This window comes from Marivirga aurantiaca, assembly GCF_016679925.1.
GTDB classification, from domain to species: Bacteria; Bacteroidota; Bacteroidia; order Cytophagales; family Cyclobacteriaceae; genus Marivirga; species Marivirga aurantiaca.
In genome coordinates, this window is sequence record NZ_JAEQBW010000009.1 from 1 (window position 1) to 57671 (window position 57671).

Here is a 57671-nt window from a genome sequence, read left to right on the forward strand (position 1 = left end):
GTGGCAGCAGTGAAATTGCGACCACAGCGACCACTACAGTAAGTGCTCCTGGAACATACACTTTAGAAGTAACGAAAGAAAGTACAGGTTGTACAACTACTACGACTACCACGGTTGGCACAGACTACTCTCAACCCGAAGGCGTGGTTGCTAGCAACAACGGCCCACTTACGTGTGAGACTTTAAGCGTAGAGCTGACAGGATCCACGACCACGACAGGCGTGAGCTACCGTTGGTTAAGTGGCAGCAGTGAAATTGCGACCACAGCGACCACTACAGTAAGTGCTCCTGGAACATACACTTTAGAAGTAACGAAAGAAAGTACAGGTTGTACAACTACTACGACTACCACGGTTGGCACAGACTATTCACAACCAGAAGGTGTGGTTGCCAGCAACAACGGCCCACTTACGTGTGAGACTTTAAGCGTAGAGCTGACAGGTTCCACGACTACAGCAGGCGTGAGCTACCGTTGGTTAAGTGGCAGCAGTGAAATTGCGACCACAGCGACCACTACAGTAAGTGCTCCTGGAACATACACTTTAGAAGTAACGAAAGAAAGTACCGGCTGCACAACTACCACGACTACTACGGTTGGCACAGACTACTCACAACCAGAAGGTGTTGTTGCCAGCAACAACGGCCCGCTTACGTGTGAAACTACCAGTGTAGAGCTGACAGGATCCACGACCACGACAGGCGTGAGCTACCGTTGGTTAAAAGGCAGCAGTGAGATTGCGACTACAGCAACCACTACAGTAAGTTCCCCTGGAGCATACACTTTAGAGGTAACGAAAGAAAGTACCGGCTGTACGACTACCACGACTACCACGGTTGGCACAGACGATTCTCAGCAGCCCGTTTGTAGTATAAATGTACCACTTGATCCTCTGGAAGAATTTCAGGAAGAGACATTAACTGCCATCCCTGAAAATGATGTTTCATATTCCTGGTCCATTAGTGGTAAAGGATGGGCGATAATCTCAGGCGAGAATACGCCAGAACTTGTTTATGTGGTGGGGCAAGGAGGAACGAGTGCTACTTTTACACTTACGACACAAAACAATGTCACAGGCTGTTCCAACACTTGTAGTATTACGCTCAGAGCTGAGGAAGAAGCTTTTAAACAATCTTTAAACAATAGTAATAGTTTTACTATGAAATCATATCCTAATCCTTTTATAGAAAATACGAAGATAGAGTTTATGTCCAGAAAAGATGATTTTGTCACTGTTAGACTTTATACATTGAATGGAGTGTTTATTAATACTTTACTTAAATCGGAAATTAGGGGTTTTGAAACATATACTGTTTTGATTGATGGAGGCGACCTGCATTCGGGAGCGTACTATTGTGTTATTACTACAAGAGATAAGGTTTACACGAAGAAATTATTGCTTCTCAATCACTAACTTTTGACAGTTAAGAATATATAATTATTAAAATGAAGTAGGATCATGTTTAAATAGATAATCCGGAGAATGGCAGGGTTACATTGGTGTGCAACAAACAAGTGGTAGGCCGTGTGATCTTGTCATTTTTAAATTTATTATATTTAGCAGCTTGTCCAATTATTCTTTAGGCAGATAGAGCAAGGCTGAAGTTGTCAACTTCAGCCTTGCTCTATCTTTTTGCGTATCTTTGTTTGATACTATTATTAAATTTATAAATAAGCTGAATGAATTAGGCATCCCGATAGCCATTAGAACCAACTGAGTATGGATATTAGGTTTAAAAAGGATGATTGTGGGGCTTACTAGTAGTTGAGCTATTCCATTTAACCATTAAAAAAAATTATATATAATGAAACTTCAAAAGATATTTGGGCCTGTACTTCTTGTATTAGGAGTAGCCAGTTTGATATATGGCTCTCTACTATTTGTAAATGATGACAATGGCAACTGGAAGTCTTTGGTTGTGCTTTTTGTGCTGGGGCTTATCTTCTTTACTTCCGGGTTGGGGATCATTAAAAACATAAGAGATAAGGAATAGCTAAGAAGCAATTCCTAAACGTGCTTTTATTATGTTTAGCTTCAAAATTAGAAGGGATAAGAACCAATCTTCCTGAAAATAGCTTAGTTTCTATAGTAATTAGAAAAAGAAATCAAAAAATATTTAGTTTTTTAAACAGTGTTCAATTATATTTGTTCGTATAATTTATTATGGGTATAGCAGATCGTAAAATAAGGGAAAAGGAAGAATTAACAAGACAGATACTTGATGCTGCAAAAGCCTTATTTATTGAGAAAGGTCTGCATAAGACTTCTATCAGGAATATAGCTGATCGAATTGAGTACAGTCCCGGGATCATTTACCATTATTTTAAAGACAAAAACGAGATTTTCCATGCCATTCACACTGAAGGTTTTATTGAATTGAGAAGCAGGTTGCAAGTATTGGCTTCTGTTGAAAATCCAATGGAAAGATTGAAGGCATTAGGTACAATTTACATTCAATTTGCTCTTGAAAACAGTGATATGTATGATTTGATGTTTATCATTGAAGCCCCTATGGATTATTTGAATGATACAAATACTCCTTGTTGGGATGAAGGAATGAGTGCTTTTGATGCTCTTAAGAGCACAATAAAGGAGTGTATGGATTTGGGACACTTCCAGGGTCAGGAGTTAGAACCTTTGACTTTTATGATTTGGTCGACTGTACATGGAATGGTTTCTTTAAAGATCAGACAAAGGACAAATGTTATTGATCCTGAAGAGGTGGAACATATTGTAGATAATGCATTTAAAGCATTTAAAATAATGCTGGATAAAGTATAAAAAAATTTACCCATATATTAAACACTGTTAAAAATAAATACGTTGTAATAAAATGAAACATGCAATACTCAAAAATGCGCTTGCTGTCCTTCTTTTTTTTGCTGTTTTGCAAGAATCGTATGGGCAGTCTATTCTTGATGATTACATCACAGAAGGCCTGCAAAACAATCTTGTCCTTAAGAATAAAAACATTGATTTGAATCAAAGTTTGCTTGCTCTTAAGGATGCGAGAAGTTATTTCCTCCCCTCTTTGGATTTGGGGGCAACCTATAATCTTGCACAAGGAGGAAGAGTGATCGATTTCCCTGTCGGGGATTTGTTGAATGATGTTTACAGTTCTTTAAATGCATTGTTGGACCAACAGCAATTTCCCCAACTGGAAAATGTACAGGAGCAATTTCTACCCAATAATTTTTATGATGCAAGGGTGAGGGTCAGCTATCCGGTACTTAATAAGGATTTATATTATAATAAGCGGGTGAGAGAGGAAAGTGTACAACTGGAAGAATATGAAGTGAAAATTTTTGAAGCTGAATTGGAAAAGAACATCAAACAGGCATACTACAATTTTTGTATGGCACATACCGCTATAGAAATCCTTGAAAATTCTCAATTACTGGTGGAGCAAAACCTTAAAGTCAACCAATCACTTAAGGATAATGGCAAAGCCTTACCTGCCCAGTTGCTAAGGGCTGAAAGTGAGCTGGAAAATATTAAATCACAACTGATAGAAGCTAATAATAAACTACAAAATGCCACTTATTACGTTAATTTCCTGCTTAACCGATCTTTAGATGCTTCAGTCAAATTTGAAGAACCAGGCCTTGATGAGGGTATATATTTAAATCTTTTACAGGAAAAAGATCATAGCAGAAGAGCAGAAATCCTGAAAATCAATAAAGCGCAGAACATCCAGCAGCACTTATTGAGATCCAATCAGAATTATGCCATTCCTAATGTGAGTGCCTTTCTGGACCTGGGACTTCAAGGATTCAATTTTGAGGTGAATGAACAGAGTCGCTATTATCTTTTTGGCCTTCAACTGTCCATGCCACTATTTCATGGTGGTCGCAACAAAAATGCAATCAGTAGCTCCCAACTTAATCTGGAAAGCCTGAACCATCAGGAAGCATTATTGAATAGCCAAATAGAAATGGCCATTCGTACTTCCAAAAACAATATCAAAGCTTCGCAAGCAGCTAAATCTTCAGCTGAATCGAATTTAAAAGCTTCAACAGCCTATCTCAAGCTGTTGGAAAAAGGCTACAGGGAGGGGGTTAATTCTCTCATAGAGTTTATTGATGCACGCAATCAATACACCAATGCTGCTTTAAAAGTGAGTATAGCAAATTATAACCTCTTGAATGCTATAGCAGATCTGGAAAGGGAATTGACTTCCCTTCAATAATCATGGTTCTATTTATTCTAAATACATCAACATTAAATATTTCTAAATTATGAACACTTCAAAAACAATAAAAGGTCTGATCACCTTTAGCATTTTGCTGGGCTTGGTGATAAGCTTGGGAGCTTGCAGTACATCAGAAAGCAAAGACAAGGTTGAAATTCCGGTTGACAAAATTCCGGTAAAGGTTTGGACTATCGAAAAGTTTCAAGGAACTATACCGCTTCATGGATCCGGGCAATTTACCACCGAGGATGAAACTATTCTATCTTTTAAAACAGGGGGTATTATCAGTGAAATACATGTTTCAGAAGGAGATTATGTTCGGAAGGGCCAAACATTGGCTAGTCTGGATTTAACAGAAATCAATACGAGTGTGATTCAGGCTCAATTAGGCTATGAAAAAGCGCTTAGGGATTATGAACGTATACAGCGTTTGTTGACGGATAGTGTAGCTACTTTAGAACAATCACAAAATAGCAAAACAGCCCTGGATATTGCTGTGCAAAGTTTGAAAGCAGTCCAATTCAATAAGGAGTATTCAGAGATCAAGGCACAAAAAGATGGTTATGTTTTAAGAAAATATGCCAATTCCGGACAACAGATAGGATCAGGATCTCCCGTTCTACAAGTGAGTGGTGCCGTTAAGGATAATTGGAAACTAAAAGTGGCATTAAGTGATAAGGATTGGGCTTTGGTTTCAGAAGGGGACACTGCTCACATTCATACTTCAGTTAATCCTGAGAAAAGCTATTTGGCTGAAGTGAGTAGCAAAGCAAGGCAGGCAAATCCTATGACGGGCACTTATTCAGTGGAACTAAAATTCAGGAATGATGCCCCGGCCTATCTGGCCAGTGGCATGTTCGGAACTGCTGATATCTACAGTGCTCAATCTACAAAAGCCTGGAATATCCCTTATGAGGCCCTTCTGGATGCCAATGGAGGGTATGGGTTCGTATTCGTAACAGAATCCGGTGAAACAGCCAAAAAAGTATCTGTTAAAGTGGGTAAAATCTATCCTGATAAGGTGCAAATACTGGAGGGTTTGGAATCTTATTCAAAGCTAATCATTTCTGGTAGTGCTTATTTAAATGACAATTCTTCCATTTTAATCCAACAATAAGATGCGTATCTCGAATTTTGCTGTAAAGAACTATCAATTTACACTGGTGATTTTTATCATGACCATTGTATTGGGCCTTACAACCTTCTTTAATATGCCCCGGAGTGAGGATCCTTCCCTTGAATCCCCCCAATTTCCAATTGTAGTAGTTTATCCCGGTACCAGTCCAAGTGATATAGAAGAACTGGTGGTGGAGCCATTGGAGAAAAGGATTTATGCTTTGGAAGACATCAAAAGGATCAGAACCAGTATTAATGATGGAGTGGCAGTCCTTAATGTGGAGTATAAATATGAATCCAATGTGAATGATAAATACCAGGAATTGGTAAGGGAAGTCAATAGTATGAGGGAACAACTTCCCAGGGATATTTTTAGTATTGACATCAATAAGATTACTCCCTCAGATGTAAATATTTTACAAATTGGGCTGATTAGTGAGAACAGTTCCCGCGAATCACTGAAGAAATATAGTGAAAGGTTGCAAGACGAACTGGAGAAGATCAATGCTTTGAAAAACGTGGAAATCCATGGTTTGCCCGATGAAATTGTCAGGATCGATCTGAAGCTTGATAAAATGGCTCAAATGAATGTGCCATTACAGGCTGTAATTGGCAGCATTCAAAGTGAGATCGGAAATATTCCCGGGGGTACTATTGAGGCAGGGAATAAAGCTTTTAATGTAAAAACAAGTGGCAATTATAAAAGCCTGGAAGAAATAGCGAATACTTTAGTGTATTCTATTCAGGGGAATAGCATTGCTCTTAAGGATATTGCCAATGTGCATATGGATTTTGATGAAAACAAGCATATCACAAGGCTTAATGGCTACAGGTCGATATTTGTGACTGCTGCCATGAAAGAGAATAGCAATATTTCCCAACTTCAGGAATTGTATCTGCCCGTAATTGAAAAATTCAAAACTACACTACCTGCAAATATAGATTTGGCACTGGCCTTTGATCAGGCAGAGTTTGTCAACAAAAGATTAGGCGGATTAGGCTTTGATTTTATGATTGCCATTTTATTGGTTTCCATTACTTTGCTCCCATTGGGTAATCGAGCAGCTTTGATTGTAATGATTTCCATTCCACTTTCCCTTGCAATAGGTTTAGTGTTGTTAAATATGATGGGGTATAGCCTCAACCAACTCAGTATAGTAGGTTTGGTGGTAGCCCTTGGTTTATTGGTTGATGATAGCATTGTGGTAGTTGAAAATATAGAACGATGGTTGCGTGAGGGGCACTCCAAAATGGAAGCCACATTATTGGCTACCAAACAAATTGGGCTTTCTGTTGTGGGCTGTACGGTCACACTTATAATTGCTTTTATGCCACTGGTATTTATGCCGGAAGGGGCAGGGGATTTTATTAGAAGTTTGCCTATGGCCGTGATTGTAAGTGTTTTGGCCTCCATGCTGGTTTCTTTGACAATCATCCCTTTTTTATCAAGCCGGGTATTGAAGCAACATGGCCCTGAATATAAAGGAAATATGTTTCTAAGATCCCTGCAAAGCCTGATTTCCAAAAGTTATGCCCCCTTATTGGAAAGATCTTTGAAAAAACCTGTGCAGACATTATTGATAGCCATAGTTATTTTTGGGGGCTCACTGGCTTTGTTCCCTGTAATTGGTTTCAGCCTTTTTCCTGCCTCGGAAAAACCACAGTTTATGATTAACGTTCTCACGCCTATTCAAACAAGGATAGGGGAAACGGATGCGATTTCCCGTGAGATAGAGAAAGTATTAAAGGAGATTCCTGAAGTGGAATTTTTCTCCACTAATGTGGGAAAAGGTAATCCCAGGGTGTATTACAATGTGATCCAGGAAAATGAAAGAACAGATTTTGCCCAGCTTTTTGTACAACTGGAAGCCAGTACTTCCACACAAAGAAAAACCGAAATCACAGAATATTTAAGGGGAAGATTTAATGCATTTGCAGGTGCGAAAGTAGAGGTGAAGAACTTCGAACAAGGACCTCCAATCAATGCTCCCGTGGAAGTAAGATTAGCTGGTGACAACCTGGATAGTTTGAGAATGCTGGCTGGGAAAGTAGAAGATATGCTTCGGGAAACAGAAGGAACACTTTATATAGGCAATCCAGTAAGTAATTTAAAGACAGATATAAAAGTGGCTTTTCAAAAGGAAAAAGCCCGGGCTTTAGGAGTGAATATTTTAGAGGCAGACCGAGCCGTTCGCTTGGCTATAGCCGGCTTAAAAATGGGCACTTATTCTGATGTCAACGGAGATAAAAGGGAAATTGTAATTACCAGTCCCAAAATAGAAAGGGCGTCTCTGATGAGTTTTGATAATTTATTCATCAACAATAATCAGGGTGCAGCTATTCCTATCAAGCAAATAGCTGACTTGGAACTTGAAAGTTCACCATTATATATTGATCACTATAATAAAATAAGAACTGTTTCTGTAACAGCATTTGTTGCAGAGGGCTTCTTGGTAGATAGAGTGATCAATGAGGTGATTGCCAAAATGGAAGCATTGCAATTACCTTCAGGATATTCATACAAAATGGCTGGTGAGGTTGAATCCAGGGAGGAGTCATTTGGTGGATTTGAAACAGTAATTATTGTGACGGTATTCATGTTTATTGCCGTTTTGATTTTACTCTTTAAAACATTCAAAAGTACCATTATTGTACTTTCAGTTATTCCTTTGGGTATTGTTGGAGCTGTAATGGCTTTATGGATGACCGGAAATTCTTTAAGTTTTGTAGCTATCATTGGCTTAATTGCCCTGGCAGGTATTGAAGTGAAGAATTCAATCCTATTGGTGGATTTTACCAACCAGTTGAGGGCAGAAGGGAAACCTTTGGATGTGGCTATCCGGGAAGCAGGGGAAATCCGATTTTTGCCAATCGTTTTAACAACATTGACAGCTATTGGAGGCTTAATGCCAATTGCCTGGTCTACCAACCCACTGATATCTCCTCTGGCTATCGTGTTGATTGGAGGCTTGATCAGTTCCACTTTGCTTTCAAGAATTGTAACACCTGTTGTATATAAACTATTGCCTCCGAAAATTACAGTTCATGGAAGAGAATGAAATAATTGGAATTAGGCATCGTTTTTGAAGGGTCAATAAAAATAAAGGAATAAAGAGTAGTAAAATAATGATGAAATAACAGCATATGAAAAACATTTCAAATTTTAAAAAGATTATCAATGTGTTTCAGCACTATGGAATAGCACTGACCGGAAAGAGGAAATCCGCTAATTTCTATAGTGGGCTTCATATGGAGAGGGTTTTTGTGGAAGGGTTGATTTTCGAACTGGAATATAGCTTGAAGAGAGAATTGGAGGAAAGCAAAGTGAGAAATGTAGAAACTCCGGAGCAACTCATCAATTATTTTGTTAACAGATAAATTGGCAGTAAAATAACCATTCTAATAGGTGGAAATCTCAATAAGAAGTTCTGCTATAAAAACTGTCTGGCGGATTGAATAAACAATCTGCCAGACAGCTAATCCAACATAAAATTACATCCTGCTTCTCATTCAAGGAATGGTTCTTCCACCGCTTCAATATTTTCAATAGTTACAGCATTTTTTTCAATATAATCCGTCACCAGCTCAATTATCTTGGGAGAACGTAAATTATGGCCAAGTCCTTTGGTGCTTACTAATGAGGAATTTTTCCAGCTTTTTGAAAGTGCTTCCGCATTAATATAAGGCGTTTCTAAGTCATCTTTATCATGAATAATTAGTCCAGGTATATGAATGTTTTTCGCGAAAAGAGAAGCCTCAATGAATTCCAGATCAAGCTTTACATACATTTGAAATTCATTCTTGATGAGTTGAAACGTACGTGCATTCAACCCTAAACTTTCCTGATAGAACGTTAAAAAATCATCTACTTTCCCGGGAGTAGCCATGGAAACAATTTTACCTATACTTAGGTGGGGGTATTGTGCCAATGCATATAATACAGACATGCTGCCAATAGAATGGGACACAACTGTTTCAAAGCCATTATACTTTTTGACCAGTTTTGATAAAAGGTAAGCATTTAACGGTACGGTAAATTGTTTACCACTGCTAAGTCCATGGCCTGGGGCATCGTAGGCTATGATAGTATACTCAGAGAGCGGTAATTTTTCAATATATTTCTTCCATCGGAACGAGTGGCTTTGCCAACCATGCATAAATAATACATTTTTCGGGCCATGTCCCCATTGGTATACTTTGATGTTAGTGCCATTAAAGTTGTAGTTGGTGGAACTAGCACCAGCTAAAAAATCCAGATGGTGTTTTTTAAGTTTTCCACCAAAAGGAGTGCAGAATATTCGAAAGCCTTTTTCACCGGCTTTTTTTGGAGAAATACGGGCCAGAAGATTTAAATAAATACCAATGCTGCGTAGAATAATTTTTTTCATTTGTCTTTTTATTTAAGATACCATTCGGTATCTGTTTGTTCAAAAAAATATTAGATAGAATTAAGTTGCATAAAAGATTATTATTGGGTACTAAATATCAGGCACTTACTACAGGTTCCCGATTATTGCCTAATAGGCTCTATTTAATTAGAAATCAGATCAATTTGTAACTGCAAATGAGCAATTACTCTTTTTATATCTGTATGTTGTTTTCTTAGTTTACTTAAAAGTACTCCCCCTTCCAGGGCTGCTATAAATACTGTTGAAAAGCTTAAAGGATCGGTATTTTTCTTTATCTGACCATATTCTATGCCTTTTTGAATGATTTTCTGCAAGGCGAATTGTAAGGAGTCCAATAACTCAATTACTTTTTGATTAAGGAATGGCTTAGTGTCATCTGATTCAACACCGGCATTTAAAATAGGACAGCCTCCTTGAATAATTGGGCTATGGATGTAGTTAAGGAAAAAATGACAAATTGCCCTTAGTTTGTCTGGTGCATTGTTTTCATTCTTTATTACCCTACTAAATTCTTTCTGAATAAGTAGGGATATGTAAACAAAAGATTTCTCTTCCAAATCATTTTTATCTGCAAAATGACGGTAAATAGCACCTTTGGTTAAACCTGTTGCTGTGGTGATATCGCTCAAAGAAGTAGCTTTAAAGCCTTGTACATTAAAAAGGCCTGCCGATACGGATAGTATTTTTTCTTTGGTGCTTTCAGTATTTCGCATACACGAAGATACCAGTCGGTATCTTAAAATCAAAATATTATTCAATAAAAATAAATTGTGGAACTTCTATTAGAAGTTATTGAAATTAGTGATCCGAAAACCAAAATTAATAGAAGTAGGCATTCTGTTATCTACTATGGCTTCAATAGGCAGCCAATAAGTATACATAAACTCCAATTCAATCTTACGGGTAATGAAAAACTTGGTACCGGCTCCTACTTCATAAGGCAAATTAAGCATTACAAAAGGACCAAATCTTTTAGCCAATAAGGTTCCTGCAAAAACCCTGGCGTAAGGAAATATATCACCTGAAAGCGGATACCATGCCCCTATATTTCCGAAAACCATGTACTTGCCTTTTATAACATGTTCATAAAACAGATCAGAATTCACAATCCAACCTTCCTCTAAATTTCCGGTAGGGATGTAAACTGCCTGCTGAAAAGTAAATCGCTTATTTTTAAAAGGTTTAGTTCTTAACCTTGGCCCAAAATGGGTAAGCCCATGGCTGAATTGCGTATCAAATTCATTGCCCATGATATTATTACGAACATTGGCATCCATAAATTGAAAAACCTTGAATGGGGAAGCTGATCCTGCATCATTAACAATATTTGATTTGTATAAAAAATCAAACCCATAATTTAAGTTATGATCACTTCCTACTGTAATCTGAAGAAAGCTCGTATTGAAGCTACTTCTTCTGTCAGCTGTATTAAATTGAGGTTCTATTTGTGTATATAGGTTATTATAAAACTTAGCTTCCCATTTGCCTTTACTCATAAACAAACCTCCGGTAAATACATTAATATCGTCATTATTAGATTCCTGGGCTGTTATATAGCTTATGAATGTTAATTGAATGAAAACAATAAATAACAGCTTTTTCATAATTATAAAGTGATTTTTTCCTGGCTCCGGGTTAATAGTTTGTTGTTAGTTAATTGCTAATATCACTTTATTATTGTCTGTCATTTGTCATACAAAAGACTTTTTGAGGGATTACTTTTCGATACTAATCAGACCATTTTTTAACGTGATACTTTTGTGATGCTTATTAACTTTATTTACATCTAAATTTTGCCATCGGCATAAAATCGAGTATGAAAAAAGTTTTGATTATTGAAGATGATATCGACCTAAGTAATTTAGTGCAAATCCATTTGAAGGATTTAGCTTATGATATGCAGGTAGCTCATAATGGTAAAAAAGGCTTTGAGATTGCAAATTCATCAGAGTTTGATCTCATTATTCTGGATATCATGTTACCTGAAATGGATGGCATTAGTATTTGCCAAAAGTTAAGAGCCTTAGATAATTTCACTCCCATTTTAATGATAACAGCCAAGTCGGAAGAAATAGATAAGGTAATGGGTTTGGAGTCCGGGGCCGATGATTATATTACCAAACCTTTTAAAATCAGGGAGTTTATAGCCAGGGTAAAAGCCATTATGAGAAGGCAGGATCATTTTTTAATGCTCTCACAAAAAGAGGGGATATCGCTCAAATTTGGCCAATTGGAAATAGATGAAACTAAGAGAAAAGTTCTTTTACATAAAAAGCGGATAGAGCTTACACCCAAGGAATTTGATCTTTTAACTATGATGGCCAGAAATCCGGGAAGAAGTTATAGCAGGTCGGAGTTATTGGAATTGGTTTGGGGCTATGATTTTAGCGGCTACGAACATACTGTTAATGCGCATATTAATCGCCTGAGGGCGAAGATAGAAGAAGATGCCAATAACCCCATCTATATTTTAACCACATGGGGCGTTGGCTACCGCTTTAATGATGAATGGTAGAAGATAATGTTGTTTAGTTAAGACAATCTCCTTCTCTCTTCGGAGAAGGAATAAAGGTTGAGGCCTTAGAAAAAACTTAACTAAACAACATTACAACAGAAATTCAAAAAAACACTAAAATATGAGAAGTCTCTACTGGAAAATTTCCCTTGCTTTCACCTTGGTGCTTTTAGTCATCGCTTTTTCTTATATGCTCATAACTACGCAAGCTGCCAAAAATTATTTTATGCACACCACCCAAAAGCTTAATGCCTCCGTGGCAGATTATTTGGTGGAAGAAGTTTCTCCATTTAAAAATGGGAAGGTCAATGAAGAGGCTTTAGGAACTATTATGCATTCCATGATGGCAGTAAATCCTGGCATAGAAGTGTTTTTGCTTAATCCTTCCGGAGAAATACTTTCTTACGTAGTGTTGGACTCCAAAGTGAAATTGAAAAGAGTGAATCTTGACCCCATAAAGCAATTTATAGCTTCTTCGGGAGAGCATTTTATTGTGGGTGACGACCCACGCTCTACAGATTATAAAACAATTTTCTCAGCCACTGAAATTTATGAAGAGGATAAACTTCTGGGTTATGTATATATTACTTTAGCCAGCGAAAAATATGAAGAAATAGCTTCAAGCTTGTTAGGCAGCTATTGGTTAAAGCTAACATTCAATTCTTTTGTCATTGCCTTAATAGTGGCATTATTAATAGGGTTAGTGCTTACTATTTTGTTAACCCGTAATCTAAGAAAAATCGTGAAAACTGTTAATCAGTTTAAAGAAGGCAACCTGAAGGCACGTATACCTGCAATGAAATCTCAATCTGAATTAGCCATGCTGGCAAGTACATTCAACCAAATGGCAGATAGCATTTTACACAATATGGAGTCTTTGCAAAATGTAGATAACCTGCGTAGGGAACTAATTGCCAATGTTTCGCATGACTTAAGAAGTCCCTTAGCTATCATTAATGGTTATGTGGAAACCCTTATGTTAAAAGGTGATAGAATTACCAGTGAGGAACGAAATGAATACTTGAAAATCATCAATAGTTCTACAGATAAATTAACAAAACTGGTAGCAGACTTATTTGAGCTTTCTAAATTGGAATCCGGACAGATGCAATTGAAACTAGAGCCCTTGAAAATACAGGAACTCCTCTACGACTCTTGCCTTAAATATGAATTACTGGCAAAAACCAAAAACATCACCTTACAAGCGGAAATTTCCGAGTCTTTACCCTCTGTGAAGGCCGATTTATATTTGATAGACAGGGTAGTGCAAAACCTGATTGACAATGCGGTAAAGTATGCCCCTGAAAATGGATCGGTAGTTTTAAAAGCTTATTACTGCAATACCAGCCATAGGGTTTGTGTTAGCATTAAAAATTCCGGTGATGGCATACCGGAGAAAGATTTGTCTGCCATTTTTGACAGATACTATATGGTAGATAAAGAAAAGAATAAGATTGAAGGAGCAGGTTTGGGGCTGGCTATTGTAAAAAAGATTTTAGAAATTCATGATTCGGAAATTAAAATTATTTCGGATTCTTCTTCCTTTACTGAATTTGTATTTGAATTGAATCCGCAGCTTCATTTCAATTAGTACGATATTTTCAATAATGATGAATATTATCTAAATCTCTAAACAAAATCCTATCTCTGGTATAATAGATTTTTCCCTGAGCACGCATTTTATTCAGCACGGTAGTTACTGTTTGTCTGCTAGTGTCTGATAAAAGGGCCAATTCCTGATGGGACATGCTGATTTTTAATAAGATTTCATCTCCTACCTTTACTCCTGATTCTTTGGCCATCATCCTTAGTGTTTCCCTGACACGGTAGTCTGCACTGTGCATAGCTAACAGGTAATGCCTTTTTTCCATAAACCTGATTCTTTCCATGAAAACAGAGGATAAAGAGAGAAAAGCATTGTTTCTAGTTTGTTCATTCAAGTAATTCACATTTAGGGATTCCAGAGAAGTATCGGGTTCAATGGCCATTGCATGATACTGATATTCACAGGAAGGATCAATTAAACTATTCCATTCACCTAAAACGTCTCCGGTTGTTAAATAGTAACATAGGAGTTCATCTCCATTATCATTAATTTTTGAAAGTTTAACAGCACCCGATTTAATAAGAAACAATTGATCTGCTGGCTCTCCTTGTTGGTAGATGATCTGATTTTTCAGAAAAGTTTTAAAAGGCTTAAACATAACTCCCCTATTTTCTGATGGGAATAATTGAGAGTGATATTTTTCTTTTTCTAAAAATCTCATTTTAAGTCATTTTTAAGTTCATATATTATACCCATACCAAAAATGCCGGCTGCATAGATATTCTTCTTTTTGAATATCCAATCGTTACCACTTGTATAGTTTAAATTAATGCCCCAGTTATTTTTTAAGGGTACCAATAAACCTAAACCGACTGTAGTAAACTCAGCCCCATCCCCCCTTACAAAATCGGTGGCTATTTCAACTTCTCTTACAGATTTTAAACCATTAATTCTGGCATTAAGCCAAACCTTATTGGCTATTTTATATCCAATTTCGGCTCCAATACGGAATTGATCACTAAAATCTATCTCATTATATGAAGTGCGATAATTATAAGAAGCAAATACTGAGCTGTAGAATGGGATGTCATTTAGGCTTTTTGAGGCAGCAATGGTAGTCCACACATTAAACTCCCCATCTCCTGCGGGAAGATTAATTCTGTCAAAGGAGTTTTGTTTGTTTTGGGCGAAATTATTGGCTTTGGCCGTAGGCAATTCGGGAGCTATTGAAACAGAAAGCGGAAAGTTGACAGGCAGTGCATATTTTATTTCCAAACGTAAATCCCCTATGCCGGATGCAGTTTCCGTAGATTCAAACTTATTAAAAGTGTGAATAGGGAAATTGGTGATGAGTGTAAAATTTTTGGTTATACCATATTCTCCGTATAATATGATACTTTGTTGTTGAAATGTATTGGTAGTGAGCTGATTTCCCATTAAGTTAAAATACTGATCGGACTCAAAAAAGAGATAGCTTAATTGAAAAAAACCTTCTCCTCTTGGCTTTGTCCATCCACTTTGAGCAAGCAACTGAATTTGATTTATAAAAATCAATAAAGAGATAATAGTGATTAACTTTTTCATCCTTAGGAAAATAAAAAAGCACTCTGAATATAATCAGAATGCTTCTATATAAAATTGATTTCACATTAATTCAGCATTGCCGAAAGGAATTCCTGCTGATGCACACCATAAAATTACATGGGTGTACTTAGCATCAATGGAGGAATTTAATTTAAAAAAGTGTTCTCCATTTCTTTGTACAATACCCACTAATTGGAGATTCTGATTTCCATTTTCCGGGCTAAATACTTCATTTAAATCTTCATTGGTTGTTGACAGATAAACTGTGACAGTACCTGTGCCTAATTCAGTCATAAAGTTATTGCTGAAACGGACGAAGGCTTCATCTTCTGAGTCCGTGCCAATTTCCACTGAACCCGCTGTAGGAGTTCCATTTTGTGCCATAAACTGCCCGCTTGTGACCACCATAAAATCACCATGAGGGAGGCTTGTATCAACCACCATGGTTTCTACTTCAGTATCATCACATGAACAGAATAAAAAAGGAATTGCAAGGAAAGCTAAAACGATAATTTTTTTCATAACATTTATTTTTTTGTTTTAGCAAAACTGCCACTAGTGTATCACAAAAAGATCACAGAAGTTTAAAGGTTTTAAATCTGTCGCAAATCACCCTTCATTATGTCTTAACTACACAGTAAGAAGTTGATTAGAGTTATCTAATTTTATCATATTATTAAAACTTACAACAATGAAAACTTCTAAATCAACAAAGATCATTTATTGGATATCGACAGGGATTATTTTCCTGTTTGAAGGAGTATTGGTAGCATTAACCAGCCAAACAGAATTTGCCAAAGAAGGCATCAGGCATTTAGGCTATCCTGAATATTTTGGTGTGCTGCTGGCCATATTGAAAGTTATAGGAGCACTGGCCTTAATATTACCAATGGTATCTCCACGGATAAAAGAATGGGCATACGCAGGATTTGCCTTCACCATTATTTCAGCAGCTGTGAGCCATGCGGCAGTTGACGGTTTTGACGGGCAAACAATATTTCCTGTAGTGTTTCTGGGCATTCTGGCTACTTCGTATATTACATATCATAAATTACTGAGAAATAATTCACCTGCTCTTAAAACAGTATAGCGATGTCATTTCAATCATACTTAAAAAATATCCACGAAAAAACGGGACAATCTCCTGATGACTTTAAAAAGTTAGCCAACCAGAAAGGATTGATGGAAAATGGCTTACTAAAGCCAACTGTAAAAGCCGGAGAAATAGTGGAATGGCTCAAAAGAGATTATGAACTGGGCCATGGTCATTCCATGGCTATTTATGCGCTGTTAAAAGGTAAAAAGGAATGATTTTAAATAAAAAAGAATATTTTAGATGAAACAGTTAAAGTAGCCTTTTAACAAAATGAAAATCAGCTTAGCACAAATTAAATCCATAGCGGGAAATGTTCAGGCAAATCTCGAACACCATCTTAATTATGTTCGAAAAGCTATTGCTCAGAAGGCTGATTTAATAGTTTTTCCTGAGCTTTCCCTCACCGGATACGAGCCTACTCTGGCTAAAAGCCTCGCCTTTCAATTGAGTGATACGAGATTGGATATTTTTCAGGAGCTATCAAATTCGGCCAAAATTACTATTGGAATAGGAGCTCCTACAATAGCTAAAAATGGTATCTGCATCAGTATGATTATTTTTCAACCAGGCTTGGCAAGATGTGTGTATTCTAAAAAGTACCTGCATCCGGATGAAGAACCGTTTTTTGTGAGTGGAGATAATCCTCCTCCTCTGAAGATTAAGGAATATAAAATATCATTGGCTATTTGTTACGAAATTTCCATTCCCAATCACTCAGAAGAAGCAGTGAAATGTGGAAGTGAAATATATCTGGCTAGTGTGGCAAAATTTGCATCAGGTGTTGATAAAGCCTGTGAAACATTATCATCAATTGCAAAAAAGTATAACATCACTACACTGATGGTGAATGCAGTGGGATCCGCAGATAATGGTATCTGTGCAGGACAATCTTCAGTTTGGAATGCGAGTGGTGAACTTAAAGTACAACTGAATGATCAGGAGGAGACACTTTTGATTTATGATATTGTGTAATCATTTCAAGAAAACTAACATGTCAAATATTTAACACGCATTGCTGTCACTTCTCTTCTAGTGATAATTTCGCTAAAACAGCTTATCTTTAGTTGCCTTGGGCAGAGTACTTTAAAAATTCTTTTTTGAATTAAACCCAATAGAAATATTACTTAAGCTTCTTCCAAACCCTTAATGTTTATTTTCTTCATTTGGAGCATCGCCCTGGTTACACGTTTCACCTTTTCTGTATCTTTATGCGTCATCAATTGCCCCAGCACATTTGGGATAATCTGCCATGAAATGCCGAACTCATCTTTCAGCCATCCGCACTGTTGCGCCTTAGGATCACCACCTTTACCCAACTCACTCCAGTAATAATCAATTTCGGACTGATCCTCGCAATGCACCATAAAGGATACAGCTTCATTGAATGTAAAGTCATGTGCTAAGTCACTGTCCATCGCCATAAACTTGTATCCGTTCAACGCAAACTGTGCATGCATTACAGAGGTTTTTGACTGCAGTTTTGTAGGTTCATTCATTAAAATCCCATCTACTTTAGAGTGTTTGAAGATTTGTGTGTAACGCTCAACCGCCTGTTTGGCTTGCCCGAATCTTTCGCCTACAAACAATAATGATGGAGTAATTTTTTGGCCTACATCTTTTATTTTTCCTAAACTGACTTGCCAGGAAAGTCCAAACCTGTCTTGCAGCCAACCGTATTTTTCACTCCAATCATATTTTTCATAAGGCATTAAGATACTGCCGTTTTCAGAGAGGCTTTTCCATAATTGATCAGCTTCTTTTTCTGTTTCGCAAGTAATATAGAATGAAACAGAGGGATTAAATGGAAAAGCAGGCCCTCCGTTTAAAGCAGAAAATCGCTGTCCTTCCAGTTCAAAGTCTACCGCCATGGCCGAGCCTTCCGGCATTCGATGATGCTCATAACCTTCTTTACCATAGCGGCTTACTCTTTGTATTTCACCTGATTTAAAAATTGAAATATAAAATTCAACTGCTTCCTCAGCCTGGGTATTAAACCACAAGAAAGGAGTAATTTTTTGATCATTTGTTTTCATCGCTTAACTTTTATTGAGGAATTTTACTTTCATCCATATAAGCTAATTCCCATTGGTGACCGTCTAAATCGGCAAAACTATGCTGGTACATCCAGCCGTGATCTGCTGCTTCCATATAAGTAGAACCACCGGCCTCCACTGCATTCTTCACCATTTCATCAACAGCCGCTTTACTGGGTAAATCTAGCGCAATAAGCACTTCTGTTGTTTTGGTAGCATCAGCAATAGGCTTTTTGGTAAAAGTTGCGAAATAGTCTTCTTCAAGTAGCATGGCAAAGATGCTGCCCTCTTTTATGACCATACAACCTGCCTTTTCATCAGTGAATTGCATATTGAATGAAAAGCCTAGTGCTTTGAAAAAATCCATTGAATTTTGAAGATTCTTTACTGGTAGATTAATGAAGATTTTACTTGTCATGATTTCAGTATTTAAGTCAAAAATAAATATATAAAAAACTCTATATTTACAAAGGTATGTTTGTCTGGCTTAACTTAAACTGTGTAAGCACGACATAATATGGGGTTGATTGCGACATATTTAGTAACTAATTTTAAGATATGAAAACTATCTCAATACTTGTTCCTGAGCGAGCTGTTCCGGCTGCTATTGTTGATCCGCAGTACATGTTTACAGCCATTAATATGTTTTACGAAAAGGCAGGCATGAATCCTGTTTTTAAAGTTCAATTAGTGGGCTTGAATAAGGAAGTGAAGCTAAGTAAAGGATTGTTGAGCTTTTATCCGGATGCATTGTTAGATAATGTGAAAACTACTGATCTAATTATCATTCCTGCCATAAGTGGAGATATAAATGAAGCCATAAAACTTAATGAAGCTATGTTCCCCTGGATAATTTCACAGTATAATAAAGGTGCTGAAGTGGCTAGTTTATGCATTGGGGCTTTTTTATTGGCCTCCACGGGATTGCTTTCCGGCAAAACCTGCTCTACTCATTGGCTGCATGCACCCACCTTTAGGAATATGTTTCCCGATGTAAGACTGGTAGATGACCGTGTGATCAGTGAACAAAACGGCTTGTATTCCAGTGGAGGAGCCAATGCATACTGGAATTTGCTGCTTTATATTGTGGAAAAATATACTTCCAGAGAAATGGCAGTGATGGCATCAAAGTTCTTTTTACTTGACATTTCTAAAAACAATCAGCTTCCTTTCTCCATGTTCAAAGGACAAAAAGCACACGGGGATGAGTTGATAGTGGCTGCTCAGGAATATATAGAGAAGCATTACGATGCAAAAATGAATGTAGATGAACTGGCTGATCGGTTTGGGACAGGCAGAAGAACCTTTGAACGCAGGTTTAAGAAGGCAACCTCCAACTCCATTGTGGAATACATGCAAAGGGTTAAAATTGAAGCAGCCAAAGTACAGCTGGAGTCAGGCCGGAAAAATGTAAATGAAGTGATGTACGAGGTAGGTTATAATGACCCCAAAGCTTTCCGGGAAGTATTTAAAAAGTATGTAGGTATTTCCCCTGTTGATTACAGAAATAAATTTATCACGGAGGTAGTACCTTCATAAAGCAACTTTAAATTTAAAAATATGGCTATTCAAGCTGATGATATGAAAACTATTGCCACTCAATTAAGGTGTCCAAGTGGAGAGGATGGATTAGAAATAGCCGGAGAAATGAATAAAACCAACCATGGCATGACCATGAATACAATCCGCCATTTGGATTTAAAAGGCCATGATAGGGTTTTGGAGATTGGTCCTGGTAATGCGCAACATTTGGTCGAATTAATGAAAATGGCTCCTGAAATCAACTATAATGGTTTAGATATTTCAGCTGATATGAAAAAGGAAGCGGAAAGAATTAATGCGGATTTTGTCCGGAAAAAGCAAGCGCAGTTTTTTCACTATTCAGGTGAATCATTCCCTTTTGAGGACAAAACATTTGATAAAATAATGACTGTGAACACCCTTTATTTCTGGGAAGATCCGGCAGCTACCTTACAGGAAATCTATAGAGTGCTAAAGCCGGGTGGACTTTGCAATATTACTTACAGCCTGAAGGATTTCATGAAAAATTTACCTTTTACGGTATATGGTTTCCAGCTTTATAATGATGAAGATGTACTGGCTCTGATAGAGAAATCAAGTTTTAATGACTCACAAATTATCCCGGAAATTGAAACAGTAAAAAGCAAACATGGTGAAATGGTGAACAGAACCTATTCAGTTTTAATTGTGAGAAAATAAAATTATAGTGGAATATACGGATTGTGTTTGTTCCAATTTAAACGTTCTAAATATAGATACCGTAGTACCTATAGGTATCAATATTGAATAATGAAATTGGGAAGTCTTTCACATCGCAAATCTGGATCTTTATGGGCTGGAGTGCTTACTGGAACTGGCATTATGGCCGCAGTGGATGAAATAATATTCCATCAGCTGCTTTCTTGGCATCACTTCTATGATAAATCCACCTTGGAAATAGGCCTCTTATCTGACGGACTGCTACACTCGGCCGAGCTCATTGCTATTGTTGCCGGTTTTTTTCTAATTATTGATTTAAATAAAAATCAAGCTTTAGTTAAAGTACGCATCTGGGCTGGTTTCTTTTTAGGAACAGGAGGATTTCAATTGCTTGATGGAACCATTAACCACAAAGTACTAAGGCTCCACCAAATAAGGTATGTGGATAATATTTTGCCTTACGATATTGCTTGGAATGCTACAGGTATCTTTTTACTTATTATAGGCATTGTAATATTAATTAAAGCAAAGAAATCCGGAGAGATAGAAATTTACAAAAATAAAGCGTAATGCTACAAATGCATACTTTCAATAGTTGGTTACCTCCAATCGTTATCTTTTTACTCACACTGGCTTACTGGTATGGTTGGTTTACATTAAGAAGAAGACAAAAGATTATTCGTATTCCACATGCTATCAGTTTCACTGTCGGAATGTTGCTACTTTCTATAGCTTATTTGCCTGAAATGATGCACTGGGGCCATGCTGATATGCGAGGCCATATGGTACAGCATCTGCTTATGGCTATGTATGCACCTGTTTTTCTTGTTTTGGGTGCGCCATCCACATTACTTTTGCAAATTCTCCCTGCTCCAATCGCGAGAAGGCTAACGTCTATATTAAAATCATCCTTTTTTAGGATGATCAGTCATCCTGTTACAGCAATGTTACTCAATATTGGTGGCATGTATCTATTGTATTTAAGCCCACTTTACAACCAAATGCACCATCAGCCTTTTCTTCACCATTTAGTGCATCTACATTTTTTGCTGGCCGGATATCTTTTCACCTGGTCAATGATTGGTATTGATCCTGGAGGACATAAAGTAAGTTTCCGGTTACGATTAAGTGTGCTTTTTATCAGTATTGCTGCTCATGCCTTTTTAAGCAAGGCAATGTATGCTTATACATGGCCGAAACAATCCATACATAGTGATCAGCAAATTCAGGAAGGAGCCCGGCTTATGTATTATTGGGGAGATTTATCTGAATTAATATTACTGATTATATTCTTCTCCATGTGGTATAAAAGTAGAAATGATTCATTTAAGTCTGTTCCGGTTTGATGTTTTTTTAAACACCAGACCGGAACAATTTACTTAAGCAGCATTTCTGGCAGCATTCATAATGCCGAACATACTACGTAAAATTAATCTTTTAAAAGTTTCTTCATCTTCCACACCATCCCTTAGCTTTTGTATAGCATACTGCTGAATGCTAATGAGCGGGAGTACAATTCTTTCGCGAATGGCAATAGATTCCTTTGATACTTGAGCATCATGCATCATTCCTTTATTGTCGCTAATGGCATCCAATTCTGCTTTGCTTAAATCAAATTCCTTCTTCATTATATGCCAAAATTCCCCGAACTCTTTGTCTTTCCCTAAATAGGCCGTAGCAGGATAAAAAGACTTGGCAATTGATTGCATTGAATTTCCAAGTAAAGTCTTAAAAAATAAAGAGTCTTTATATAATGCATTGACTTCCTGTTCTTTGCCGGAATCTTTTAATGACTTTAAAGCTGTCCCCACTCCATAAAAGCCAGGGATGTTCTGCTTCATTTGTGCCCATGCGCCTACAAATGGAATAGCCCTTAAATCTTCAAATTTTAACTCTCCTTTTTTACCCCGACTGCTGGGTCTGCTGCCAATATTGGTTTCGCCAAAATATTTTAAAGGCGTTACATTGGCTAAATAAGGAGTGAATTTATCATGGTTTTTGAAGTCGTTATACAACTGATAACTTATGTCTGCCATTTGATCAACTAATTTCCTTTCTGACTCTGAAAGCTGCCGATTGTTTTCAGGGAATAAATGATTTTCCAAACCTGCTGAAAGCAATTGTTCCAGATTATAGCGACAAGAGTTAACCTTGCCATAATTTGAACTAATTGTCTGGCCTTGTATGGTCACCTGTATCTCCTGGTCTTCAATGTTAGAGCCTAAAGAAGCATAAAAATCATGCATATTGCCTCCTCCTCTTGCCGGTGGTCCTCCTCTGCCGTCAAAAAAAATAACGTTGATGCCATACTTACGGGAAATATCAGTAAGCGCCTCTTTTGCCAGAAAAATGGACCAGTTAGCTCTTAAGTACCCACCATCTTTGGTGCCATCAGAAAAGCCCACCATAATAGTCTGTTGCTCATTACGATTTTTCACATGTTCTCTGTATTCAGGTATTTCATACAGTTGCTGCATAATATCAGAAGCCTTGGCCAGATCGTCAATGGTTTCAAAAAGTGGAACCACATCCAGGTTTTCATATGCTTTTTTGCTCAATTTTAAGCGGGCCAGTTGAAACACTTCCATTACATGCAATGCCGACTGGCAATTACTGATGATATACCGGTGGCAGGCCCTGTCACCATTTCTTTTCTTTATTTCTTCAAGGGCATCAAAACTTTTTAACATTTCCAGGTGAAAATCGTCATAATCATCTTCTTCTCCGGGGAGTTTTTCAAAACTCATCAAATGCTTAATTTTATCCGCTTCCGGTAGCTTTTCGTATTGTGCTATTGTGCTGGTATTATCATCTTTAGATAGAATCTCTTCCCATAGGCCATCATGTTTTCTGCTGTCCTGTCGGATATCCATAATGGAAAAGTGAAATCCGAAGATCCTTACTTTCAGAATAAATTTTTCCAACAGATCAGAGAACAATCCCATATGATCAGCTTTTAAATTCTCTAAAGCTTCATGGAGAACTTGCAGAAGTTCGTCAGGATTTATAAAACCCTTACTTTTATCACCAAATAGGGCATGATAAACCTTGTTTTCGGCCTCCTGTATTTTTTCTTCCACACCTTTAAAAGTAAGCCTTCTTCTAATAGCTCTTATATCCCTGTAATAACATTTAAGAATAGTTTCCCTTAATCGATCTGCCACTTTTAACGTTATATCGTGGGTAACAAAAGGATTGCCATCACGGTCGCCCCCGGGCCAAAATCCCACGGTTAATAAATTGGGGTTTATCCATTCTTCAAAAGATTCATCCATGTCCTCTGCTAAATCATATAAAATAGCCGGAATACTTTTGTAGAAAACGTTTTCCAGATACCAGCACAGGCTGACAGCCTCGTCATACGGACTTGGTTTATCCCGCTTAATAAAAGGTGTTTTACCTAATTGCTTCAACAAAGAATTGATGGTGTTCAGGTCCCCTGTTCTAATGGCTGCCTCTAAATCATTATTAATAGCCAATACATTTCCCGGATAGAATTGGGTAGGGTGAGCAGTAAGAACGATACGCACTGAAAAATTCTTTAATTTTTCTTTCAGTTCTTCCATTTTGCTGGTATGGCGAACCCTGCCAATAAGCTCTTTAACAGAACCTTTACCTTCCAAATTATATATTTTTCCAAAAGCAGCATCTTCAATAGAATCAAAAAGTAATACCTGTCGCTCTATATATTGGATCAATTGGAATAGTAAATTATGTAGCTCTTTATCATCCTGCGTACCGAGTATCTTCCGTTGAAACTTTTCAATAATCTCTACAGGGTCTTTCCCTTCTTCATAACCTGACTGGCTTAATTGTTGCAGCATTGGGAGCACTGTGCCTGTTCTGTAAATGTGGCCATAAGGCAAATCTAAAAACAAGCTGTTATAAACTGTAAAGCGCGTGGTTACTTCCTCCTGGTAATTTAAATTCTTCATAAAAGTTAAAGATTAAACGGACATGAGCAATGATCATTTTTGTTGCAGTAGCATATATGTCACTTAAATATACTCAATTATGGATACGATGTTTTGTTTCAACTAAAATCAGTTGTTGCTTTTTGGTGACTTCTTTCGAGATCAAATGATCTGTTTTTCGTTCTCAATCCATATGAATAGTGAATAGCCCTATTGAACTCTTAAAGCCATAGACGTTGTTAATTTCGTATAATCACCATCTACCGGAAAGTAAGTTAGTAGAAGTGTACTTTTTAGAATTATTCAATAATTTATTTTTAATAATGATCAATTTCCGCAATACTATTTTACTGCTTTTTCTATCCTGCTTAATTGCTTCATGCAAAATAGATCAGGTTTTTGCACCAAAAGGGCCCTATGAGAAATATTTAGCCTCATTGAAAGCCAATGATTTGGAACAAACAGCCCTGGCGCAAGATTGGATAACTGCCGGGGAGTCTGCTCTAAAAGATTCTACTTACGCCAATCTTCCCTATGCAGAACTCAGTCGTTTCGATCCGGCCGAACCCACAGCTCTGTTTCTGAGATATAAAGTAAAAGAAGGTCAGAATATAGAAATACACCTCAAAAGAATTTCAGAAAGCAACACCAGGATATTCGTCAATGTATTTGAATGGCGGGACGAGGAATTCAAACCTCTTGGGCAGGAAGCGGATGGAGACAGTCTTACTTATAAAGTTGAAAATAGTGGAGAGCATGCAGTAAGGATTCAACCTGAGTTGCTAAGGGGTGGATTATTTCAAATTTATATTAGGTACACGGCCTCGCTTGCCTTTCCTCTGCCAGAGAGAACTTACGAAAATATTGGAAGCTTTTATGGTGATGGAAGAGAGGCAGGAAGAAGAAAACACGAGGGGATAGATATTTTTTCACCCAGGGGTACCCCGGTACTGGCCGTAAGGCCGGGATTTATAAGGCGGGTAGGAGTAAATAATTTAGGAGGAAAAGTTATCTTTCTTTCAGGAGGAGGATATAGTTATTACTATGCACATCTGGATAGCCAGATGGTACATACAGGCCAAAGAGTGGTGACTGGGGATACACTCGGTTTAGTGGGAAATACCGGTAATGCAATTACAACTTCTCCTCACCTTCATTTTGGGATTTATAGTATGGGAAGTGGTGCTTTGGATCCTTTTCCTTTTTTTGCCACCACTCCAATCACTAATATCATCCCTTTGGGAGACAGTGCCTCTCTTGGTAAATACCATCGTGTGAATAGCCAAATAGTGAACCTGAGATCAGAAGCCAATACTCAATCAGAGATTCTTGGAAAGCTGAATAAAAATGAGTTGGTAAGAGTAGAAGCTTCCTTGCTGGGTTGGTACCGTGTAAAATTACCTGATGACCGTGCAGCATTTATCCATCAAAATCTGGTAAAGGAAGTGGGTTCAGGGCTGCAAATAATTTCCCTAAAAGCAGATGATCAGATTAAAGATGAATTCCTTTCCAGCAGAACCTATTCTGCATCTTTTGTTGAAGAAACCGCTAAAGTTTTGGGGAGCTATCAGGATTATCTTGCGATCAGGTTCTCCGGAGGGACTATCGCATGGCTTCGGAACACAGATAAAAAGCTATGAAATCAATTGGATAACACCTCTTCTTGTCCCGATTTCATGCCCAAAAAAGTAACTAATATTCCATTGTAATAGCTTAATTTTTTGCTTCAGATGAAGCTAAATATATAAATTACATCTTCTTCATAATTATTTTTGATTATGCATGTTTATTTTTTTAGATAAACCTAAAAAATAATTATCATTTATAATTATTATGTATTAGCTTTGCTTAAAATAAAGAAGTAAACTTATATGAAGAATATGTATAAATCAGTTTTTATGATAGTGGGAATGGTATTGGCACTGGCGATTCCATCGGCTTTTTCAAATTCTGGCGTTGATATAATCGAATTGAAAGGTGTAGTTAGGGATGCCGAAAGTAAAGAACCAATTGTTGGTGTTAATATTTATTTACCGGATATTGAGCAAGGCACCACCTCTAATGTTAATGGGGAGTTTAGTATCAAAGTGGGCAATAAAAATAAAAAAGTACTCATTCAGATTTCTTATGTAGGCTACAAAACGAAATTGATAAGGGTAAATACTGCTGAATGGAAAAATGGAGAAACCATTTTTCTGGAAGAAGAAAGTATAGTAGTGAATGAGGTAATTGTTTCTGCAGGAAGAATTGCCAGCAGGGATGAAATTCCGGTGCTTGTGGAAAAAATGGGCATTAAGGAAATGAGAACTGATGGTGAAATCAATACCATGACCTCACTCATGAGGATACCGGGTGTTGAGCAAATTGCCTACGGAACGGGAGTAGGGAAACCTGTCATTCGGGGAATGTCATTCAGTCGGATTCTGAGTATGTATCAGGGAGCCCGTTTTGAGAACCAACAATGGGGAGCAGATCACGGCTTAGGTGTAAATGATCTGGGAATAGAAGCTGTTGAAGTCATTAAAGGACCTGCATCCTTTCTTTATGGTTCAGGAGCCGTGGGGGGTGTGGTTTATTTGGTAGACGAAAGAGCTGCTCCAAAGGGAAGAATGCTTGCTGAAATTAATAGCACATTTCATTCCAATACCCTGGGTATGCGACAAACTATCGGTTTGAAAGAAACCAGGCAATCCGGCTTGTTTTATGGAATAAATGCTGCCCTGGAAAACCATGCTGATTACATAGATGGAAATGGCAGGACAATTGGCAATTCCCGTTTCAATACCCAAACCTTTCGGGCCAATACCGGCTTACAAAAGGACTGGGGAACAATTAAACTCAGCTATACTTATCATCAACAAAATTTAGGAATAATAGCTGATGATGAACTAAGTCATAGTCTGGCCACCACAAGGAACGACAGGAATATGCAATTACCATTTCAGAATATCCAGGACCATCTCTTGACTTTCAATAGCATTCTTCAGTTGGGAACAGGACGTCTGGAGACAACTGTGGGTCATCATTTTAACTCAAGGAAAGAAATTGAAGCGGCTTATGATTTGGTGGATTTGGGCTTGTTGCAAACCAATACCACTTTTGACACCAAATATTTCCTTGAAAATAACAACTCAGAGCATATTGTAGGGGTTCAGGGATTTCATTTGACAAATAGCAATATGGCAAATGTGGAGGAAATACTCATTCCTGATGCACAATTATGGGATGCTTCTTTGTATTATTTATATACCTTAAGAAAGGACAAAACGACCTGGCAGGCGGGTTTAAGATACGATGGGAGAAGTACAACTGCTGATGCTTCATCATCAGTAATTAGAGAGTTTGGCTATAATCTCCCTCAATTGCCAAATGATCAGCGGAAGTTTACTACCCAACACAATGGAATTAGTGGGTCAGTAGGGTTAATTCATCAGTTTAATCAACAATTAAACCTTAAGAGTAACTTCTCCAGTGGATTCAGGGCTCCGGATTTAGCTGAATTGTTTTCTAATGGGCAACATGCCGGAACACAAAGGTATGAGGTGGGAAATGTAAATTTTGATAGAGAACAAAATTTTCAATTAGACTTGGCTATGCAATACCAAAACCGCTTTTTTAGTTTTGAAGTAAGCCCGTTTATTAACCTTATCTCCAATTATATTTATTTAACTCCTACAGGAGAGCCCAAAGAAGATACAGATTTAATGATTTGGGCTTTTGACCAGGGTAATGCATATTTATACGGGGGAGAATTGCAATCCAAAATTAGACCTATGGGCAATGAAAAACTGGAATTTAATTTTGCTTATTCTGTAGTAAGAGGCGAAAACCCTGAAACGGGAAATAAAATGCCCTTAATTCCTGCGGACCGAATCGTATCTTCCCTAAAATGTAAATTACCTTCTGTTTTAGAGGGCTCATATTTTAAATTGAGTCACAATTATGTGTTTGAACAAAATAGATTGAGTCCCAGGGAAAAACAAGCCTATACAACGAACAGTACGGATGCGTTTCAAATATTTGGAGCAAGCGTTGGAGGGAGTTTTAAGATAGGGCCCCAAGCTGTTAATTTAGATGTAGCCGTGAATAATATCTTCAATAAAGCTTATGTAGATCATTTATCTTTTTTAAGAGCATTTGATATTAATAATATCGGAAGGAATCTTACAGTTAATTTGAACCTGCCTCTTAAAATAAAATAAAACATCTGAAGCTACTGCATGAAAATAATGAATTAGGAAAGGGAAGAAGTAGTCAAAAAGTTGAAAATAGTAGTAAGCTATTTTCGTTTGATAGAGCCTGTGATCTTTTATTTTGAGCTGATGAAAATATTTTAAAATATTTTCATCAGCTCATTTCACAATTCCCAAATAATAATTTACCTTTGCCTTTCCAAAATGGTGGATGTAGCTCAGTTGGTTAGAGTATCGGTTTGTGGTACCGAGGGTCGCCGGTTCGAGCCCGGTCTTCCACCCTTTTTTAAACCTCAGGTGTTCAATCACTTGAGGTTTTTTTGTTTTAGCAAAAGTTTCCAGGGCGAGAAGTCTATCCCGATCTTTTATCGGGAAGCCCGGTCTTCCACCCTTAAAGTAAAAACCTCGCATTAACGTGTGAGGGTTTTTTTGTGTACAATTTTAGCCGGGGCGAGATTGTCTATCCCGCAACATAATAGCAATAAAAATATAAAGCGGAAACTCGGCCTTAGACCTCAGTTATTAAATCGCTTGAGTTTTTTAATCTCTACTAAAGCCACATCTTATCCATTATCTTAAATAAGTTATTTTGTTTAAGCGGAAACCTGTTGCTCCCCCTTATTTCCTCTAATTTTTCACATAAATTATTGATTCACAATTGAATGTATCTTTTCCTAGGTTGACCGGGATTCACATATTCTTAACGCTATATTATAAAAGTCTTAAGAAATACTTATTAGGTGGCATAACTTACAATGTCAGGTTTCATCCCAATCTGGCGGAATTGGTATTTTACAATTCGATAACTTTAAATATTAGTATTCCATTAATTGAGCGTGCTTATGTGCTTATCAAGGATTACTAGCAGTTGATCGAAATAAATATTGTTTGTAGCAACTTTTAATACTAAAACTTTAATTTAGATACATTTTGAGAAACATCTACTTTATACTTACTCTATTCATATTTTTCACCCCATTTATTACATGGGGGCAGATGGCCAGTGACTCCACCCTAGTTCCGGCAGCCTGTTATAATTTTGTAGATGATTTTGAAAATGATAATGGAACTACTAATTGCAATGAACCTGATTCTGATCCTGATACATGTATAGAAGCTTTGGAGCCTAATGGAGGTACGGGGATATTTATCGAAGCAGAAGAATTATGTTTGAATGGTAACAACAAACACTACCAAATGACTTCTGACCAAGGGTTGGATGTAGATAATGGCAGTTTATTATCAACAGATACTTATACTATTGAATTATTATTTAGAGTAGACAATATACCGCCTGAGAATGATGATGGTAGAATTTTTATCATGAATTTCTTTAATCAGAATAAAGCCGGGTTATTTATTAGTCCTGAAGGTTATTTATGCTTTTACCCAAATAGTGGCACTCCTACTTGCGGCCCTGATTTGGTGTCTCCTGACTACCCGGATATTTTACCAAGTGATTGGATCAACATTGCAGTTAGTTTTGAAAATAATCAATTGATTGTATACTTAAATGGAGAAGAACAGTTCAGTCTTAATGGAAATGAATTCAGATTACAAAACCAGACTTCCTATTTTGTCCCATCTAATAGTTTGAATGATAATCCAGTTGCAGATATCACAGTGGATTATATTCGTTATTTTGATGAAGTGTTAGATGCCACCTCAATCGAATCTTTAAACATGGCAGCTGTTGCCGGTGATAATATTACAATTGATGCCTCTGCTACTGAGGGTTGCATTGGGGATGTAATACAGTTGGCGGCAACTGGTGGTGCGAGAACTTATTACATTTGGAGCACAGGTGATACAACAGAACTGGAAAACGAAACTTTTAATTACACTATTTTCCAGGAAACGGATACAATTTGGGTACAGGGATTAGCTGTTTCTCCCTGTGATAGAAAATGTTTTGATGTAGCGGACACTATTATTATTACAGGTTTTCCACTGCCTGAAATAGGTATAGTAGGGCCACTGGAATTGTGCGAAAATGAATCAGTCACCTTTAGTTCCTCGGCCGATCCTGCCAGTATCACTTCCTATGCATGGTCTACAACCGGTTCCACATCTGCCAGTTCGGGAGCCAATTCAAAAGATTACTCCGTCACTTTTGATGATGATGGCGTCTATGATGTTATACTTGATTTAACAAATGTGTATGATTGTACGATTTCAGATACTATTCAAGTTACCGTCTCAAATGTCCCCACAACCACAGTCAATGCCCCCGCCTCTACTTGCGAAGGGGATACTATAAATATTGAATACACCGGGGATGCCGGTGTGGACGCCAATTTTAACTGGAATTTTGGTGAGGGTGTTATAATCAACGAAAATGTGCCGGATAAGAATTTTGATGTGAGATGGGATTCCCTGGGTACAAAAACCATTTATCTGGAAATTGATGAAAATAATTGTTTGGTTTCAGATTCATTTACCATAGAAATAACCAAACGGCCTACCCTTATTTATTCAGCACCCGATTCCATTTGTGGGTTGGCGCCTGCAGTTATCCAATATACAGGTAATGCTGATTCCACCGCTCTATTCACCTGGGATTTTGATGGAGGAGTAAACTCCGGGGATAGTATAAATGCCTCTGTGGTGTGGGCTACTACAGGAACGAAAAACCTCAACCTCCAAATTGACCAAGGTGGATGTATCAGTGATACAACTTTTTCCATTGAGGTGTTGCCCGTACCTACTACTAGTTTCATTGCTCCTGCCAATGTATGCTCGGGTACTGCTGTTAATATACTTTATACCGGCACGGCTAGCGGGGATGCAGAACTCATCTGGAATCTTGACGGAGGAACTACTACCAATGTTAATGTACCAGACAGGGATTTTGATGTGGAATGGACCACTTTAGGCACAAAGGAGATTAGGCTAACTATTTCCCAGGATGGTTGCGATACAGACACCACTTATAACATCGCAGTGGGCAGAACCCCTAACGCTAAATTTGAGTTACCTGCTACTGCTTGTGTTGATGAACCGGTAAGGATACTTTACATCGGGGATGCCGATTTAGCATCAGGCTCTTTAAGTTTTGATTGGAATTTTGGCGGAGGAACGGCAACTCCAGTTGGTGGTGGGCAGGTAGCCTATGACGTAGTTTGGGATTCGGATGATACTAAAACGGTGACACTTGAAGTAACTGAAAATGGCTGTACAAGTGAACAATTCTCTCAGGATATTGAAATCTCTCCCAAGCCGATCATTGATTTTGACCCAGTAATTCCTACTTCTATTTGCAATGATGAGACAATTACTTTTAATTTTTCAGGTGATGCAGGGGCCAATGGGGTATTTGATTGGAATATTGGAGATGCCAGTAAGGTAAACATCGTAGATGATGAAACTGAGTTTGATTTGGAATGGGCAAGTGCCGGTTCAAAAACAGTTAGCCTTACTATTGATAATGATGGTTGCCGAATAACCCAAACTTTTGACATTGAGGTATTGACCCCTGCTAGTACTGAAGTTAATCTTGATGCATATGCCTGCGAAAATGAATTTACCCGTTTGGTGTATAATGGTACAGGTGATACCGATCCGGCCTCAGGGACTACTTTTGTCTGGCATTTCGGGGGTGCTGATGAAGTAGTGGATTTAGGAAATGAAGTATACGACCTGAAATGGGAAACCTTTGATGCTGGAACACCTGCTAATAATGTTAAAGAGATTATTCTGATTATTGACAAGGATGGTTGTGCGGTTTCGGATACTTTTGCCATAGAAGTTACTCAAAAAGCTGTTCCTGTAATCGCTGCTCCCGATGAAGCTTGTGTGAATCAGCCAATTACAGTTGAATTTTCTTCGAATTTAAGTGGTGCAGTTTTGGAATCTTTTAGTGTGGATTCTGGTGATTCTACAGCTACTGCTGACCCTGAAATCTGGCAGGTAAGCTGGGCGACAGTTGGTACAAAAACTATCTCCCTTACCTATAGTTTCAACGGCTGTGATTCAACTGTCACCCATGAGGTGGAAGTTTTTCCAATTCCCTCCGATTTAATGAGTGTTGATACGGAAATTTGCGACAATGAAACAGCGAACTTTACTTATCAGGGAAGTGGCACCCCTGATATAACATGGAATATGCCTTCTGGTGTAACCTTTAGCCAGGTAGCAGGAAATAACAGGGATATTGAAATCACTTTTCCAATTACGGGAACTACTGCCACCTATACCATTGAAGCAGAAATCAGCAATGGAACCTGTACCATATCTTTTACAGAAGATGTAATTGTTCATCCTGCACCAAATGCTACCATTCCTGATCCCGGAACTGTATGTTCATCGGATCCTGTGGTTTTTGATTTATCTGCCTATTACATCCCGGCTGCGAGCTATTCCTGGAATTGGGATGGGGGCATCGTGGAAAGCAATAGTGGAACAGGTATCTGGACAGTAAGCTGGGAGTCTGCCGATACTAAAAATATATCACTATCTGTACTCTCAGAAAATAGTTGTCTGAGTAAAGACAGCCTCAGTATTGATGTAGGTTTTACTCCTGAAATTGCATTGACAGTACCGGAGGAAGTATGTGATAACGATGACTTTATTATCTCCTACGATGGAGACATGAGTGGAGTGACCAATTTTGAGTGGACAGAAGAGGATGGAGGAAATTTCACACCTAATGGAGCCAATTCCTGGACGGTCAATTTTAGTGAGCCAGGTGTTAAAACTGTAAGCCTGCAAATAGATGGAGGCCCCGACTGTAGTGTGGATACTACTTTCAATATTATTGTTAATAGTGTTCCGGATTTTGAATTATCATCCGACAATACTTGTACAGGAGTGGTTGTTGTCGTGTCTTTTACCGGGGCATTTAGTCCGGGTATTGATACCACCTGGACTTTTCAGGATGGGATTTCACAAAAAGTGAATGATTCCACTTATGCCGTAGAGTTTATCTCATCGGGAACCAAAGACATTACTTTGAGCATGACTGGAGGTGGTTGTGGTGACCAATCATTAACAAAGCAAGTAGAAGTAATTGATGGGCCAGATTATACTGTGGATTCCAATGATGAAATTTGCCTCGATGGGGACTTTGGGATTAGTGTTTCACAAAGTGCAGAAACGGATGTTAGTATCACTAATGTAGAATTGATTCCCGCAGGGGACGGTGCATCTGTAGCTGTGGGAGGGTTATTTGTGTTAATTAACGGATGGGATTACGGAGGAGAAAAACAGGCCATACTTGAAATAACAGATAATGGTGCTTCCGGTTGTGATATTCAATATGATACGGTTAATTATATAGTCTATAACTATGTGGAGTTCGAGCTTTCCTCCGATAACGTCTGTGTGAATGAATCAGTGACTTTACGTTTGACAAGCCTTACGCCAGCTGATGCCGTATTTGATTGGAGATTTGGGGATGCAAACGTCTCTACTGTTATTGAAAATGAAGAATATCAGCTTTCATGGAATACCCCTGGTGATAGAACTGTTGGGTTGGAAATTTCAAGTTCCTGTAATGCTACTTTTAATGATATCACTATAAACGTGGGAGATCCTGCAGACCTTAGTCTGGATTTCGAGGAGGAAGTATGTGAAGGGGAGGTTGCACAGATTACTTATGATATGGGTGCATTGGATCTTACCTCTTCTGTATCCGAAGTGGAAATCAAATACCTTTCACCTCCTTTTGATTTCAGTAATGACGATCCTGCAAATGGCATTTTTGCTCCGGTGTGGAACACCGCTGGCTTAAAAACCTTTCGATTAATTGTTAATAACGGAGGTTGTATAGATTCTATCGATTATGAAATTCAAGTGAATGAGATTCCGGTGGCTTCTTTTAGCCGAAGTGACAACAGGGTTTGTGTAGGGGAAACAGTGAGTTTTGTATTTAATGGAACTTTGCCTCAAAGTTCAACGCCTAATTGGAACTTCAACATTGTGGGAGACGATTGGGCGGATATCTCAATCAATCCGGATGGTGCTAATTATGATGTGGTTTGGCAAACGCCAGGGGATAAAATCATAGAGTTAATAGTTAATAATGGAGTTTGTTCTGATACTTTAAGGCGCACAGTCCAGGTGGATCCTTTCCCTGATCTTGAAATAAATGTGCCTGCTGATATATGCGCCAACGCTCCATTTAAGGTAAGTCTTATTAATAACGGAACAGGAACACTGGCTGATTTTGAATATGACTGGAATTTTGATGGTGCAACAACTGTAAGTGATTTGGGAAACCAGGTGTATGAAATAACCTATCCTAATGAAGATTCATATACTATTTCCGTAGACATAACCAATAGCGGGGGGTGTAATAATTCTCTTTCTGAAAACGTCACTGTTAATCCATCACCCAATATAGTTTATGATGCAGGCCCGCTAAATGTATGTGTGGGGGATGATTTTACCTTTACCTATACCGGGGTGGCTGGAACGGATTATACGGGATCTGTTAGTTTGGATTTTTTACAATTGAGTGGAGGGGTTAGAACACCGGTTTCAGTTACTGAATCCACCATTACCTGGGATTCAGCTGGCACCAAAGAAGTAAGAGTAGCCATATTGGATGAGCAGGGCTGTCCTTCAGTGGCTGTTGTTCAGGTAAATGTATTGCCATTGCCAACTATGACTTATGAAGCACCCACTAATTTCTGTATAGATGAAGAATTCATTGTACGTTATACTGGTAATGCCAATCCTTTCTCGGATTCATTCACATGGACTTTCTCGGATAATGCAAATGTTACAAAAGTCAAAATTGCCGGGGAACAGGCTTATAGGGTAGAATATGCAACCGGTGGGTCAAAGACTATACAAATTGATGTAACCAATGCCAATGGTTGCGAAAATAGTGTAACAATTCCTGTGAATATATTTACCGGCCCTGATTTTGCCGGTGTGCTCACCAATGATGTTTGTGCAATAGTTGATACCCTCTTTTTTTACAGCGGAAGCCACACTATCGTAAATGTGAATCCTGGCACGGACGGAGTGTGGGATGCTGCTTTCCCTGACGAAATTAGCTGGACCAGTCCCGGAATAAAAACTTTTGCACTTACTTTATCGAATGGTGACTGTGAGATAACCCGGAATTTTGAGGTTGAAGTATTGCCAACACCTTTAGGCGAAATTACTGTTACCCAGGGCTGTATTAACCAACCGGTAATTGTGGAGTACGGTGGTTTAGATGCTGCCAGTATTTATGCTGATTACGATTGGGGGGAAAGCTTTGATGAGGCTATTTCAGTAGTGAAATTGGCAGGACGAGAAGCCTATGAAGTAATTTGGGATGCACCCGGTATATATGAAATAGAAGTTGAGGTATTTGAAAATGGCTGTAGCAATACTATTTCATTGCTGGAAATTGAAATACAGGATGTGCCTGTAGCGGATTTTAATTTACGAGGAACCATTTGCGAGTTTACACCAGTTAATCTTTTTGTGCCTAATCCTAATAGTGATTTTGTTTATGATTGGGATTTGGATGCCGATGGAGAGGTAATAGCTGCCAATGCAGACAGTACAGAAATATCTGTAATGTGGACCAACCATGGGGATAGAAATGTTACTTTAACTGCTAGCTGGAATGGTTGTGAAACCGTTGTTCAGAAAACAATTAGAGTATTAAAAGGGCCTGATCCGTCATTTGAGGCTCCTTTCTTTTGCCTGGATGAAACAACTAATAAAGCTGAGGGGACTATTCTCTATACAGGTAATAATGACGTAAATATTGATTCTTTTGTCTGGAATTTTGATATAGATCCGGCTATAGGGGAAAGCGCTACACAGATTCCCGGTACTCAAAACTATGATGTGGTCTACACTACTCCCGGCAGAAAGATTATTAGCCTGACCGTTACCAATGCCCAATGTGGAAGCAGAACCTTCATTGATACCGCCTATGTCAACAATTTTGCAGAGTTTTCCTATGAAATTGAAAATGACCAATTCTGTGAGGGAGCTACTGTTTTATTTATTTTTACCGGAACAGCAGAGGATGATGCCGTATTTGATTGGAACTTTTCTGACGTTGCAGGCGATGAGGTAATCCCAATAGTAGAGGATTCCATTTATCAGGTAATCTATAATTCTACAGGGCCAAAGACTATTTCTTTAACTATAGAGGGGGTTAACTGTAGTGATTCTTATTTTGAGGACAACTTTGTAGTGGCGGAAATACCGGAGTCGGACTTCACTCTTAGTTCCACTGAAAATTGTTCCGGGGACTTAACCACTATTACTTTTACAGGTAGCGCTACTTCAACTGCTGATTGGATCTGGGATTTTGCTGATGGTATAGCCAACCCAGTAGGAGATGAGGTTTATGAAGTCAGTTGGCCTACTCCGGGGCAAAAAGTAATTAGTTTGTTTATTGCTGATGGAGGATGTCTTTCAGACACTACTTACCAAACGGTGGATGTTTATGATAATTCTGCCACTACTTTAATGATTGATACAGAGCTGTGTATTGATTCCATAGGTTATGTGAGCGTAAATCCTGATTTTTTTGAACCTGATGCCACCTGGAGCTGGGAATTCAATGATGCGAATGTATTAAGTACCAATTCAGATTCTACAGAATTCACCGTAAGCTGGTCTACTAAAGGCACTAAAAGCATTCAGTTCTCGGTTTTTGGGAATTTATGCGAAGATACTGATACCACAGTAACTATTAATGTTGGGGAAATCATTCCTTTTGAAGTTTCTGCTGATACAAAAATCTGCTCAAATGATAGTGCCAGGATTGTATTTAACCTGCCCATGGTGAACGGCCGAACACTTGAATGGGATTTTGATAATCCTTCAGTGGTCAATAAAATCAGCAATAACAGGGAAGACTACTATGTAACATGGGATAATGTTGGAATCAAAAATGTGAAAGTCACCATTAACAATGGAGGTTGTATTCGTGACAGTACATTCCAGGTAGAAGTAACCCAGTTGCCTACAGCTACTTATCAAGCCGATGACTATTATTGCCAAGGCGATTTGTTTAGTGTGTCTCCTGACTGGAATCTTTCAGCTTTCAGCATTATAGAATGGACCTATAATTATAATGGAGAAGTAGGTTCATCAACTAACCCCAATTTCCAATTGCCTCTAATTGATAGTGGTACTGTGGAAGTGACATTAAGGGTATTTGAAAGAGGATGTCAGGATATTTATACCAGAACATTTCAGGTCAGGGAAACACCTTATGCAGCAATTGATGCTCCGGATTTCGTCTGTTTGGAAGGAGATGCAATTGTAAGATTAGCCGGTGAGCTATTGCCGGATGTCACCTATGATTGGGGATTTGGTGGCGCCAGTGAAATTGGTAATTTGGGAAATGAAACCTATAATTTAGGATGGAATTCAGGAGGCGATAAAACTATCTGGTTAGTGTCCTATTTCAATGGCTGTCCTTCTGATACCGCTTATCATACCCTCAATGTGTTTAGTATTGATAACCTGGAGGTTTCCTATGATACCATTTGCCAGCACCAAACAGTGATGGTAAACTTTATTGAAGAATCAGTAGATGCTGTAGGGTACAGATGGGATTTTGGAGATGCGGAAGTGCTTTCCGGCTCAGGATTGGGGCCATACGAACTTTTCTGGGAAGAAGCCGGAGAGAAAACGGTTACCTTGAATATCGATGGGTTTATATGTAATACTGAACAATTAGTACAAAATGTTTTTGTGGAACCTTCTGTTTTTTCTTCTATCAATATTGATATTCCTGATTTGGTCTGTCGAAATACAGATATTTCGGTGAGTTTGGCTCTCACCAATGAGGGTGATAATCCTCAATTTGAATGGTTTCTCAATGGCAGTTCTATAGGAGGTTACTTTGATAGTACCTTAGTTGCCAATAATGATGTTATCCGTGCAAGAATGCTGTCCAATAATGCTTGTGCAGTTAATAGCTCAGTATTTTCTAATGAGGTAATTGCACAAATTGCTAATTTCAGGTATACAGGAAATACTTATGCAATTCCTAAGCCCATCTGTATTGGCGATACTGCTACATTAAGCCTTGATGCAGGTGCTTATACCATTCTGGATTGGGAGGAAAGCGAGGATATGAATGAGTGGACCAGCCTGAATAGCAATGATGTGAACAAGAAAGTGTCCCCTTCAGTTGATAAATATTACAGAGCTGTAATTGTAGATTTACAAGGAGTATGCGTACAAAGCACTCCTCCTACAGAAGTGAGAGTGGTTCCTTATAACCCTATTGAAGCAGGAGAGAATCTGACCATTAGGCAGGGCGATTCCCGTATTCTGGAAGCTACCAGAGGCTCTGATTTTATCTGGCAAAATGAGGTGAGTATTGATGGAGATGTACGGAATTCCAGGGTAAGGGTGAGGCCAAATACCACTACTACCTATCGTGTGGATGGACTAACCCGGGATGGTTGTCCGGATACCGATTCGGTTACTGTAATTGTGCTGCCCCCTATTGATTTCACGAATGTAATTACACCGAATGGAGATGGTATAAATGATTTATGGGAGATTGATAAAATTGAAGAATATCCTGAAGCTGAGGTTTTCATCTACGATAGGTGGGGCAAAAAGCTCTTCACCTCCAAAGGTTATAAAAATCCATGGGACGGAAAATTTAACGGACAGCTGCTTGCACCAGGCGTTTATTATTTCGTCCTCGATTTAAAGGACGGATACGAACCCTACACAGGCTCTATAACCATTTTATATTAGGTTTATGAAAAAAGTAATTTACATATTGCTGTTTTTGTGCTGTTGGGGGAATTATGATATAATTGCTCAGCAACGACCTCAGTATACCCAATATATGACCAATCAGTTAATGATCAATCCTGCGGTGGTAGGTTCGCAGAATCTGGAGGAAATAAAAATAGGAGGACGTATCCAGTGGATAGGTTTTGAAAGTGCACCACAAACCTATTTTGCATCATATAATACGCCTTTTAAAAAGGTACCCTGGGAAAATAGCACTATTAGGAAAGGACATCATGGTTTGGGAGCTGTGCTTGTTAAAGACATAACCGGGCCGGTAAGTCAAACCAGTGCTCAGGCCAATTATGCTTATCATCATCCGTTTACCAATAATCTGAATGGAGCCGTTGGAGCGTCAGTAGGAATCATGCAACACACTATTGATATGAATCAATTGAATTTCAAAAATGCGAATGATCCCATCATTGATAGATTGTTGACTAATCAAATTCTTCCTGATGCATCTGTAGGAATTTGGCTTTACAGCAGTAAGTTTTATTTTGGCGCATCTGTTACACAAATCATCAATAGTACTTCGCTATTTTTGCCTACAGGAGAGAGGCAGGTGGAAACATTTGATTTAAGTGCGCATTATTTCGCCAACTTTGGTTATAAGTTTAATATAGGGAATCCGCAGGAAAAGTGGTTCATTGTGCCATCAGTACTTTTTAAATCAGTAAGGCCCTCTTCAGGTCATTTTGATTTAAATGTAATGGCTCAGAAAAGTGATGCCTTTTGGTTTGGAGTATCTTTCAGACAGGATGATAGTTTCAGTAGTTTGGTTGGTTTCTCTGCAGGTGATCCATTTAGTTTTACCTATTCCTATGATTACATCATCTCCAGTATTGGCCCTTATACAGGAGGTAGTCATGAGCTGACTATGTCTTTTAAATACAAAAGAAAACAAAAGAAAATCTACTGTCCCGAATCCTTTTGGCATTAAATGATGGGGGTAAAAAACCAGAAGGTACAGCACTAGAGTTGTTGAACCTTCTGATAGTTTTTTCTTTTGATCAAATTTAAATTAGCTTATAAATGGTAGAGCAACCTTTCCTTAAGCACTCATTAATTATTCTACCACTTCTGCATAAGCATTGCTCTGAAAATATTCATTCAATTCTTCCAGTGTTCGTTCATTTACTGAAAGGTCTTTGATGATTTCTCCTTTTTCCAATGCTACAATTCTCTCACTAATCTCAGTTACATGGTTAAGGTCATGACTTGAAATGAGGAATGTAACATTCTTGTCTTTTTTATACTGTGCTATAATCTTCTTTAACCGAATCTGAGAAGTAGGATCCAGGTTTTCGAAAGGTTCATCCAATAAAACAATATTTGGGCTTCCAATTAGAGCGGCTGTTACACCGAGCTTTTTCTTATTTCCTTTTGAAAGATCCCGGATGTATTTCTTATGGCCAAATATTTCATCATTAAAAAGTTCTTTAAATTGTTGAAGAAAAGTTTCTAAGTCAACTTTTGACAAAGCATACACCTCTGCCAGGAAATCGAAATATTCTTCGGGTGTAAGATAGCCGATGAGGAATTTCTCGTCAATAAATGAACCTGTAAACTTTTTCCAGTCTTCAGTTTTGCTCACATCCTGATTGTCAATAGTTACAGAACCTTCTGTAGCTCTTATAAGATCTAAAATGATCCTGAAAAGAGTGGTTTTTCCAGCTCCATTATTCCCTATAAGCCCGAATGATTGGCCTTGAGGAATTTCCAAGGCCGGAATGTTCAGAACTGTATTTTCTTTATAGGTCTTCTTTAAATTGGATATCGATAGCATAATTTATAAAGTTAACTGGTGAATTAATCTGTATTTTTCTTCGCTCAATTTTTGAGCGATTTTTTTGAGGAAATAATCTTTGAAAATATAGCCTAGTATACCGGCAACGGCTACAGCAATTACGCCTTCGTTATGTCCTAAAAGGTAATAAGTGGGAGTGTAGAATACAAAAGGTCCCAAAAACAAAGGCAAACCCATTACCCATTGTGCTGCACCGGTACCCTGGTAATTCATAAAAGCACCTTTGTTCAGGTCGATCGGCTTTGGCCCCCATAGTGAGAGGCGCATCATTAAGGGTATGTTAATACCTGCATTATATAAGCTTCCCGCAAGAATTACTGCCAAAGCTTCCCATCCAAAATACACATAAGGAATGGATAAAATAGTGGCTAAAACAACCGATGACATCACTAATTTATAACGTGCTTTAATCCATGTTTCAATTCCTAAAGGTCTGGTGAAGAAGAAGTCCATTTGGTTGGTGTTCCAGCTCCAGAGGAATTGGCCATAGTTTATTGAAAACAGCCCACTCATAAAAATCCCAACAAAAACAAAAAGCCCTTTAGAGTCCTGATATTCATCTCTTCCAAAAAACATTAAGCCATAGGCTAAGAAGAAGATGGAAAGAAATAGAACAGAACGGGTGCGCTTATGGCGGAAAATCATTTTTATTTCCTGAAGAATAATAGCACCTGATATGCCACTATTTCCCAGGAAACTTAACCTGTCCGAGTAATTTTCAACATTGTCATTACTTTTTTCACCGATTTCTTCCAGGTAAAGGTTTTGAGTAATGAATTTGTAGTTAATTATATAGAGTACAATGGAGGCAATAAGAGGGATTAATAATAATACAGGAATTTCAATAGTAGCAATTAAGGCATTTGCCAGAGGAGCCAGGAAATCAAATGAAGTGTACAGACTTAATAAATAATTACCGCCTGCAATCCCTAAAATCAATATCCAAACCCAAATCATATTTTCAAGCTTCTTCTTGAAGAGAATATTGAAGAAATGGATGATAATGGAAGTAAAGAAAATACTGGCCACCCATGCTATGGCAGGGAATGTGCCATATTCCGGGCTCACAATAGACACTGCAAAAGGAACAACCAGAATGAGAGAAATAAGATTAAACACACTTAGAAGTGATTTGCCTAGCAGGAAGCCCGCAATTTTACCACGTGTAATAGGTAGGTTCAGATAGGGTTCTACATCCATCACAGGAATTTTTTGCAAGAAATATCGGAGAAATAATTCTAGAAAGAAATAGTAGATCAGCGCTTTATTAAAAAATAAAAATGGATTATCTGCAGCAGCAGGAAGGTCTTCAATAATAAAAGGCAAAGCAAAAGAAAGACTTATCAAAGAGGCTAAAACAATAATAGCTAATATTATAATCAGAATAGTAAGCCCCAATTCCCTTCCAAAACTACCGGATCTGGTAAATTGATACCATTGATGGCGAAGTAGGTGTTTTATCATGTTTTTTTAAGTATGAGATTTCTAAAATATATAGCCCATTAGGCTCTATTTACATTAGTGTCATGAAAATGTTTTTTATTACAAAAATTTAAAATAAATATTCAGAAAGTAATAAAAATATTCACAAGCGAGGAAGTGAAAATAAAATTCGGCTTTTAAAGAAATAAAGGCTTATCAAATTTGAGGAAATATAGGTCAGGCTGGAAATACCTGACCCATATATTATTATTTATTCTGCCGCACTTCCACTAATTGTTTGTCCGAAGAAAATACTATTCATCATCAATCTTTTTGTACCATACCAGAACGCACGAAAGTTGGTATTATCAGTAAATGAAATTACTTTTCCTGAACCTACTTTGCTAATGGATACTGCACTGGTTTCACTCAATTTAGCAGCGTTTTCTTTTGAGATATAGCCACTCATTAGAGGAGATTTGGTATATCGAACCGGATTGGCATAGGCATTTTTTGATTTCTCCATAAACAAGGTGCTATTTCTGAAAATAGGCATTTTACTTTTTTTCAAACCGTAGGCAATAGGATGGCTTAGATCTAATTCCACTTCAAAGATAGCGCCTCCAATTACCTGCGCTCCCCTATTATTGCTTAAATCCTCATATGCTTCATAACCAATACTATCAGGCTTGTTTTCAGCAAATTTTACTTTAGTGAGTTTCTGATCCGACAACCATTTGGCAGCATTTTTATAGGCAATGATAGTGCCTCCTGATTGTAGCCACTGCTGAATCTTGCTTTTTTGGCTTCCGATGCTTCCATAGCCCCATCCATGTGGTAAAATAAGGACATTGTATCTGTTTAAATCAACCCTGTTAAAATTATTGATGTCAATTTTAGTCATAGGTATTTCATAATGCTGATCCATTAAAAACCAGATTTCACCTGCATCATATGGGCTGATGCCATCACCAATTAGCATAGCAATTTTTGGTTGTTTCAAATGCTCAAATGAAGGACTTCCTAAATTGATACCGCCTGTGTTACCACTTTTGACAGCATACAAATTTACTCCTGAGTTGACAATGGCCTGTTCTAAAATCCTGTATAGTTGATCGCTCGGTTTCTCCTGTTGCTTCACTGTTATTAGAATAGTGCCAATAGGAAGTGTTTTGCCATCTTTCATCACAATTTCCTTGGTGCTCACCTGCGTTTTGATACCTTCTTTCTGAATTATGTGTAATACTTTTGGGGCATAGAAATCATTCCATTCCATTAAATAAGCATACTCGCTTTTACCACCTATTATACTTCCCTGTGGTTTTTGAAGAGGATCAAATTTTTCACCTATTAAGGAACTATTAAATGCTTTTTTGTCAAGTCCTTTGTAATCAAGGTTAAAAGCCATTCCCATGTTAAAAGCTGAAACATCATAAAAAAGGCTGTCAGTAAAACTTGTTCTTACATCAAAAATGGCTTTGATCAATTGACTCTGGTATTGGTTGGCAGGAATGATCAAACTTTTTTCGGCTTCAAATCCATTGGAGTTTTTGGCCAATTGATACACCTCAATTTCATGCCTGTTCAGCATTTCTGCAAATTGATAAAGTTTAGAAAGGTCATGATCAGAAACCAGCCATGCTTGTTCAGTGGCATTAACAGCTGATTGGGAAGCATTTTGATAAAACTCTCTTTGAAAATCAAGTAGCTCTTCACGCATTTCATAAGCTGCTTGCAATGTGCTTAATGAAGTAGTGAATTGGTTTTTGATAGTAAAGGGAAATTCCAAAATACCATTTACACTTTCCTGTGCATGTCCCCTGGAACTTGCCTGCTCAAATAAAATCCCGATAGCGCCCTGTACATCAGGAAATGTGGAACCCTTGCCATAGTAAAAATCGTCAAAGCTTTCCTTGCTGTAGTACATAGATCCAATTGCATCCAGATATTTTGCATGGTACTGGCCAATTTTCCCGGTTAAATCCTGATTTTTTTGTGGAGTAATAGGATGTGTACGTTCAGGAATACCCGGCTGAAAAAAGAAGCTGCTGTTGGTGCCCATTTCATGATGGTCAGTTAAGATGTTTGGCTTCCATGCATGAAACTGCTTCACTCTGTTTTGAGATTCCTGCAACTGTGCTGGTAACCAGTCACGGTTCATATCGAACCAGTAATGATTGGTACGTCCACCCGGCCATGCTTCATTAAATTCCCTGTCGTTGGGATCTGTAACAGGATTTTCACTTTTATGCATATTTACCCAGGTAGCGAATCGGTTTAAACCATCTGGATTAAATGCCGGATCCAATAAAATCACTACGTTTTTGAGTTTATCTTCTATGTCTGCCCCTTGTCCAGCTGCCAAATAATAGGCAGTAAGCATAGAAGCATTACTTCCACTTGGCTCATTGCCATGAATACTAAATCCCATCCATACTACAGAAGGCATGTTTTGAATATCCAAAGCGGAAGATTCATTGGGATTGGTAAGTTTCTTGTGTTCCCTTTTAATTTGTTCAATATTATTCTGGTTATCAGGATGTGTGATAGTCAAAAGTAATTGAGGTCTCCCTTCGTAGGTTTTACCTGTTTCAATAATTTGAACCCTGTCCGATGAGGCTGCAAGAGTTTGCATATAATACACTAATTTATCATGGGTGACATGCCATTCTCCTACTTCATGCCCAATTACAGAAGCCGGAGTAGGTATAGATGGATTATACGAAATGCTGTCCGGAAGATAATAGTTTAATGGGGTTTGTGCGTTTGCTATTGCCTGGCTCAACAGGAGAATAAAGGATAGAAGTATTGATTTCATAGAATTGTGTTGTTTGAAAATTTAATATAATAAAATTCATGTTAAAGCTATATGGGTTTTGTTTAAATGGTTGATTCTTGATTTAGTTAAATTTTTATTTTTAAATCCAATGTTAATTAAATGTTAATTATTTTCTGGCTATTTTTAATCTATAATTAATGGTAGGATAGAAAAGTTTATAAATAAGTAGGCGTAATTTTGAACTGAAAAACAAACAAAGAAGATGAAAAGAAATTTACAAAAAATTTATGGTTTGACGATTGTTTTGATGCTGTCGGCCGGATGGGCTTTTGCTCAGGGAGTAACTACCGGTGGGTTTTCCGGTAAAGTTTACGATGAAACTGGGGAAATCTTACCAGGAGCCAACGTAATTGCAGAACATGTTCCAAGTGGAACCAAGTATGGTGCAGTAACTAATATGGATGGTAGATTTATTATACCCAATGTTAGAGTGGGTTCACCTTATACCCTAACAGTTTCTTTTATTGGCTATGCTACTAAGTCTATAACAGATTTAAATGTGGGTTTAGGCCAGTCAACAACAATAAATATAGAGATGAGTTCTGATATTGAACAGTTGGGAGAGGTTGTGATTAAAGGTGAAAGAAATCCTATTTTTGATGCTGATAGAACTGGTGCTACTACTAATTTGGATAACAAGCAAATTAACGCTTTGCCAACAATTAATCGTGACATTAACGATTTCACTAGATTAACTCCTCAATCAAATGGAACTTCATTTGCAGGTAGAGATAATAGATTCAACAATTACACAATAGATGGTAACATATATAACAATAACTTCGGCCTGGGATCCTCGCAATTTGCTGGTGGTAGCCCAATCTCATTGGATGTTATTGAGCAAGTACAAGTTAACCTCGCCCCATTTGATGTTCGTCAAAGTGGTTTTACAGGAGCTAATGTTAATGCAATTACTAAATCTGGTTCCAATCAGTTTGAAGGATCAGTTTATTATTACTTAAGAAACGATCAATTGATTGGTGACAAAGTTGGTGAAACTCGATTGAATGTTAGTGATTCTGAAAACCAAATTAGAGGTATCAGGTTAGGTGGTCCGATAATAAAAGATAAATTATTCTTTTTCGTGTCATATGAACAAGAAGAAGAATTTATCCCTGGGTTTAATAGAGAAGCTTCAAGACCAGGTAAACAACCAGATGGCTTAACAGTTTCAAGGGTTCCTGCTGAGCGTTTAGATTTTATAAGAAGTTCACTAATTGACTTATATGATTATGATCCGGGTCAGTACGAAAATTATCCTTTTGCCTCCGAAACTCAAAGATTAAATGCAAGGATTGACTGGAACATTAATCGCGATCATAAATTATCTGTAAGATTTAATCAATATTCTGCCTTTAACGATGTGAGAATTAATGGAAATTCTATCAGATTTATTGATGAAAGATTTAGAAATACTTCTCGTCAGGGAATTGAAGCAATGACTTTCTCCAATTCCAATTATACAAATGATAGAGAAATAACTTCCTGGGTAGGTGAACTTAATTCAAAGTTAAGTGACAAGTTATTTAATAATTTAAATATTGGTTATACATCTGTTACAGATCCTAAAAGAGGGATACCGGGTGGGCAGGCTTTCCCATTTATAGAAGTATTGGAGGAAGATGAGTCAGGTAATGATTTATATTATACCGCAGTAGGTAATGAATTGTATTCTGTAGGTAATTTATTGGAAAACAATACTTTGAATATTACTAATAATGTGAGTTATTTCATGGTAGATCACACCATAACTGGAGGTGTAAACCTTGAATATATGACATTTGACAATGCTTTTAATCCTGCGTGGAATGGCTTTTATAGATATGGTTCTTATGATGATTTTGTAGGTGCTGTAATAGACAGAGATCCTACTATTCAGCCTTTGGCTTGGGCTCAATCTTTTGCATATGATGGAAGTACAACTCCTCCAACCGATCAAACAAGGTTTGGCCAATTAGGTTTGTATGTTCAGGATGAGTTTCAGGTTTCTAATGATTTTAAATTGACTTACGGAGTAAGAGTTGATCTGCCTTTTTATCCTATTGATTTGCCAAGAAATGAAACTTTAGATGCACTCAATAAGGAGTATACTGATATAAATGGCGAAACTTTTACCCCTGATGTGTCTACACTGCCCAAAGTAAAACCATTATGGTCACCAAGAGTAGGCTTTAACTGGGATGTATTCGGAAATAAAACTACTCAGTTAAGAGGTGGAACAGGAGTTTTCTCAGGTAGAATACCTTTTGTTTGGCTCTCCAATCAGGTAAATGGTAATGGAGTAATCAGAGGTGGTATTGGATTAGACAGATCCAGGCTTCTTAATCCAGGAGATGAAGGGTATGAAAATGATTTTGATAACGACCCAAGACCTTTTTCTCCTAATGTGAATGAATACAGACCTGACGGTACAAGTGCACAAGCGCAATTAGGTAGTGAATTGAATATTACGGATGAAGATTTTAAGTTGCCACAAACTTGGAGAACAAATTTAGCGGTTGATCAAAAACTTCCTTTTGGAATAGTAGGTACGCTTGAATTTATTTATAACCGTGATATTTCAACTCCAATAGCATATAACCCTGTTTTAAGAGATCCTGACGGAACTTTAAATGGGCCTGATCAGAGGCCTTATTGGGATGGATCTTATTCCAATGATCCTGACTTCAGAAATGTTTTCCAACTAACAAATGCGAATAAACAAGGTGACTATTATTCTGCAACTATCCAGTTAAGAAAATCTTTTGAGTCAGGTTTAAATACAAGTTTGGCCTACACAAGGTCAAGAGCAAGAGATTACGGATTAGAAGGTGGGTCACAAGCTATCTCACTTTGGTCTGCAACTGTACAAGAAGACAGAAATGATCCGGAAATCAGTTATACAAGATTTGATCAGCCAAACAGAGTAGTAGGTTTTATTTCTTATGCAATGAAAAATACTACATTATCTATTTTCTATAATGGTGGAGAGGCTGGTAGATTTAGCTATACTTACTCAGGAAATTTCGGAGATAATTCCGCAAGACTTTTATATGTTCCTAATGATGCTTCAGAATTAAATTTCCAAGAATTTACATCTGATGGTGTAACTTATACAGCTGCAGATCAAGCCGCAGCTTTAGATCAGTATATTGATCAGGATCCTTATTTGAGCTCAATAAGAGGTCAGGTTTCTGAAAGGAATGGGGCGAAATTACCATGGGTAAGTTCATTTGATTTTAGATTGGCTCAGGATATTCCATTGGCTGATAAGAATAAATTGCAATTAACTTTCGATATATTGAATGTTGGTAATTTACTTAATTCTGAGTGGGGTGTGCCTGATGTTTCCTTCCAGAATAATTTATTAAACTATAGAGGTAGGGATGCTAGTAATGAGCCTATTTATAGAGCTAACTTTGTGAGTGGTACTACTGATTTCCCAATTGAATCGTATAGATTTTCTACTAGTTTAGCAAATACCTGGAGAGGTCAGATTGGTATCCGTTATATCTTTGGAGGCTAATTGAGATGATTATGTCATAAAAATCCCATTCCGATATTATCGGGATGGGATTTTTTATTTCCACTCACGTACAACTATCACCGTTGATGATAAATACCTACTCAAAGGAAACCTTATCACTTTTATTTTAGTTAGGAAGCTTCGTATGTTTGTACATTAATTAGTTTATTCTTCCATCAACGTTTATGAACAAATCAGGCAAAAAGCTTATTTCAATAATTGCAATTATTGTTGTTTTAGCTGTTATTATATACTTTAACCAATCAGGGTCCAATGAAGGAGCCATATCTAAACCTTCAGATACTGCACAATCTGCAGATACCAGGATAAGTGTAGATGCACAAGTAGTAAATTTTGAGACTTTTGAGGAACAATTGGTACTGACAGGCTCTTTATTGGCGAATGAATCTGTGGAACTTGCCAGCGAAATATCAGGTAAAGTAGATAGGATCTATTTTGATGAAGGACAATATGTGAAAAAAGGACAAATCCTGATTGAAACAAATGTGGCAGAACTAAGAGCAAATCTTAAGCGCTTAAAGTATACTTCGGAACTAAATAAAGAAACTGAAAAGAGGCAAAAGCAATTGTTAGAAAGAGGAGCCGTAAGTCAGGAAGAATATGATATTGCCTTTACTCAGTTAAAAACCAATGAAGCGGAAATACAATCCCTGGAAGCACAAATTGCAAAATCTCGTATTTCTTCCCCTTTTTCAGGTTATGTAGGACTTCGCTATATCAGTGAAGGAAGCTATATAACACCGGCCACTCAGATAGCCTCTTTATATAATACTAACCCTATAAAAATACAGTTTGCGATACCAAGCAGGTATAGTACAGTAGTAAAGCAAGGCAATGAAATTACCTTTACAACGGAGGCTAGTTCTGAAGAAAGAAAAGCAACTGTTTATGCAATTGAACCACAAATTGACCCTGTTACACGTACTTTAACAGTAAGGGCCAAATGTCCGAATCCTGATAATGAATTAATTCCCGGACAGTTTATCCGTATTAATTTAACGCTTGATAGTAATCCGGAAACTATTTTAGTGCCTACTACAGCTATTATGCCAAAATCGGAGGGGCATCAGGTCTTTACTATTAACAATGGGCAGGCTTTTGTTCATGATGTGGAACTGGGAGTAAGAACCTCCAACCGGGTAGAAATATTAAAAGGTATAGAAACTGGTGATACAGTGGTTATTGCAGGAGTACCACAATTGAAAGACCGTGCTGAAGTAAAGATTAAAAAACTAGAAGGAGGTAAAGAATAATGGCATCATTATCCAAAGTAAGTATTCAAAGACCTGTTTTAGCCATAGTGCTATCTCTGGTGATCCTTATCTTCGGAGCTATTGGCTTCAATTTCCTGGGGATAAGGGAATATCCATCAGTAGACCCTCCCATTATTACAGTATCTACTGATTATGCTGGGGCCAATGCCGATGTGGTAGAATCCCAAATTACAGAACCACTGGAAGAGGCAGTAAATGGTATTGCAGGAATTCGTACAATCACCTCGACAAGTGCAGAAGGGCGTAGTCAAATAAGGGTAGAATTTAATCTGGGAGAGGATTTGGAAGCGGCAGCCAATGACGTTCGTGATAAAGTATCAGGAGCTATAAGAAGATTGCCCGATGATGCTGAACCACCCTCAGTTAACAAGGCAGATGCAGATTCTGATCCTATAGTATTCCTGAATATCAATAGTGAACAGAGGAGTTTATTAGAGCTTTCTTCTATCGCAGAAAATACATTTAAAGAGCGACTACAAACTATTTCAGGAGTAAGTGAAGTGCGTATATGGGGAGAAAAACGATATGCCATGCGCTTATGGATGGATCCATTGAAGTTGGCCGCTTATCAGTTAATCCCTTTAGATGTATTAAATGCCGTAGAATCACAAAATGTAGAGCTCCCCTCAGGAAGAATCGAGGGTGATATGATTGAGCTTGTAGTAAAAACGCAGGGACAATTAACTTCAGTAAAGGATTTTAATGATTTGATCATAGCAGAATCAGAGGGGAGTTTTGTTCGCTTTTCAGATGTTGGGTATGCAGAATTGGGCGCGCTTAATATGCGAACAGTATTGAAACGTGATGGCGTGCCTATGGTAGGAGTGGTGTTGATTCCCCAGCCCGGCAGTAATAGTATTGAAATTGCAGATGAGTTTTACAAAAGGTTGGAGGAAATAAAAAAAGATATGCCGGAAGACATCAGCCTGGAAATCGGGTTCGATCAAACGGAGTATATCAGAGAATCTATTTCCGAAGTACAACAGACCATCTTAATAGCACTTGTACTGGTGATATTAATCATTTTTGCATTTCTACGTGACTGGAGAACAACCATAATCCCGGTAGTTACCATTCCTATTGCATTAATAGGTACTTTCTTTGTGATGTATCTCGCAGGATTCAGCATTAATGTATTAACACTTTTAGGAGTTGTTCTGGCCATTGGTTTAGTGGTGGATGATGCCATTGTTGTGCTTGAGAATATCTACACCAAAGTAGAGGAGGGAATGAAACCTATGGAAGCAGCTATCAAAGGGTCCACGGAAATATTTTTTGCGGTAATTGCCACCACAGTTGCTTTGGTAGCTGTATTTATGCCCGTAATATTCCTGGAGGGAATTACTGGTCGATTGTTTCGGGAATTCGGGATAGTAGTAGCGACTGCAGTGATAATTTCTTCCTTTGTTGCACTCTCTTTAACTCCCATGATGAGTAGCAGGATTTTGAAAAAAAGAGAAAGACAAAACTGGTTCTACAGAAAGACTGAGCCCTTTTTTCTTTGGTTGAACAATGGCTATTCGAGATCATTGGATTCATTCATGAAGGTCAGATGGCTGGGAATTGTTGCCTTCTTAGGTGCAGGAGTATTAATTTATGTACTCTTTCAAAACCTGCCCTCCGAATTGGCCCCGCTGGAAGATAGAAGCCAAATTTCAGTAAATGCCACTGGTCCTGAAGGGGCTACTTTTGAATATATGGATGAGTATGTGGATAAATTGGTAGAAGTGAGCATGGAGAACTTACCTACCGATGGTTTGATTTCTGTGACCTCACCTGGATTTGGTACCAGGGGGGCGAATTCTGCATTTATGCGAATACGATTGGCAGATCCGGAAGATAGGGAGAAATCCCAGCAAGAACTTTATGAAGAATATATTCCTTTATTAGCAGAATATCCAGCGGCAGAGGCTTTTGCTTTCCAGCAACAGACAATTGGCGGCAGAAGGGGAGGGTTACCTATTCAGTATGTAATTCAAGCTACATCACTTGAAAAATTACAGAGTAAGCTGCCTGAATTTATGGAGAAGGCAAAAGGAGATCCTACTTTTACAGTAGTGGATTTGGATTTGAAATTTACTAAACCTCAGATTGATATTCAGATTGATAGGGAAAAGGCCAAATCATTAGGTATTTCTGTAGTTGACATTGCCCGTACCTTACAATTAGGGTTAAGTGGACAGCGATTTGATTATTTCATCATGGATGGGAAACAGTATGAAGTAATTGGCCAGGTACAAAGAACTGATCGCAATGATCCTGTTGATTTAAAATCATTATATGTACGAGCCAGTAATGGTCAGATGGTGCAATTGGATAACCTTGTTTCCTTAGGGGAGTCTTCCACACCTCCATCCTTGTATCGTTATAACAGGTATATCTCTGCTACAGTTTCCGCAGGTTTGGCACCAGGCAAAACTATTGGAGATGGCGTGGAATCTATGGATAGAATTGCAGATGAAATATTGGATGAGACCTATTCCACGGCATTAACAGGTGCTTCTTTGGATTTCTTCGAGAGCTCATCAAGCTTATTGTTTGCCTTTGCTTTTGCTATCATCTTGATCTATCTGGTTTTGGCAGCACAGTTTGAAAGTTTTAGGGATCCTGTTATTATTTTATTTACTGTTCCATTGGCAGTAGGAGGATCGTTTTTATCTCTCTGGCTTTTTAATGAAACACTTAATATTTTTAGCCAGATTGGTATTATTATGTTAATTGGCTTGGTTTCAAAGAATGCTATCTTAATTGTAGAATTCGCCAACCAGAAAAAAGCACAAGGATTTGAGCTACAGGAGGCCATCACAGAGGCTGCTAAATCTCGTTTTAGGCCTATATTAATGACTGCCCTGTCCACTATATTGGGTATTCTTCCAATTGCTTTGGCACTAGGGGCAGGTTCAGAAAGTAGGGTTTCAATGGGGATAGCCATTATTGGAGGGTTGATTTTTGCCACCGGCCTTACTTTGTATGTTATTCCGGCCATTTACTCTTATATGGCAAGCAAAAGTGCAAGATTGGCCAGGGTGGATTCCTGATTTAATTGTAGCCAGGGTTTTTTAAAACAGGATAGTCAGATTTTAAATATTGTTGATTAAATGAAATATAAAATTACTTTTATTGCTGCTTTATTTGTATCTCTTATTGGGGTGCAAATTCAGGCTCAGGAAATCCTGACTTTTGAAGATGTAGTTGAAATAGGTTTACAGAATAATTTTGATATTAAAATCAGCGAGAATAATCGCGAAATTGCCAATAATAATTATAGTGTAGGAAATGCCGGTTTCCTGCCGACTTTGGATATTCAAGCTGTTTATGCAGGAGATAATAATCTTCGGTTTCAGGGTACAAGCGCATCGGATTCAGTATTTGTAGTGAGAGACGTCCGTTCAAATAATTATGGTGCCAGCGCCACCTTAAATTGGGTGTTTTTTGATGGTGCAAGAATGTTTGTAACCTACGATAAATTAAATGATATAAGGGAACAGGCTCAGTGGGATGCAAAAGGAATAGTGGAAAATACGCTTAGCAATATTCTTATTGCTTATTATACTATTATTAATGAGAAAAGTCGCTTTGATATTTTAGAGAACACACTGGCTTTATCTCGCGAACGCCTGCAAATTGCAGAGGAAAAATATAAATTGGGTAATTTTTCCAAATCCGAATATTTGTCAGCTCAAGTGGATTTCAACGCGGATCAATCGGCCTATATCTCTCAAAAAGGTGCTTTAAGTGATGCCAAAGTTCAGTTAAATGTACTATTGGCAAGGGATGCGGAGCAAGTATTTACTGTAGCAGATTCTATCATTACAATAGACGGCTTTTTTGAAATAGAAAAGCTGAGAAACAAATTAAGGGAAGAAAATTATAATTTAATATCTTCCAGAATAGGCTTAAAAATAGCTGAAAAAGAAAAAAATGAAATCAGGACAGAACTGCTTCCTCAATTGGCATTTAGTGCTACATCTGGTTTGGGGCGGTCAAATAATCCTATAGGGTTTTTAAGAGCCACAGAAAGTACTTATTTAAATTATGGCTTTACTGCTTCCTGGCGTATTTTTGATGGGTTCAATAGAAACAGAAGGGTTGAGAATGCTATTATTACCAGGGATAATCAGCAAGTTTCGTTAGACCAGTTAAAGAATGAATTACTGGGACAGCTTGAAACTCAATATGTTCTTTATCAAAACAGGTTGGAGCTGATTCGCCTTGAAGTTAAAAATGTTGAGGTTGCCAAAGATAATGCTGAAATAGCCTTGGAAAGTTTTAAAGTAGGAAGAAGTAACTCATTGGCTTTCAGAGAAGCTCAGTTAAATGCAGTGCAGGCAGCTGGCAGGTTATTAAATGCCTTGTTTGAAGCTAAGCTTGCTGAAATCGAAATTCTAAGAATTACAGGTACCACTATCACTGAATACTAAAGATATTTTCAAATTACCTTCTAATAGCCCTTAATGCAGTTTGTAATATAGCTATACAGTTACTGCAGCTATCCTATTTTTATAAATGAGCAGAAATTTCATCTAATTTTCATCAAAATGATCGATCATCTCAAATGATATGTAGGAGGGATCATTATTTTAGGTCCAAAAGGCTGAAAACCATGGAACTTGTGATACTGTGGGATTATAATCAGAGACAATAAAATCGCATGATTTTTGTTCTATCCCCCTATATATAAATAAGGATTTATCGAAAAAATCAAATTTATATAGCTATAGATCCTACATTTACGTATATTATTTATTGGAAAAATGAAGGCTGTATAAAAATAATACGGTCTTTATGAAAGAAAAATATGACTTTACTAAAGAAAATACTCTTATTATCATTAGTTACTTTATTCTTTTTGTCATTTCAAGCCTGTTCTCCAAGAAGTGATAATAACTCACCAGAAATATACAGCTATGCCATTGATCCGGTAGAACTAGATATCAATGAAATCAAAGAAAGAGGATATTTAACAGCTATTGTAGATAACAGTGCCACAAGTTATTTTATCTACAAAGGTCGGCCAATGGGCTATGAATATGAGATGCTGAAGTGGTTTTGTGATGATATAGATGTTGAATTACGGATTATTATTACCAATGACATAGCAGTTGCCCTTGAAAAATTAAATCGAGGAGAAGCTGATGTAGCTGCTTTTAACCTTACTGTTACCAAAGAGCGGAAAAAATATGTAGACTTTACTGAGCCTTTGTATCTGGCTCGTCAGGTGCTAGTTCAGAAAAAACCGGATAACTGGCGCTCCATGAAAATACATCAAATTGAGAAGCTGCTTATAAGGGATCCTATTGAGTTAATAGGAGAAAAAGTTTATGTCAGAAAAAACTCTGCTTTTGCTTCCCGCTTATCCAATTTATCTGATGAAATAGGGGGCGATATCATTATTATTGAAGATAGTAGTAGTGTGGAAGTAGAAGAGCTTATCCGGATGGTGGCGGAAGGAGAAATTAAATACACCGTTGCAGACGAGGATGTTGCTATGTTAAGTGCCACTTTCTATCCTGTAATTGACGTGAAAACACCCATTAGTTTTTCGCAAAAGATAGCCTGGGCCATACGATCCAATTCTGATTCTTTGGAATCTACCATTAATAATTGGCTGGAAAGGAAGCAGAAAACAACAGACTATTATGTGGTCTATAATAAATATTTTAAAAACTTAAAACGATCGGCCAATAGGTCCTACAGTGAATTTTCATCAGTTAGTGGTGATAAATTATCGCCTTATGATGAGGAAATAAAAGAAACAGCAAGTACTATTGGATGGGATTGGCGCCTTTTAGCATCTTTAATTTATCAGGAAAGTCATTTTGACCCGAATGCTTCTTCCTGGGCAGGTGCAAAGGGTCTTATGCAGTTAGTGGAAAACACGGCAGAAGAGTTTGGAGCGGTTAATTTGAATGACCCTAAGGAAAGCCTGATGGCAGGAGCAGCTTATATTAACTGGCTTCAAAAGACCTTGAGTAAATCTATTGAAGATAGCGTGGAGCGTCAAAAATTTATTCTTGGGGCCTATAATGTAGGAATTGGTCATATTGAAGATGCCAGAAGGCTTACAAAGAAGTATGGTGGTAACCCGGATGTGTGGACTGACAATGTGGCCAAATACCTGCTCTATAAGTCCAAAAAGAGATACTATTCAGATCCAGTGGTGAAATACGGATATTGTAGAGGTGCTGAACCAGTAAACTATGTGGATGAAATTTTAAAACGATTTAAACAGTATAAGCAATTATTAAAAAAACCGGAAGATCAGAATCTACAGGCTAATAATTCTGTATTTTAGATATCAACCGTAGCTCGAATTAAATAATAGAACCAAAGCTCAGATATAAGAGAACAATATAATTACCCATATGACATCTATTGATAAACTTTACTCGGAATATACCAAAGAGCGAAATATAAAGCTCAACAAAGAACAATTTGTATATATTGTTAATTTGTTTCCCGCCTTGCGTGTGGTTTTAAGTGACGGAATTGTGGATAAAGATGAGTGGATAACAGTGAAAAGATTGGCCAAAATATTAGGAGATGAATTTGCTACAGAGGATTTGGGAGAAGAAAAGGAAGAAAATCTAATGCTTATTTATAAAGCAGAATTTCGTTATTTAATTAAGAACCTTGGCATGTGGGAAAGTAAATTTTTAAAAGCACTTAAGGAATACTTTGAGGAAAATGAGTCTTCTAAAGAATTTGTTTTGGAAACAATGTATTTATTTGCCCATGCATCAGATGGTGTGTCAGAAGAAGAGGATAATGCCATCGATTACCTAACTTCTGAACTGGGACTTGATAATACTGTAATTTGATTAATGGCAGCAGGTTATCGCTAAGGATTTCCTGTTCTTAGTTAAGAAAAAATTTCTGTAATGTTTTTAACACCTTTTCACCCTCTTCTTGTTTCCCTTCCATTATTCTTGTGAAGATTCTTTGATGCTCAGTAGAAATCTCAGTATCATAACTTACTCCACCGTTTTTAAGCTTTTTTGAGCCCATGTGCCAACTGGGAAATGTTTTCTCTTTGATAGGTGAAAGAGAAATCATTATACAGTTTTCATGCCTGCTGTCTCCTTTAATTTTATCATAAAGGCTCATGATGGTTTTCGACTCACCCTCAACCAACTGGATGAATTTTGTGTCGGAGTATAATAAAATACCAGTAATATCTAATGGAGGATTGTTTTTCTTACAAGAATCCAGGATTTTCTCAATCTCTTCTTCGGTGCAATTGGTTTTTCTTTTACTT

39 protein-coding genes and 1 tRNA gene (1 of these 40 running past the window's edge) are annotated in these 57671 nt (G+C 37.7%); 27 read left to right on the forward strand and 13 right to left on the reverse strand.

Going from position 1 to position 57671, the window contains the following annotated elements; translation table 11 throughout:
• From JKA74_RS16090 to JKA74_RS16120, 7 genes are all read left to right on the forward strand, one after another.
• Nucleotides 1–1412: T9SS type A sorting domain-containing protein (locus JKA74_RS16090; protein ID WP_201432251.1), on the forward strand; the 1412-nt coding region annotated here is incomplete at its 5' end.
• 391 nt (nt 1413–1803) lie between these two features.
• Nucleotides 1804–1992, forward strand: a complete 189-nt coding sequence (locus JKA74_RS16095; protein ID WP_201432252.1) for a hypothetical protein — start codon at nt 1804–1806, stop codon at nt 1990–1992.
• 170 nt (nt 1993–2162) lie between these two features.
• Nucleotides 2163–2780: a TetR/AcrR family transcriptional regulator gene (locus tag JKA74_RS16100; RefSeq protein ID WP_201432253.1), complete on the forward strand. Its 618-nt coding sequence runs from the start codon at nt 2163–2165 to the stop codon at nt 2778–2780.
• Nucleotides 2781–2832: 52 nt separating this feature from the next.
• Entirely contained in the window at nt 2833–4188 is a 1356-nt protein-coding gene (locus tag JKA74_RS16105) for a TolC family protein (protein ID WP_201432254.1), read from the forward strand.
• Nucleotides 4189–4237: 49 nt separating this feature from the next.
• Nucleotides 4238–5308, forward strand: a complete 1071-nt coding sequence (locus JKA74_RS16110; RefSeq protein WP_201432255.1) for an efflux RND transporter periplasmic adaptor subunit — start codon at nt 4238–4240, stop codon at nt 5306–5308.
• 1 nt (nt 5309) lies between these two features.
• Nucleotides 5310–8366 carry an efflux RND transporter permease subunit gene (locus tag JKA74_RS16115; RefSeq protein ID WP_201432256.1) on the forward strand — a complete coding sequence of 1019 codons (3057 nt, stop codon included), beginning with the start codon at nt 5310–5312 and terminating at the stop codon, nt 8364–8366.
• Between the two features lie 85 nt (nt 8367–8451).
• Nucleotides 8452–8685, forward strand: coding sequence for an acyl carrier protein (locus tag JKA74_RS16120; RefSeq protein WP_201432257.1), 234 nt, complete (start codon nt 8452–8454; stop codon nt 8683–8685).
• A 128-nt stretch (nt 8686–8813) separates the two neighbouring features.
• Here the strand turns inward: JKA74_RS16120 and JKA74_RS16125 are convergent, their stop codons facing one another.
• The 3 genes from JKA74_RS16125 to JKA74_RS16135 all read right to left on the reverse strand — a co-directional run bounded on the left by JKA74_RS16125 (nt 8814) and on the right by JKA74_RS16135 (nt 11320).
• Nucleotides 8814–9695 carry an alpha/beta fold hydrolase gene (locus tag JKA74_RS16125; protein ID WP_201432258.1) on the reverse strand — a complete coding sequence of 294 codons (882 nt, stop codon included), beginning with the start codon at nt 9693–9695 and terminating at the stop codon, nt 8814–8816.
• Nucleotides 9696–9838: 143 nt separating this feature from the next.
• Nucleotides 9839–10429 (reverse strand): TetR/AcrR family transcriptional regulator, encoded by a 591-nt coding sequence (locus JKA74_RS16130; protein WP_201432259.1) that lies wholly within the window; start codon nt 10427–10429, stop codon nt 9839–9841.
• A gap of 69 nt (nt 10430–10498) precedes the next feature.
• On the reverse strand, nt 10499–11320 hold the full coding sequence (locus JKA74_RS16135) for a hypothetical protein (protein WP_201432260.1): 822 nt from the start codon (nt 11318–11320) through the stop codon (nt 10499–10501).
• Between the two features lie 212 nt (nt 11321–11532).
• On the opposite strand from JKA74_RS16135, the gene JKA74_RS16140 reads away from it, so the two are divergent.
• Nucleotides 11533–12231, forward strand: coding sequence for a response regulator transcription factor (locus JKA74_RS16140; RefSeq protein WP_201432261.1), 699 nt, complete (start codon nt 11533–11535; stop codon nt 12229–12231).
• Nucleotides 12232–12352: 121 nt separating this feature from the next.
• Complete coding sequence (locus JKA74_RS16145; RefSeq protein ID WP_201432262.1) at nt 12353–13822, forward strand: sensor histidine kinase; 1470 nt, start codon at nt 12353–12355, stop codon at nt 13820–13822.
• Between the two features lie 10 nt (nt 13823–13832).
• Here JKA74_RS16145 and JKA74_RS16150 read toward each other — a convergent pair whose 3' ends face one another.
• The 3 genes from JKA74_RS16150 to JKA74_RS16160 are packed head-to-tail and all read right to left on the reverse strand — an operon-like array spanning nt 13833 to nt 15883.
• The gene (locus JKA74_RS16150; protein ID WP_201432263.1) at nt 13833–14498 is read right to left on the reverse strand and encodes a Crp/Fnr family transcriptional regulator; all 666 of its coding nucleotides are present in this window, start codon (nt 14496–14498) and stop codon (nt 13833–13835) included.
• The gene (locus tag JKA74_RS16155; protein WP_201432264.1) at nt 14495–15361 is read right to left on the reverse strand and encodes a hypothetical protein; all 867 of its coding nucleotides are present in this window, start codon (nt 15359–15361) and stop codon (nt 14495–14497) included. The genes JKA74_RS16150 and JKA74_RS16155 overlap by 4 nt, the downstream gene beginning before the upstream one ends.
• 60 nt (nt 15362–15421) lie before the next feature.
• Complete coding sequence (locus tag JKA74_RS16160) at nt 15422–15883, reverse strand: DM13 domain-containing protein (RefSeq protein WP_201432265.1); 462 nt, start codon at nt 15881–15883, stop codon at nt 15422–15424.
• Between the two features lie 169 nt (nt 15884–16052).
• On the opposite strand from JKA74_RS16160, the gene JKA74_RS16165 reads away from it, so the two are divergent.
• The 3 genes from JKA74_RS16165 to JKA74_RS16175 are packed head-to-tail and all read left to right on the forward strand — an operon-like array spanning nt 16053 to nt 17429.
• A complete protein-coding gene (locus JKA74_RS16165; RefSeq protein ID WP_201432266.1) occupies nt 16053–16451 on the forward strand; it encodes a DoxX family protein in 399 nt (132 codons plus the stop codon).
• Nucleotides 16452–16453: 2 nt separating this feature from the next.
• The gene (locus tag JKA74_RS16170) at nt 16454–16672 is read left to right on the forward strand and encodes a DUF4287 domain-containing protein (protein ID WP_201432267.1); all 219 of its coding nucleotides are present in this window, start codon (nt 16454–16456) and stop codon (nt 16670–16672) included.
• A 55-nt stretch (nt 16673–16727) separates the two neighbouring features.
• Nucleotides 16728–17429, forward strand: a complete 702-nt coding sequence (locus tag JKA74_RS16175; RefSeq protein ID WP_201432268.1) for a carbon-nitrogen hydrolase family protein — start codon at nt 16728–16730, stop codon at nt 17427–17429.
• Nucleotides 17430–17581: 152 nt separating this feature from the next.
• Here the strand turns inward: JKA74_RS16175 and JKA74_RS16180 are convergent, their stop codons facing one another.
• Both JKA74_RS16180 and JKA74_RS16185 read right to left on the reverse strand, forming a co-directional pair.
• Nucleotides 17582–18490, reverse strand: a complete 909-nt coding sequence (locus JKA74_RS16180) for a VOC family protein (RefSeq protein WP_201432269.1) — start codon at nt 18488–18490, stop codon at nt 17582–17584.
• Nucleotides 18491–18500: 10 nt separating this feature from the next.
• Nucleotides 18501–18908, reverse strand: a complete 408-nt coding sequence (locus JKA74_RS16185; RefSeq protein ID WP_201432270.1) for a VOC family protein — start codon at nt 18906–18908, stop codon at nt 18501–18503.
• 140 nt (nt 18909–19048) lie between these two features.
• On the opposite strand from JKA74_RS16185, the gene JKA74_RS16190 reads away from it, so the two are divergent.
• The 4 genes from JKA74_RS16190 (at nt 19049) to JKA74_RS16205 (ending at nt 22056) form a co-directional block, all read left to right on the forward strand.
• Complete coding sequence (locus tag JKA74_RS16190; RefSeq protein ID WP_201432271.1) at nt 19049–20029, forward strand: GlxA family transcriptional regulator; 981 nt, start codon at nt 19049–19051, stop codon at nt 20027–20029.
• Between the two features lie 21 nt (nt 20030–20050).
• Entirely contained in the window at nt 20051–20710 is a 660-nt protein-coding gene (locus tag JKA74_RS16195) for a class I SAM-dependent methyltransferase (protein WP_201432272.1), read from the forward strand.
• Nucleotides 20711–20800: 90 nt separating this feature from the next.
• On the forward strand, nt 20801–21280 hold the full coding sequence (locus JKA74_RS16200) for a DUF2243 domain-containing protein (protein ID WP_201432273.1): 480 nt from the start codon (nt 20801–20803) through the stop codon (nt 21278–21280).
• A complete protein-coding gene (locus tag JKA74_RS16205) occupies nt 21280–22056 on the forward strand; it encodes a cytochrome c oxidase assembly protein (RefSeq protein WP_201432274.1) in 777 nt (258 codons plus the stop codon). Before JKA74_RS16200 ends, JKA74_RS16205 begins: the two co-directional genes overlap by 1 nt.
• Nucleotides 22057–22089: 33 nt before the next feature.
• Here JKA74_RS16205 and JKA74_RS16210 read toward each other — a convergent pair whose 3' ends face one another.
• Complete coding sequence (locus JKA74_RS16210) at nt 22090–24645, reverse strand: phosphoenolpyruvate carboxylase (protein ID WP_201432275.1); 2556 nt, start codon at nt 24643–24645, stop codon at nt 22090–22092.
• A gap of 302 nt (nt 24646–24947) precedes the next feature.
• Here JKA74_RS16210 and JKA74_RS16215 point away from each other — a divergent pair, with 302 nt between their 5' ends.
• The 5 genes from JKA74_RS16215 (at nt 24948) to JKA74_RS16235 (ending at nt 40485) form a co-directional block, all read left to right on the forward strand.
• A complete protein-coding gene (locus JKA74_RS16215) occupies nt 24948–26264 on the forward strand; it encodes a M23 family metallopeptidase (protein WP_201432276.1) in 1317 nt (438 codons plus the stop codon).
• A 231-nt stretch (nt 26265–26495) separates the two neighbouring features.
• Complete coding sequence (locus JKA74_RS16220) at nt 26496–28826, forward strand: TonB-dependent receptor (RefSeq protein WP_201432277.1); 2331 nt, start codon at nt 26496–26498, stop codon at nt 28824–28826.
• Nucleotides 28827–29023: 197 nt separating this feature from the next.
• A tRNA-His gene (locus tag JKA74_RS16225) sits at nt 29024–29099 on the forward strand.
• A 648-nt stretch (nt 29100–29747) separates the two neighbouring features.
• Entirely contained in the window at nt 29748–39503 is a 9756-nt protein-coding gene (locus JKA74_RS16230) for a T9SS type B sorting domain-containing protein (RefSeq protein WP_201432278.1), read from the forward strand.
• A 4-nt stretch (nt 39504–39507) separates the two neighbouring features.
• Nucleotides 39508–40485, forward strand: a complete 978-nt coding sequence (locus tag JKA74_RS16235) for a PorP/SprF family type IX secretion system membrane protein (protein ID WP_201432279.1) — start codon at nt 39508–39510, stop codon at nt 40483–40485.
• 126 nt (nt 40486–40611) lie between these two features.
• Here JKA74_RS16235 and JKA74_RS16240 read toward each other — a convergent pair whose 3' ends face one another.
• The 3 genes from JKA74_RS16240 to JKA74_RS16250 form a co-directional block, all read right to left on the reverse strand.
• The gene (locus JKA74_RS16240) at nt 40612–41331 is read right to left on the reverse strand and encodes an ABC transporter ATP-binding protein (protein ID WP_201432280.1); all 720 of its coding nucleotides are present in this window, start codon (nt 41329–41331) and stop codon (nt 40612–40614) included.
• Between the two features lie 3 nt (nt 41332–41334).
• Nucleotides 41335–42816 carry a DUF5687 family protein gene (locus JKA74_RS16245; protein WP_201432281.1) on the reverse strand — a complete coding sequence of 494 codons (1482 nt, stop codon included), beginning with the start codon at nt 42814–42816 and terminating at the stop codon, nt 41335–41337.
• A 229-nt stretch (nt 42817–43045) separates the two neighbouring features.
• Nucleotides 43046–45592, reverse strand: coding sequence for a M14 family metallopeptidase (locus JKA74_RS16250; protein WP_201432282.1), 2547 nt, complete (start codon nt 45590–45592; stop codon nt 43046–43048).
• 223 nt (nt 45593–45815) lie between these two features.
• On the opposite strand from JKA74_RS16250, the gene JKA74_RS16255 reads away from it, so the two are divergent.
• From JKA74_RS16255 to JKA74_RS16280, 6 genes are all read left to right on the forward strand, one after another.
• The gene (locus tag JKA74_RS16255) at nt 45816–49118 is read left to right on the forward strand and encodes a TonB-dependent receptor (RefSeq protein ID WP_201432283.1); all 3303 of its coding nucleotides are present in this window, start codon (nt 45816–45818) and stop codon (nt 49116–49118) included.
• A gap of 185 nt (nt 49119–49303) precedes the next feature.
• The gene (locus JKA74_RS16260) at nt 49304–50392 is read left to right on the forward strand and encodes an efflux RND transporter periplasmic adaptor subunit (protein ID WP_201432284.1); all 1089 of its coding nucleotides are present in this window, start codon (nt 49304–49306) and stop codon (nt 50390–50392) included.
• Nucleotides 50392–53451, forward strand: coding sequence for an efflux RND transporter permease subunit (locus tag JKA74_RS16265; protein ID WP_201432285.1), 3060 nt, complete (start codon nt 50392–50394; stop codon nt 53449–53451). Before JKA74_RS16260 ends, JKA74_RS16265 begins: the two co-directional genes overlap by 1 nt.
• Nucleotides 53452–53511: 60 nt before the next feature.
• The gene (locus JKA74_RS16270; protein ID WP_201432286.1) at nt 53512–54834 is read left to right on the forward strand and encodes a TolC family protein; all 1323 of its coding nucleotides are present in this window, start codon (nt 53512–53514) and stop codon (nt 54832–54834) included.
• A gap of 377 nt (nt 54835–55211) precedes the next feature.
• Nucleotides 55212–56708 (forward strand): MltF family protein, encoded by a 1497-nt coding sequence (locus tag JKA74_RS16275; RefSeq protein WP_201432287.1) that lies wholly within the window; start codon nt 55212–55214, stop codon nt 56706–56708.
• 70 nt (nt 56709–56778) lie between these two features.
• Nucleotides 56779–57234, forward strand: coding sequence for a hypothetical protein (locus JKA74_RS16280; protein WP_201432288.1), 456 nt, complete (start codon nt 56779–56781; stop codon nt 57232–57234).
• A 37-nt stretch (nt 57235–57271) separates the two neighbouring features.
• Here the strand turns inward: JKA74_RS16280 and JKA74_RS16285 are convergent, their stop codons facing one another.
• Nucleotides 57272–57671 carry the 3' portion of a BLUF domain-containing protein gene (locus JKA74_RS16285; RefSeq protein WP_201432289.1) on the reverse strand. It continues 23 nt past the right edge of the window, so 400 of the gene's 423 nt are visible here — the last part of the coding sequence; the start codon falls outside the window, past its right edge; the stop codon is at nt 57272–57274.

Coding starts and splice junctions, on each gene's coding strand:
- JKA74_RS16095 (WP_201432252.1), top strand. CDS start 1,804: ATGAAACTTCAAAAGATATTTGGGCCTGTACTTCTTGTATTAGGAGTA.
- JKA74_RS16100 (WP_201432253.1), top strand. CDS start 2,163: ATGGGTATAGCAGATCGTAAAATAAGGGAAAAGGAAGAATTAACAAGA.
- JKA74_RS16105 (WP_201432254.1), top strand. CDS start 2,833: ATGAAACATGCAATACTCAAAAATGCGCTTGCTGTCCTTCTTTTTTTT.
- JKA74_RS16110 (WP_201432255.1), top strand. CDS start 4,238: ATGAACACTTCAAAAACAATAAAAGGTCTGATCACCTTTAGCATTTTG.
- JKA74_RS16115 (WP_201432256.1), top strand. CDS start 5,310: ATGCGTATCTCGAATTTTGCTGTAAAGAACTATCAATTTACACTGGTG.
- JKA74_RS16120 (WP_201432257.1), top strand. CDS start 8,452: ATGAAAAACATTTCAAATTTTAAAAAGATTATCAATGTGTTTCAGCAC.
- JKA74_RS16125 (WP_201432258.1), bottom strand. CDS start 9,695: ATGAAAAAAATTATTCTACGCAGCATTGGTATTTATTTAAATCTTCTG.
- JKA74_RS16130 (WP_201432259.1), bottom strand. CDS start 10,429: ATGCGAAATACTGAAAGCACCAAAGAAAAAATACTATCCGTATCGGCA.
- JKA74_RS16135 (WP_201432260.1), bottom strand. CDS start 11,320: ATGAAAAAGCTGTTATTTATTGTTTTCATTCAATTAACATTCATAAGC.
- JKA74_RS16140 (WP_201432261.1), top strand. CDS start 11,533: ATGAAAAAAGTTTTGATTATTGAAGATGATATCGACCTAAGTAATTTA.
- JKA74_RS16145 (WP_201432262.1), top strand. CDS start 12,353: ATGAGAAGTCTCTACTGGAAAATTTCCCTTGCTTTCACCTTGGTGCTT.
- JKA74_RS16150 (WP_201432263.1), bottom strand. CDS start 14,498: ATGAGATTTTTAGAAAAAGAAAAATATCACTCTCAATTATTCCCATCA.
- JKA74_RS16155 (WP_201432264.1), bottom strand. CDS start 15,361: ATGAAAAAGTTAATCACTATTATCTCTTTATTGATTTTTATAAATCAA.
- JKA74_RS16160 (WP_201432265.1), bottom strand. CDS start 15,883: ATGAAAAAAATTATCGTTTTAGCTTTCCTTGCAATTCCTTTTTTATTC.
- JKA74_RS16165 (WP_201432266.1), top strand. CDS start 16,053: ATGAAAACTTCTAAATCAACAAAGATCATTTATTGGATATCGACAGGG.
- JKA74_RS16170 (WP_201432267.1), top strand. CDS start 16,454: ATGTCATTTCAATCATACTTAAAAAATATCCACGAAAAAACGGGACAA.
- JKA74_RS16175 (WP_201432268.1), top strand. CDS start 16,728: ATGAAAATCAGCTTAGCACAAATTAAATCCATAGCGGGAAATGTTCAG.
- JKA74_RS16180 (WP_201432269.1), bottom strand. CDS start 18,490: ATGAAAACAAATGATCAAAAAATTACTCCTTTCTTGTGGTTTAATACC.
- JKA74_RS16185 (WP_201432270.1), bottom strand. CDS start 18,908: ATGACAAGTAAAATCTTCATTAATCTACCAGTAAAGAATCTTCAAAAT.
- JKA74_RS16190 (WP_201432271.1), top strand. CDS start 19,049: ATGAAAACTATCTCAATACTTGTTCCTGAGCGAGCTGTTCCGGCTGCT.
- JKA74_RS16195 (WP_201432272.1), top strand. CDS start 20,051: ATGGCTATTCAAGCTGATGATATGAAAACTATTGCCACTCAATTAAGG.
- JKA74_RS16200 (WP_201432273.1), top strand. CDS start 20,801: ATGAAATTGGGAAGTCTTTCACATCGCAAATCTGGATCTTTATGGGCT.
- JKA74_RS16205 (WP_201432274.1), top strand. CDS start 21,280: ATGCTACAAATGCATACTTTCAATAGTTGGTTACCTCCAATCGTTATC.
- JKA74_RS16210 (WP_201432275.1), bottom strand. CDS start 24,645: ATGAAGAATTTAAATTACCAGGAGGAAGTAACCACGCGCTTTACAGTT.
- JKA74_RS16215 (WP_201432276.1), top strand. CDS start 24,948: ATGATCAATTTCCGCAATACTATTTTACTGCTTTTTCTATCCTGCTTA.
- JKA74_RS16220 (WP_201432277.1), top strand. CDS start 26,496: ATGAAGAATATGTATAAATCAGTTTTTATGATAGTGGGAATGGTATTG.
- JKA74_RS16235 (WP_201432279.1), top strand. CDS start 39,508: ATGAAAAAAGTAATTTACATATTGCTGTTTTTGTGCTGTTGGGGGAAT.
- JKA74_RS16240 (WP_201432280.1), bottom strand. CDS start 41,331: ATGCTATCGATATCCAATTTAAAGAAGACCTATAAAGAAAATACAGTT.
- JKA74_RS16245 (WP_201432281.1), bottom strand. CDS start 42,816: ATGATAAAACACCTACTTCGCCATCAATGGTATCAATTTACCAGATCC.
- JKA74_RS16250 (WP_201432282.1), bottom strand. CDS start 45,592: ATGAAATCAATACTTCTATCCTTTATTCTCCTGTTGAGCCAGGCAATA.
- JKA74_RS16255 (WP_201432283.1), top strand. CDS start 45,816: ATGAAAAGAAATTTACAAAAAATTTATGGTTTGACGATTGTTTTGATG.
- JKA74_RS16260 (WP_201432284.1), top strand. CDS start 49,304: ATGAACAAATCAGGCAAAAAGCTTATTTCAATAATTGCAATTATTGTT.
- JKA74_RS16265 (WP_201432285.1), top strand. CDS start 50,392: ATGGCATCATTATCCAAAGTAAGTATTCAAAGACCTGTTTTAGCCATA.
- JKA74_RS16270 (WP_201432286.1), top strand. CDS start 53,512: ATGAAATATAAAATTACTTTTATTGCTGCTTTATTTGTATCTCTTATT.
- JKA74_RS16275 (WP_201432287.1), top strand. CDS start 55,212: ATGACTTTACTAAAGAAAATACTCTTATTATCATTAGTTACTTTATTC.
- JKA74_RS16280 (WP_201432288.1), top strand. CDS start 56,779: ATGACATCTATTGATAAACTTTACTCGGAATATACCAAAGAGCGAAAT.